Annotated in this window: 56 protein-coding genes, 1 tRNA gene and 2 pseudogenes (2 of these 59 cut by a window edge); 7 read left to right on the top strand and 52 right to left on the bottom strand. The window is 31.6% G+C overall.

Features of this window, described 5'->3' with window-relative positions:
• Both J2Z43_RS12920 and J2Z43_RS12925 read right to left on the bottom strand, forming a co-directional pair.
• Positions 1-1,126, bottom strand: the 5' portion of a protein-coding gene (locus tag J2Z43_RS12920) for a restriction endonuclease subunit S (protein ID WP_209457538.1). The gene continues 5 nt to the left of window position 1, outside the view; 1,126 of the gene's 1,131 nt are visible here — the first part of the coding sequence; its start codon is at positions 1,124-1,126; its stop codon lies beyond the left edge, outside the window.
• A complete protein-coding gene (locus J2Z43_RS12925) occupies positions 1,116-2,636 on the bottom strand; it encodes a type I restriction-modification system subunit M (RefSeq protein WP_209457539.1) in 1,521 nt (506 codons plus the stop codon). The genes J2Z43_RS12920 and J2Z43_RS12925 overlap by 11 nt, the downstream gene beginning before the upstream one ends.
• Positions 2,637-2,881: 245 nt before the next feature.
• On the opposite strand from J2Z43_RS12925, the gene J2Z43_RS12930 reads away from it, so the two are divergent.
• On the top strand, positions 2,882-3,796 hold the full coding sequence (locus J2Z43_RS12930) for a ribonuclease Z (RefSeq protein ID WP_209457540.1): 915 nt from the start codon (positions 2,882-2,884) through the stop codon (positions 3,794-3,796).
• A 96-nt stretch (positions 3,797-3,892) separates the two neighbouring features.
• Here J2Z43_RS12930 and J2Z43_RS12935 read toward each other — a convergent pair whose 3' ends face one another.
• The 8 genes from J2Z43_RS12935 to J2Z43_RS12970 form a co-directional block, all read right to left on the bottom strand.
• Positions 3,893-4,261 carry a YhbY family RNA-binding protein gene (locus J2Z43_RS12935; RefSeq protein WP_027702461.1) on the bottom strand — a complete coding sequence of 123 codons (369 nt, stop codon included), beginning with the start codon at positions 4,259-4,261 and terminating at the stop codon, positions 3,893-3,895.
• 60 nt (positions 4,262-4,321) lie between these two features.
• Positions 4,322-5,602 (bottom strand): GTPase ObgE, encoded by a 1,281-nt coding sequence (gene obgE / locus J2Z43_RS12940; RefSeq protein ID WP_209457541.1) that lies wholly within the window; start codon positions 5,600-5,602, stop codon positions 4,322-4,324.
• 125 nt (positions 5,603-5,727) lie between these two features.
• Positions 5,728-6,018 carry a 50S ribosomal protein L27 gene (gene rpmA / locus J2Z43_RS12945; protein ID WP_024620502.1) on the bottom strand — a complete coding sequence of 97 codons (291 nt, stop codon included), beginning with the start codon at positions 6,016-6,018 and terminating at the stop codon, positions 5,728-5,730.
• 13 nt (positions 6,019-6,031) lie between these two features.
• Positions 6,032-6,349 carry a ribosomal-processing cysteine protease Prp gene (locus J2Z43_RS12950; RefSeq protein ID WP_209457542.1) on the bottom strand — a complete coding sequence of 106 codons (318 nt, stop codon included), beginning with the start codon at positions 6,347-6,349 and terminating at the stop codon, positions 6,032-6,034.
• A gap of 12 nt (positions 6,350-6,361) precedes the next feature.
• Entirely contained in the window at positions 6,362-6,673 is a 312-nt protein-coding gene (gene rplU / locus J2Z43_RS12955; RefSeq protein ID WP_209457543.1) for a 50S ribosomal protein L21, read from the bottom strand.
• A 112-nt stretch (positions 6,674-6,785) separates the two neighbouring features.
• Positions 6,786-8,195 (bottom strand): Rne/Rng family ribonuclease, encoded by a 1,410-nt coding sequence (locus tag J2Z43_RS12960; RefSeq protein ID WP_209457544.1) that lies wholly within the window; start codon positions 8,193-8,195, stop codon positions 6,786-6,788.
• A 51-nt stretch (positions 8,196-8,246) separates the two neighbouring features.
• Positions 8,247-8,945: a TIGR03936 family radical SAM-associated protein gene (locus tag J2Z43_RS12965; RefSeq protein ID WP_209457545.1), complete on the bottom strand. Its 699-nt coding sequence runs from the start codon at positions 8,943-8,945 to the stop codon at positions 8,247-8,249.
• Entirely contained in the window at positions 8,946-10,790 is a 1,845-nt protein-coding gene (locus J2Z43_RS12970; RefSeq protein ID WP_209457546.1) for a TIGR03960 family B12-binding radical SAM protein, read from the bottom strand.
• A gap of 300 nt (positions 10,791-11,090) precedes the next feature.
• Here J2Z43_RS12970 and J2Z43_RS12975 point away from each other — a divergent pair, with 300 nt between their 5' ends.
• Positions 11,091-12,284 (top strand): FprA family A-type flavoprotein, encoded by a 1,194-nt coding sequence (locus tag J2Z43_RS12975; RefSeq protein WP_209457547.1) that lies wholly within the window; start codon positions 11,091-11,093, stop codon positions 12,282-12,284.
• 328 nt (positions 12,285-12,612) lie between these two features.
• Here the strand turns inward: J2Z43_RS12975 and J2Z43_RS12980 are convergent, their stop codons facing one another.
• Together J2Z43_RS12980 and J2Z43_RS12985 are read right to left on the bottom strand one after the other, a co-directional pair.
• Positions 12,613-12,771 carry a hypothetical protein gene (locus J2Z43_RS12980; protein ID WP_209457612.1) on the bottom strand — a complete coding sequence of 53 codons (159 nt, stop codon included), beginning with the start codon at positions 12,769-12,771 and terminating at the stop codon, positions 12,613-12,615.
• 70 nt (positions 12,772-12,841) lie between these two features.
• Positions 12,842-13,234 (bottom strand): putative ABC transporter permease, encoded by a 393-nt coding sequence (locus J2Z43_RS12985; protein ID WP_327786970.1) that lies wholly within the window; start codon positions 13,232-13,234, stop codon positions 12,842-12,844.
• A 126-nt stretch (positions 13,235-13,360) separates the two neighbouring features.
• On the opposite strand from J2Z43_RS12985, the gene ytaF reads away from it, so the two are divergent.
• A complete protein-coding gene (ytaF, locus tag J2Z43_RS12990; RefSeq protein ID WP_209457548.1) occupies positions 13,361-14,002 on the top strand; it encodes a sporulation membrane protein YtaF in 642 nt (213 codons plus the stop codon).
• A gap of 231 nt (positions 14,003-14,233) precedes the next feature.
• Here ytaF and J2Z43_RS12995 read toward each other — a convergent pair whose 3' ends face one another.
• The 29 genes and pseudogenes from J2Z43_RS12995 to polA all read right to left on the bottom strand — a co-directional run bounded on the left by J2Z43_RS12995 (position 14,234) and on the right by polA (position 41,891).
• Positions 14,234-14,494: a TfoX/Sxy family protein gene (locus J2Z43_RS12995; protein ID WP_209457549.1), complete on the bottom strand. Its 261-nt coding sequence runs from the start codon at positions 14,492-14,494 to the stop codon at positions 14,234-14,236.
• Between the two features lie 384 nt (positions 14,495-14,878).
• Positions 14,879-15,277: a methylglyoxal synthase gene (gene mgsA / locus J2Z43_RS13000; RefSeq protein ID WP_209457550.1), complete on the bottom strand. Its 399-nt coding sequence runs from the start codon at positions 15,275-15,277 to the stop codon at positions 14,879-14,881.
• Between the two features lie 21 nt (positions 15,278-15,298).
• Complete coding sequence (locus J2Z43_RS13005; RefSeq protein ID WP_209457551.1) at positions 15,299-16,390, bottom strand: FtsW/RodA/SpoVE family cell cycle protein; 1,092 nt, start codon at positions 16,388-16,390, stop codon at positions 15,299-15,301.
• Positions 16,391-16,603: 213 nt separating this feature from the next.
• Positions 16,604-17,728 carry an FtsW/RodA/SpoVE family cell cycle protein gene (locus J2Z43_RS13010; protein ID WP_209457552.1) on the bottom strand — a complete coding sequence of 375 codons (1,125 nt, stop codon included), beginning with the start codon at positions 17,726-17,728 and terminating at the stop codon, positions 16,604-16,606.
• A gap of 82 nt (positions 17,729-17,810) precedes the next feature.
• Positions 17,811-18,095: a cell division topological specificity factor MinE gene (gene minE / locus J2Z43_RS13015; RefSeq protein ID WP_209457609.1), complete on the bottom strand. Its 285-nt coding sequence runs from the start codon at positions 18,093-18,095 to the stop codon at positions 17,811-17,813.
• A gap of 23 nt (positions 18,096-18,118) precedes the next feature.
• A complete protein-coding gene (gene minD / locus J2Z43_RS13020; protein ID WP_209457553.1) occupies positions 18,119-18,913 on the bottom strand; it encodes a septum site-determining protein MinD in 795 nt (264 codons plus the stop codon).
• A gap of 22 nt (positions 18,914-18,935) precedes the next feature.
• Positions 18,936-19,616: a septum site-determining protein MinC gene (locus J2Z43_RS13025; protein ID WP_209457554.1), complete on the bottom strand. Its 681-nt coding sequence runs from the start codon at positions 19,614-19,616 to the stop codon at positions 18,936-18,938.
• Between the two features lie 97 nt (positions 19,617-19,713).
• Complete coding sequence (locus J2Z43_RS13030; protein WP_209457555.1) at positions 19,714-22,695, bottom strand: penicillin-binding transpeptidase domain-containing protein; 2,982 nt, start codon at positions 22,693-22,695, stop codon at positions 19,714-19,716.
• Positions 22,696-22,706: 11 nt separating this feature from the next.
• Positions 22,707-23,195, bottom strand: a complete 489-nt coding sequence (gene mreD / locus J2Z43_RS13035; RefSeq protein ID WP_209457556.1) for a rod shape-determining protein MreD — start codon at positions 23,193-23,195, stop codon at positions 22,707-22,709.
• Between the two features lie 3 nt (positions 23,196-23,198).
• Positions 23,199-24,107: a rod shape-determining protein MreC gene (gene mreC / locus J2Z43_RS13040; protein WP_327786971.1), complete on the bottom strand. Its 909-nt coding sequence runs from the start codon at positions 24,105-24,107 to the stop codon at positions 23,199-23,201.
• 6 nt (positions 24,108-24,113) lie between these two features.
• A complete protein-coding gene (locus J2Z43_RS13045; protein WP_209457558.1) occupies positions 24,114-25,184 on the bottom strand; it encodes a rod shape-determining protein in 1,071 nt (356 codons plus the stop codon).
• Between the two features lie 28 nt (positions 25,185-25,212).
• A complete protein-coding gene (radC, locus tag J2Z43_RS13050) occupies positions 25,213-25,872 on the bottom strand; it encodes a RadC family protein (protein WP_209457610.1) in 660 nt (219 codons plus the stop codon).
• Between the two features lie 44 nt (positions 25,873-25,916).
• Positions 25,917-26,501 carry a Maf family protein gene (locus J2Z43_RS13055; RefSeq protein WP_209457559.1) on the bottom strand — a complete coding sequence of 195 codons (585 nt, stop codon included), beginning with the start codon at positions 26,499-26,501 and terminating at the stop codon, positions 25,917-25,919.
• Positions 26,502-26,695: 194 nt separating this feature from the next.
• Positions 26,696-26,740 (bottom strand): annotated as a pseudogene (locus tag J2Z43_RS15455) (4Fe-4S binding protein); the annotation flags it as partial.
• Positions 26,741-27,653: pseudogene (locus J2Z43_RS13060) on the bottom strand (RnfABCDGE type electron transport complex subunit B).
• Between the two features lie 18 nt (positions 27,654-27,671).
• Positions 27,672-28,247 carry an electron transport complex subunit RsxA gene (gene rsxA / locus J2Z43_RS13065; RefSeq protein WP_209457561.1) on the bottom strand — a complete coding sequence of 192 codons (576 nt, stop codon included), beginning with the start codon at positions 28,245-28,247 and terminating at the stop codon, positions 27,672-27,674.
• Positions 28,248-28,261: 14 nt separating this feature from the next.
• Entirely contained in the window at positions 28,262-28,855 is a 594-nt protein-coding gene (locus J2Z43_RS13070; protein WP_209457562.1) for an RnfABCDGE type electron transport complex subunit E, read from the bottom strand.
• Between the two features lie 14 nt (positions 28,856-28,869).
• Positions 28,870-29,442, bottom strand: coding sequence for an RnfABCDGE type electron transport complex subunit G (locus tag J2Z43_RS13075; RefSeq protein WP_209457563.1), 573 nt, complete (start codon positions 29,440-29,442; stop codon positions 28,870-28,872).
• Complete coding sequence (locus tag J2Z43_RS13080; protein WP_209457564.1) at positions 29,442-30,422, bottom strand: RnfABCDGE type electron transport complex subunit D; 981 nt, start codon at positions 30,420-30,422, stop codon at positions 29,442-29,444. Before J2Z43_RS13080 ends, J2Z43_RS13075 begins: the two co-directional genes overlap by 1 nt.
• Positions 30,423-30,443: 21 nt before the next feature.
• A complete protein-coding gene (rsxC, locus tag J2Z43_RS13085; RefSeq protein WP_209457565.1) occupies positions 30,444-31,778 on the bottom strand; it encodes an electron transport complex subunit RsxC in 1,335 nt (444 codons plus the stop codon).
• A gap of 180 nt (positions 31,779-31,958) precedes the next feature.
• Positions 31,959-32,912 (bottom strand): hypothetical protein, encoded by a 954-nt coding sequence (locus J2Z43_RS13090; protein WP_209457566.1) that lies wholly within the window; start codon positions 32,910-32,912, stop codon positions 31,959-31,961.
• A gap of 218 nt (positions 32,913-33,130) precedes the next feature.
• Entirely contained in the window at positions 33,131-34,402 is a 1,272-nt protein-coding gene (locus J2Z43_RS13095; protein ID WP_209457567.1) for a C40 family peptidase, read from the bottom strand.
• 69 nt (positions 34,403-34,471) lie between these two features.
• Positions 34,472-34,846 (bottom strand): VOC family protein, encoded by a 375-nt coding sequence (locus tag J2Z43_RS13100; protein WP_209457568.1) that lies wholly within the window; start codon positions 34,844-34,846, stop codon positions 34,472-34,474.
• Between the two features lie 250 nt (positions 34,847-35,096).
• Positions 35,097-35,696, bottom strand: a complete 600-nt coding sequence (locus tag J2Z43_RS13105) for a hypothetical protein (RefSeq protein ID WP_209457569.1) — start codon at positions 35,694-35,696, stop codon at positions 35,097-35,099.
• Between the two features lie 296 nt (positions 35,697-35,992).
• Positions 35,993-36,205 carry a heavy-metal-associated domain-containing protein gene (locus tag J2Z43_RS13110; protein ID WP_209457570.1) on the bottom strand — a complete coding sequence of 71 codons (213 nt, stop codon included), beginning with the start codon at positions 36,203-36,205 and terminating at the stop codon, positions 35,993-35,995.
• 19 nt (positions 36,206-36,224) lie between these two features.
• Positions 36,225-38,075 (bottom strand): ABC transporter substrate-binding protein, encoded by a 1,851-nt coding sequence (locus J2Z43_RS13115; RefSeq protein WP_209457571.1) that lies wholly within the window; start codon positions 38,073-38,075, stop codon positions 36,225-36,227.
• Positions 38,076-38,090: 15 nt separating this feature from the next.
• Positions 38,091-38,645, bottom strand: coding sequence for a lytic transglycosylase domain-containing protein (locus tag J2Z43_RS13120; RefSeq protein WP_209457572.1), 555 nt, complete (start codon positions 38,643-38,645; stop codon positions 38,091-38,093).
• A complete protein-coding gene (gene coaE, locus J2Z43_RS13125) occupies positions 38,638-39,240 on the bottom strand; it encodes a dephospho-CoA kinase (protein WP_209457573.1) in 603 nt (200 codons plus the stop codon). The genes J2Z43_RS13120 and coaE overlap by 8 nt, the downstream gene beginning before the upstream one ends.
• 11 nt (positions 39,241-39,251) lie before the next feature.
• The gene (gene polA, locus J2Z43_RS13130) at positions 39,252-41,891 is read right to left on the bottom strand and encodes a DNA polymerase I (RefSeq protein ID WP_209457574.1); all 2,640 of its coding nucleotides are present in this window, start codon (positions 41,889-41,891) and stop codon (positions 39,252-39,254) included.
• Positions 41,892-42,212: 321 nt separating this feature from the next.
• On the opposite strand from polA, the gene J2Z43_RS13135 reads away from it, so the two are divergent.
• Positions 42,213-42,299, top strand: a tRNA-Leu gene (locus tag J2Z43_RS13135).
• Between the two features lie 120 nt (positions 42,300-42,419).
• Here the strand turns inward: J2Z43_RS13135 and J2Z43_RS13140 are convergent.
• The 7 genes from J2Z43_RS13140 to J2Z43_RS13170 all read right to left on the bottom strand — a co-directional run bounded on the left by J2Z43_RS13140 (position 42,420) and on the right by J2Z43_RS13170 (position 49,537).
• On the bottom strand, positions 42,420-42,638 hold the full coding sequence (locus tag J2Z43_RS13140) for a DUF5713 family protein (RefSeq protein ID WP_234926407.1): 219 nt from the start codon (positions 42,636-42,638) through the stop codon (positions 42,420-42,422).
• Positions 42,639-42,788: 150 nt separating this feature from the next.
• Positions 42,789-43,118, bottom strand: a complete 330-nt coding sequence (locus J2Z43_RS13145) for a hypothetical protein (RefSeq protein ID WP_209457575.1) — start codon at positions 43,116-43,118, stop codon at positions 42,789-42,791.
• Positions 43,119-43,921: 803 nt separating this feature from the next.
• On the bottom strand, positions 43,922-44,911 hold the full coding sequence (locus tag J2Z43_RS13150; protein WP_209457576.1) for a hypothetical protein: 990 nt from the start codon (positions 44,909-44,911) through the stop codon (positions 43,922-43,924).
• A gap of 162 nt (positions 44,912-45,073) precedes the next feature.
• Positions 45,074-46,774, bottom strand: a complete 1,701-nt coding sequence (locus tag J2Z43_RS13155; RefSeq protein ID WP_209457577.1) for an ABC transporter ATP-binding protein — start codon at positions 46,772-46,774, stop codon at positions 45,074-45,076.
• Positions 46,775-46,910: 136 nt separating this feature from the next.
• A complete protein-coding gene (gene mobB / locus J2Z43_RS13160) occupies positions 46,911-47,444 on the bottom strand; it encodes a molybdopterin-guanine dinucleotide biosynthesis protein B (protein WP_209457578.1) in 534 nt (177 codons plus the stop codon).
• A 29-nt stretch (positions 47,445-47,473) separates the two neighbouring features.
• Positions 47,474-48,655 carry a molybdopterin molybdotransferase MoeA gene (locus J2Z43_RS13165; RefSeq protein ID WP_209457579.1) on the bottom strand — a complete coding sequence of 394 codons (1,182 nt, stop codon included), beginning with the start codon at positions 48,653-48,655 and terminating at the stop codon, positions 47,474-47,476.
• Between the two features lie 150 nt (positions 48,656-48,805).
• Positions 48,806-49,537: a hypothetical protein gene (locus J2Z43_RS13170; protein ID WP_209457580.1), complete on the bottom strand. Its 732-nt coding sequence runs from the start codon at positions 49,535-49,537 to the stop codon at positions 48,806-48,808.
• Positions 49,538-49,881: 344 nt separating this feature from the next.
• On the opposite strand from J2Z43_RS13170, the gene J2Z43_RS13175 reads away from it, so the two are divergent.
• Positions 49,882-50,787 carry a selenium metabolism-associated LysR family transcriptional regulator gene (locus J2Z43_RS13175; protein ID WP_209457581.1) on the top strand — a complete coding sequence of 302 codons (906 nt, stop codon included), beginning with the start codon at positions 49,882-49,884 and terminating at the stop codon, positions 50,785-50,787.
• Positions 50,788-50,951: 164 nt separating this feature from the next.
• Here the strand turns inward: J2Z43_RS13175 and J2Z43_RS13180 are convergent, their stop codons facing one another.
• The 3 genes from J2Z43_RS13180 to pdxR are packed head-to-tail and all read right to left on the bottom strand — an operon-like array spanning position 50,952 to position 54,029.
• Positions 50,952-52,349 carry an aminopeptidase gene (locus J2Z43_RS13180; protein ID WP_209457582.1) on the bottom strand — a complete coding sequence of 466 codons (1,398 nt, stop codon included), beginning with the start codon at positions 52,347-52,349 and terminating at the stop codon, positions 50,952-50,954.
• A 54-nt stretch (positions 52,350-52,403) separates the two neighbouring features.
• Positions 52,404-52,613, bottom strand: coding sequence for a DUF896 domain-containing protein (locus tag J2Z43_RS13185; RefSeq protein WP_027702505.1), 210 nt, complete (start codon positions 52,611-52,613; stop codon positions 52,404-52,406).
• 21 nt (positions 52,614-52,634) lie between these two features.
• Positions 52,635-54,029, bottom strand: a complete 1,395-nt coding sequence (gene pdxR / locus J2Z43_RS13190) for a MocR-like pyridoxine biosynthesis transcription factor PdxR (RefSeq protein WP_209457583.1) — start codon at positions 54,027-54,029, stop codon at positions 52,635-52,637.
• A gap of 362 nt (positions 54,030-54,391) precedes the next feature.
• Between pdxR and J2Z43_RS13195 the strand changes: the two genes are divergently transcribed.
• On the top strand, positions 54,392-55,186 hold the full coding sequence (locus tag J2Z43_RS13195) for a histidinol-phosphatase HisJ family protein (RefSeq protein ID WP_209457584.1): 795 nt from the start codon (positions 54,392-54,394) through the stop codon (positions 55,184-55,186).
• Between the two features lie 53 nt (positions 55,187-55,239).
• Complete coding sequence (locus J2Z43_RS13200) at positions 55,240-56,568, top strand: polysaccharide biosynthesis protein (protein ID WP_209457585.1); 1,329 nt, start codon at positions 55,240-55,242, stop codon at positions 56,566-56,568.
• 97 nt (positions 56,569-56,665) lie between these two features.
• Here J2Z43_RS13200 and J2Z43_RS13205 read toward each other — a convergent pair whose 3' ends face one another.
• On the bottom strand, positions 56,666-57,671 hold the 3' portion of the coding sequence (locus tag J2Z43_RS13205) for an exosporium morphogenetic protein CdeC (RefSeq protein WP_209457586.1). Its footprint extends 161 nt past the window's final position; 1,006 of the gene's 1,167 nt are visible here — the last part of the coding sequence; the start codon falls outside the window, past its right edge — the gene reads right to left on this strand; it ends in the stop codon at positions 56,666-56,668.

Below are 57,671 nucleotides of genomic sequence, written 5' to 3' on the forward strand. Positions count from 1 at the left end.
AATTAAAAGCTATAGCCTTATCGTAACTCGGAAGTTCAATTTCTCCAGATATAAGCTTTGGCATTATCGTTGCCTTTATATAATTCAATGTCATATTTTCTTTTTTATACGTATCGATTTCTCTCGATAACAGACATACTCTTTCTTCGTAGTCTTTTATTATTTCTATAGGAGGCAACAACATCGGATACTTTTTGAGGTCATTTAGGCTTATTAGAGGTTGAGTCGACCCTCTGTTTAGTGAATAATAATCAATATAATTCATTACTTGATATATGTATTCTTCATATTCACTCCTTATATAAAACGCATTGTCTGATATCCAAATAGGCTGGTCATATCGACTAATACATCCATGCGTTCCAACTCTACCTGTCGTTATTATCGATCCCTCAACAAGTGCCTCATTTGTATAACCTATTATTTTAGTTGCTCCAACTACAGGAATACTATATTCACTGTTGTACTTTTCTCTAGTATTCACAGGTCTTTTTCCCGATTTTATCTTTATTAATCGAGATAGTTCTGAAATCTCCCATCCAATAGGTATTTGACCTAACTCACTTTCGATAAATTCTCCAGAATTTGTTCTATATGGCTTATTATCTGAGTTTGGAAATTCAAAATCCTTAAACCATCTTCTAAATATAGCCGAGATTATTTCTTCAATTGTATCCACTATATCATTGTTTAATTCTATCTTTCTATCAAATAATGTTAATATTTTTCCTATAGCAGTCTGTCTGCTTTTATCAGGTATACTTACATTTAGTCTATATAAATTTTCTCTACTAATTCCTGGCACCGCACTATGAGTGTTTAATTTATCTAGATTAAGTGTCTGCAACAAATAATATATAAATTTAAGATCATATGAACTGTCTTCTTCTATATAGTAAGTCGTATCTATAGGGAAAAACTCATCCTCCTCATAAAATACCTTTCCTATATTTCCTTTTCTACCAAGTATTATTGCTGGACCTTCTACTAAGGCTTTATTATGATATCCTATAACTCCTCCAGAGCCATATACTTTTACATTTCCTTCCTTTCTCTTCAACTTTGGAAGTGACTTTCCATAACGAGCTACAAATATATCTTCTATTCTAACATCGCTATATTTCATAACCAATTCCTCCAAGTACTCTTTTGATATCTTCTTCAAGTTTATGAGATTTTATAAATTGCTCATTTAAAGTTTTAGTTAATCTTTTCATCTTATCATCGTATAGCTCTATTTCTTCTTCTTCCAACTCTACACCAACAAATCTACCTGGGGTTAAAACATAATCATTTTTTATTACATTCTCAATAGTCTCAACTTTGCAGTACCCTTGAATATCTTTATACACTTGGTCAATGCTTCCTCTCCAAGAATGATATGTTCTAGATATCTCATGAATTTCATCTTCTGCAAATTCTTTATGAATTCTGTCGGCCATAAATCCTTTTTTACCGGCATCTATAAACAGAATTTCACCTTTTCTAGATTTATTGTTTTCTATTTTATCATTTGATAAAAACCATAAACACACTGGTATCTGAGTTGAATAAAACATCTGAGCAGGTAGTGAAACTATACAGTCAATTAAATCATTTTCTATTAGTTTTTTACGTATTTCATACTCACTTAAAATATTTTTTGTAGACAAACTGCCATTTGCCATTACAAATCCAGCTCTACCTTTGTCAGATAACTTCGATATTATATGTTGTATCCATGCGTAGTTTGCATTTCCACGAGGTGGAATACCATACACCCATCTGCTATCATCTTCTAGCTTTTCACCGCCCCAATCACTTATGTTAAACGGCGGATTTGCCAATATATAATCTGCCTTTAAATCTTTATGTAAATCATTGTGAAATGTATCTGCATTGCTATTTCCTATATCCCCGTCAATACCTCTAAGTGCCAAGTTCATCTTGCACATTCTCCAAGTTGTTGGATTCGACTCCTGTCCGAATATACGAATATCTCCTGGTTTACCTTTATGATCTTCTATAAACCTTTCAGACTGCACGAATAATCCACCAGATCCACAACATGGATCGTATACATTCCCCTTACATGGCTTTAACATCTCAACTAATAATTTAACGACAGATCTCGGTGTGTAAAACTCACCTCCTGCTTTTCCTTCAGCACTTGCGAATTTACTTAAAAAGTATTCATAAATTCTTCCAAGTATATCTTTGGACTGGCTATCTGCATCACTGACTTTAAATTTCAATAGATCAATTACATCTCTTAATTTTGACGCATTCAACTGTGGCTTTGCAAAATCCTTTGGCAATACATCTTTTAGAGATGGATTCTCTTTTTCTATCATACTCATAGCATTATCAATTATCTTACCTAAATCTTTGTTTTCTGCATTTTTTGTTATGTAATCCCAACGTGCTTTCTGTGGTACCCAGAATATATTTTTCGATATATACTCACTTTTCTCTTCTTCATTTGAGCTCTCATTATTTTTTAACACATCATATCTTTCTTCAAATGTCTCTGATATATATTTTAAAAAGATTAGGCCTAAAACAATATTTTTATATTCTGATGGATCCATACTTCCCCTCAATCTATCTGCCAATAACCACATACTCTCTTCTATTTTTATTTCTGATACTGACATAATATTTAAATCCTCCATGATTACCCTTTTATTAAGTCCATTTTACCAGTTTTAAGCACTTTTTTATACTAGTTTGGTAAAAAAAGTACAATAATTGGTAAAAAATGGTAATAATTAATTAATAAAGGTATTTAATCGTATATTTAATTTGATTTTAGAAAAAATAATATGTAAATCCTAAATTAATGATAGAATGGATGTATGTTATCTGGTAAAGGAATTTTGAAAGGAGATACTCAGACGATATGATAGATTTAACTTTGCTTGGATGCGGCGGAAATGTGCCTATTCCAAATAGATTCTTATCATCTTTATTTATAAACTACAATGGAAGAAAAATTTTAATAGATTGCGGAGAAGGAACTCAGGTATCCTTAAAAGTCAATAAATGCGGTTTTAAGGATATTGATTTGATTTGTATTACTCATCTACACGGAGATCATATTTTTGGGCTACCAGGTATTTTGTCCACTATTGGAAATAGCGGTAAAACAGAAGACTTAACTATACTTGGACCCTCTGGAATAATAGATGCTGTGAAGTATATGAAATCGCTTCTAGGAGTACTGCCGTACAATGTGAAAGTAGTTGAAAACCCCGAAGTAAATTTTAAACTCTCCGATCCAAACTTTAAAAATCTAGAGATCTCTACGATAGATTTAGAACATTCAGTCGAATGTATTGGATACAGTTTTAAATTTAACAGAAGTAGAGAATTTGATATGGACAAAGCCTTTTATAATGATGTTCCAAGATTTATGTGGAGGAAGCTCCAAAATGGTGAAACTATGATTATAAACGACAAGACATATACTCCGGAAATGGTGCTAGGCAACGAAAGGATTGGAATTAAACTAAGTTTTATAACGGATACAAGACCTGTGTTCGAGATTCCTGATTTTATAAAAGACAGTGATCTTCTAGTGTGCGAGGCAATGTATGGAGATGATTTAGATATAGATAAAGCTGTTAAAAACAAGCATATGACATTTAGGGAAAGTGCCAACTTAGCAAGACTTGGAAATGCCTCTCAGTTATTATTAACTCACTTTAGCCCCTCTGTTATGAAGCCCGAAATATTTATTGATAATGCAAAAGATGTCTTTGAAAACACAATTGTTGGTGAAGATGGTCTTAAATTAAGCTTAAAATATAAATAATAAAATAAAAGACACGCTCGAATTTCAATGCGAGTGTGTCTAAATAATTAACAACTATTTTTTATAAACACTACAAATTGTTATAACTAGCTATAACTATCTGTAATTGCTCTTTGTAAGATTCCCTTTTTTAGTAACTTTGTTGTCTCTAACCTTAGCTTTCGCTTGGCTATGTCCCGGAAATTCTATTTTAGGATCTTCCATATTTTTCTTGTATACAGTAAATTTAAACCCTATAGCCTGAACAAACTCTGCTCTTAAAGCTTTACAAACTTCATTTGCAGTCTCCTTAGCATCTAATCCCGCATTCTCTAGTATTGTTACCTTTACTAGCTCTCTCGTTCTAAGCATGCCATCTAACTGCTCTAAAAAGCTTTCTGTCACACCGTCTTTACCTATCTGAGTTGTAGGTTTAAGGTTGTTTGCTAAAGATTTTAAATAAGATCTTTGTTTCCCCTTTAACATTACTTCACCACTTTTCTATTATATAATCTATTTATTAAATCTAGACTCATGATCTATAATTTAATTGTAAAACTCAAATTCTAATTCGTATATTCTAACAGTATCTCCGTCTTCAATACCCATTTCTCTAAGTCTATCGAATACGCCTCTGCTTTCCATAGACTTTTGGAAGAATTGAAGCGACTCCATATCGTCAAAGTTTATAGAATACATAATTCTTCTAAGAGCTTTTCCAGTAACCTCATATACTCCATCTTCATCTATTTTGATATTTAAGTCTTCATCGTTTATTAATTCAGCTTCTGGTTTATACATATCCTCTTCTGAAATCAGCTCTATTTCTTCAACTTCTTTTAGAACATTAGATACATAAGTTATTACCTCATCTACACCTTCTCTTGTAGCTGCAGACATTTTAAACACTTTATATCCTCTTGCTTCAATAGTCTTTTTAAATTCTTCATATACTTCTTCGTCTTGAAGTATGTCCATCTTGTTTGCAACAACTATTTGAGGTCTTGTTGCAAGTTTTTCATTGTACAGTTTAAGCTCTTCATTTATCTTATCAAAATCGTCAATAGGATCTCTACCCTCTATACCAGATATATCTACTATATGGATAAGCACCTTTGTTCTCTCTACATGTCTTAAAAACTCATGCCCAAGCCCTATTCCTTCAGAAGCTCCTTCTATTATTCCCGGAATATCTGCAAGTACAAAACTATCTGCATGTTTAGTCTGCACAACGCCTAAATTTGGAGTAATAGTCGTAAAATGATAGTTCGCAATCTTTGGCTTAGCTTTTGTAACTAACGATAAGAAAGTAGATTTGCCTACATTAGGGAATCCTAAAAGACCTACATCTGCAAGCATTTTAAGCTCAAGTACTATCCATCTTTCTTCTCCATCTGTTCCAGGCTTTGCAAAGTTTGGAGCCTGTCTAGTTGCTGTGGCAAAATTATGATTACCTTTACCGCCATATCCACCTCTTGCAACCACAATTCTATCATTTTCATCTTTTAAATCTGCTAAAACTAGCCCAGTTGATTCATCTCTAATTACAGTCCCAGCTGGTACTTTTAAAACTATATCTTCTCCGTTTTTACCAGCTCTTTTTCTTTTTGTTCCGTTTTCGCCTGAAGGAGCTAAGTATTTTCTTTGATATTTGAAGTCTAGAAGTGTTCTTATCCCTAAATCCACTTCAAATACTACACTTGCACCACGTCCGCCGTCTCCGCCATCAGGGCCTCCTGCTGGAACATATTTTTCTCTTCTAAAAGATATTCCACCGTTTCCACCATTTCCAGCCTTAACGAATATTTTCGCCTTATCTATAAACACAACATCACCTACTTGATTAATCTTTATACTATTTTACCCCAAATTTACATATAAATTCTAGGTAAATTCCGATTGTATTTTTACTAAAATAAAAAGGAGTGTATCCACACTCCTTCCATAGTATATTATTCAGCAACTGCTACTGGATATATACTTACTTTTTTTCTCTTCTTATCTTTTCTTTCGAACTTAACAGTACCGTCAACTAATGCGAATAAAGTATCATCGCTACCTTTTCCTACATTAGTTCCTGGATGTATTTTAGTTCCTCTTTGTCTAACTATTATACTTCCAGCAGTTACTAATTGTCCATCAAATCTCTTAACACCTAATCTCTTAGAAACAGAATCTCTACCGTTTTTAGAAGAACCTACTCCTTTTTTAGATGCAAGTAATTGTAAATTCATTTTTAACATATGGAGTCACCCCCTACTTTTTCAAAATTTTTATATACTTCGGATATTCTCGTTTTATCTCTTCAACTGCAAGCTGAAAATGCTCAAGTAACAATTTCGATTTCTCTATATAAGATGTATCTACTATACACTCTATATGACCTTCATCAGCGACTATCGTTTCAAATTCAACTTTTTGTAGTTTGTTTAGTGAGTTTATAACAGCAATAGCATTAGATGTAACCGCTGAACAAACTATATCCTGACCTGCATCAGCAAAGCCAGCATGTCCACTTAAACAAAACCCTTTGATTTGGAAATCATCATTATAATAATATTTTACTTTTATCATAATATATACTCTCTAAGCGTTTATTTTTTCAACAACTAACTTAGTATATGCTTGACGATGTCCTTGCTTTCTTCTATAGTCTTTTTTAGCTTTATACTTATAAACTATAACTTTTTTAGCTTTTCCTTGCTCAACTACTTTAGCTTGTACAGAAGCACCTTCAACAACTGGAGCACCTAATTTAAGTTCTCCATCTTTTGAGCATGCTAATACTTCATCTAAAGTAACAGTATCACCTGTGCTAGCTTCTAACTTTTCAACAAATAATACATCACCTTCAGAAACTTTATACTGTTTTCCACCAGTCTTAACTATAGCGTACATATATACACCTCCTCGGTCACAAACTCGCCAATACAAGGTACTCCAAACGGAGATTTAGACCTTTATTGAGCGGCATTACAGTTATTAATTATATGATAATCACATTACTTTGTCAACTATTTTTATTGAAAACCAAGTGTATATTTTCATGGTCTATTTTATGGTTTTCCAATACAGTTATTTTTATGCTATATTTTTTGCTTATATTTTCGATAATATTTAAGTATTCCTCAGTTATAACTCTAAATACAGAGCTATTAATCTCTACAGATACGTCTCTATACACAGTATGTTTTTTTGTTCTTCTTATCTCTCTTTCAATCTTATCGATTACATACTTTACAGACTTTAGAGAGTTTGATGAATTACATGTTTCACAATCCATTAAGTAAAAAGAGTCTATTGAGCTTTTTTCTCTTCTTCTAGCCACCTCAACAAGACCTAACCTAGTCATCCCTAATACTTCAGATTTTCTTCTATCATTTTTTAAACTCTCATCCAACACTCTAAGTACTTCGTGCTTTTCTTTACTAGATTTCATATCTATAAAGTCTATTACAACTATTCCGCTTATATCTCTAATCCTCAGCTGATATGCAATCTCTGAGGCAGCCTCTAAATTAGTCTTTAAGATAGTATCAGAAAGCTTTGCACTCTTAGTGAACTTCCCTGTATTTACATCAACAACTGTCATAGCTTCGGTTCTATCTACTATTATATAACCTCCACTTTTTAGCCAAACTTTCTTGTCAAATAGCTTATTTATTTTATCGTCAACTCTATGGAGTTCAAATACATTTTCATCTTCCTCTAAAACTAGTTTTTCAATAAACTTCTTGTCAATAGACTTTAATTTTGCTTTTATTTCTTCATAAGTATCAGCATTATCTGTAACAATTTTTTCTATTTCTTCACTTAAATTATCATTTATATATTTTACAGCTGAACTCTCAGATTTATAGAGAAGCTTCGGACCTATTCCAAGTTTATATTCTTTTAAAATCTCACTGTATTTATATTTCAATTCACAAATGTCTTTTTGTAGATCTTCTATTGTACATCCTTGAGCTTCCGTCCTTATAATCAGCCCTAGATTTTCTACATTTGTCTCTTTAACTAGCTTTTTGAGTCTGACAATTTCTTTTTCATCTCTAATTTTACTAGACATAGTTACCCGAGTATTTGCAGGTATATACACTAAGTATCTACCTGCAATGCTGATCTCTAAGTTTAATTTAGCCCCTTTTGTACCTACTTCTTCTTTATTTACCTGAACTAAAACATCACTTCCAGATTTAATCTCTGTGTCGTTATCGAGTTGTAGATACGCAAGCTTTTCCAATCCTATGTCTACAAAACACGCATCGATTCCATTTAATACTTTTTTTACAACTCCTCGATATATGTTTGATACTTTTTTCTCGCAATCATTGTCGTCGATAAAAAAGTCTAACAGCTTATTATCGCTAGTTACAGCTGTTTTCTGTGAAGTTGTCAATGTTTCTATTATTATACTTTTCAAACTTTTCACCTCTAAGATCTAAAAACTCGTTTAAAGTATTTTTTATACTTTCTACATAGGAGTTTCAAGGTGCCCATCCTTTTGAATATAAAGATCGCGTCTAAGTATATCTACATCTAGCGGATCCATAATTATACCGAAAATCTCTAAAATCTTTGGTATAAATATATTTGTATTTAAGTTTTGCTTTGATCCTGTAGCTATCATTGTATTTATTGTTATTCTCTCTTCATTTAGATCTATAATGTCGAAGTTCTTTATTAAAGGTCTTATGTCTACATCGACCATTTTTCCTTTTTTATTCTTTTTAGTTATCATTATCTCTTCTTGATTCATAAACTCGACTATTTTTCCCTTTACATACTCTTTACTAAGGGGTCTTTCAAGGTCTATACTGAAAATATATTCACCATAATCTATAATCGATGAAAGGGATGGTGTTTGAGAATCAATTTCCATAGCTTTCATAAATTCAATTCCCGCTGGAAGCTCTTTAGATATTCTCTCCAAGAATTCATTAATTGTTAGATCGTCCTCTATCTCTATGTCTACATATTCACCTTGACTCTCTGTACCAAGAGCAAGCGCATTTCCATAGCTCATCTTTGGGTGAGGGTTGTAACCTTGTGAGTGAGATAAGTTAATCTCAGCTCTTCTAAATGCCCTGTGAAGTAGTCTCTGTAAATCAAGATGAGATATGTAGATCATATCCCCTTCTTTTTTAAATTTCACTCTAATTATCTTACTCATCTAGCATAATCCCCTTCCTATATCATGCGTATTTATACCACAGACGTTGCAACCATTTCTACAATCTGGTGTTATTTCATCCAGTTTAGCTTTATCGTTTTCTCTTATAAGGAAATCTTTATCTACTCCTACATCAATGTGATCCCATGGGAATACCTCATCGTAATTTCTATCTCTATTAGCGTAAAAATCTATTGATAAATCGTTCTTTTCCATAGCTTCCTTCCAAATATCAAGTTTGAAGTACTCAGACCATCCATCAAACTTAGCTCCTATTTTAAAGGCGTCGTAGATAACCTTACCTATCTTACGGTCACCTCTAGCTACTACTGCTTCCATTAAACTAGTACTTGAATCATGGTAATTGTACTTTATATTTTTGTTTCTAAGTTTTTGAACTAAATGTCTTTGTTTTTCTACTATTTCTTTAGTAGTATCCTGTGCGTGCCATTGGAATGGTGTAAATGGCTTCGGAACAAATGTTGATGTACTTACAGTTACACCAAAGTTTTTCTTAAGCTTGCCTTGATGTACATCTCTGTAGATATCAATTACTTCATATGCTAATTTTGCTATACCATCAAGATCATCATAAGTCTCTGTTGGGAGACCTATCATAAAGTATAATTTCACACTATCCCATCCCATTTCAAATGCCTTACGTGTTGCATTTTCTAAATCTTCTTCTGTTACCCCTTTGTTTATTACATCTCTCATCCTTTGAGTTCCCGCTTCTGGTGCAAATGTAAGTCCTGATTTTCTAACTTGTTGTATTTTATCCGCTATTTCCATAGAAAAATTGTCAAGTCTAAGCGATGGCAGAGATATTCCGATATTGTTTGATGCGTATTCGTCTACCAAATAGTCCGTAAGCTCTGATAAATGAGTGTAATCACTAGTACTAAGAGATGAAAGTGATATTTCATCATAACCTGTATTTTTAACTAGCTTTTCTAATATCTCTTTTAGTCTTTCTACCGATTTCTCTCTTATTGGTCTATATATCATTCCTGCTTGACAGAATCTACAGCCTCTAGTACATCCTCTAAATAGTTCAAGTACTATCCTGTCGTGTACTGTATCTATATAAGGTACTATAAGTTTCTCTGGATATAATACATTCTCTACATCTTTAATTATTCTCTTGCTTGGATTTGTTGGTATTCCTTCTTTTAATGTAACTACATTTTTAACTGTTCCATCCTCATTGTAGTTTACATCGTAAAAACTAGGAATATAAACACCTTCTATATTAGATATTCTATATAGAAAATCCTCTCTACTAGTCTTATTTTTCTTCCATTCTTTATATAAATCGACTACTTCTAAATTTACTTCTTCACCTTCACCAAGTATTACTATGTCCGCAAAATCCGCAAGTGGCTCAGAGTTATAAGAACATGGACCCCCTACCATTACAAATGGATCATCTAATTTTCTATCTTCTTTTAATATAGGTATACCTGCTAAATCTAGAATATTTAATATATTTGTGTAAGATAGTTCGTATTGAAGTGTAAAAGTTACAAAGTCAAAATCAGTTATAGGCTCCCTCGACTCTAAAGCAAATAAAGGTATGTTTTTTTCCCTCATTATATTTTCCATATCTACGCCAGGAGAGTACACCCTTTCACAAAATACATCTTCATCTCTATTTATAACATCGTAAAGTATGTGACTGCCTAAATGACTCATACCAACTTCATATATATCCGGGAAACAATGTGCATATCTTATAAGATTCTCTTTATCTGTATCTTTGTGTATAGAGTTGATCTCATTGCCTAGATATCTAGACGGTTTTTCTACTTTTTTTAGTATTCTTTTCAAATCAACTTTCTTCATCTATTAGTAAACCTCCAATTAGTTATAATCTATTTAAATTTGTCATTATTATTATACACGATATAAGTTTTACTATCAAAATATAATATTATGGTAGACAAAATTTGAATTAGACTGAATATTTGAATTTTTACGTTTTTAACTAAAGTCGATTGTATCTTTTGTAAATTATGTTAATATATACTTATATTCATGTGAACATTTTTATGGGGTTTTAAAATAAAGTTTTATTTATGCCAATTTATGGGTATAATTTAACTTATGGATAAAAATGATTTTATTTTAGAGGAGGAATTTAAAATGAGCAATGTTTTTGAAATTAAAAAAGATGTTTATTATACGGGTGTTATTGACAAAGACTTAAAAGTTTTTGACATAATAATGGAAACATATTACGGCACTACATACAACTCATACTTAATCAAAGATGAAAAAACTGTACTATTTGACACTGCTAAAGAGAATTTTAAAGATCAATTCTTTAGTAATCTAAAAGAGGTAACTGAAGTAACTGACATTGATTATGTAGTAGTTCATCATACTGAGCCGGATCATACTGGTTGTTTAAAATACCTTTTAGATATGAATCCAGAGATCGTAGTATACTGCACAAAAGCAGCAAAAACTTATTTGGACGGTCAAATAAATAAGCCTTTTAATTGTCATGTAATAAAAGATGGTGAAACCCTTAATATAGGTAAGAGAACTATCAAATTTATAACTGCGCCATTTTTACACTGGGTAGACACAATGTTCACTTATGTAGAGGAAGATAAACTTCTATTTACTTGTGATGCTTTCGGTTGCCACTACGCTGATACTAATCCTGAAATATATGGAACGGAAAACTATGAAGATTCTTTAAGATTCTACTACGATTGCATAGTAAAACCATTTGCTAAGCACGTTTTGAGTGCAGTTGAAAAATTAGGAAAATTAAATGTAGGGTTTGATACAATTCTTACATCTCACGGTCCAATACTTAGCAAAGACCCTAAAGCAGTAGTTGAAAAATACGTAAAATGGGCCACAGAAGATGTTGGCTTTATAAATCAAAATAAAGCTGCTGTATTCTACTTATCAGCTTATGAAAACACTTTAAAAATGGGTGAAAAAATAGTAGAAGCTATAAAAGCAGAAGGTGCTGAAGCTACATTGTACGACTTAGAACATATGAAATTATCTGAAGTTCATGATGCTTTCTTATCATCTAAAGTTGTATTATTAGGATCACCTACAATTAACAAAACTATGGTTAAGCCAATGTGGGATTTATTTTCAATAATCGATCCAGTTATAAACCAAGGTAAGGTAGCTGGGGTATACGGATCATTCGGATGGAGTGGAGAAGGTATAACAATAGCTCAAACACTTATCAAGTCTATGGTGTTTAAATCTCCTGTTGAGCCACTTAAGAAAAAATTCTCACCAAGTGAAGATACTTTTGAAGACTGCATAAACTTCGGAAAAGAATTTGCACAATTTATAAAATAAACGATTTTAGTTATACGGCTAAAATAGCAAAAATTGATTTAGGTAGATGATAACTACTATATCTACCTTTTTTATATTAAATTCAAATCTTTTAATTAAAAGTAAAACAAAATACAAAAGCAGTAAATTCAAATAAGAATTTACTGCTTTTGTATTTTGTTTTACGTTTTACCGTCTCTATTTTGTTTCACTGTTTTTTTCTCGTTATATGTTTATATTTCGTTAATGCTTCTATTTCTAAGTTCATATTGCCAAAATCCGATATAAATTGTCTTTAGCTTTTTGATAATTTATTTTTTTCTAATTGCTCCTGCAATATATCCTTACCTCATCTCTTTGTATTTGGTCCAAGAGATGCTTTTTTTGCATTGTGATGTTGATTCTGATTTTCTACAGAGACAGAGTTTGTAATACTGTTAAACATACCTTTATTTTCAGTATCTATTTTCTCGAATTTCTTATTTTGTTTATTTTCTTTTCTTGCCACTATTATCACTCCTTAATATTTTAATATATATGACACAGCTGAAGTCCTGACTTTTGATGCGATATATATGTTAAATTAATTGTCTATACACCGCTTCAAATATAATTCCTGCCAAAAACCACGCTGGTGCATAATCTAATCTTATAAGACCATTGATGCTATACTTACTACCTGTATAATCCCATGGACATGTTCCTAGCCTTTTTAAAAATCCTCCCGTTAAGTACTCAATACCAAAAATACATAGTACATATATTCCTCCTCTAATTAATATTGGAAGTCCTGCCAATACATCGCAAACAGGTTCAAAGAAAACTACCATGCCGTATATAAAAAACATCCAAATAGATGTTGTAGCTGTCATCTTATAGTCTTTATTTTTTAATGAGTGGAACCCTGTCCACATTATTTCCATACACCATCCTATTGCTCCATAAATTAAAAATCTAATAATCATGTACATAGTATCTGTAGAATCTCCATGTATATACTTTATTTTATAAATTTTTAAAATGTAGAAATTTAAACTCGTAACAAAAATTTGTTGAATGAATAAATATAAAATAGACAGTGAAAGGCGGTGTCATTTATGAGCTTTAGCGTATTTTATTTTTTAGAAATTTTCTTGCTTGTTATAGCACTTTCAATAGATTCTTTTGTTGCCAGCTTTGCCTATGGAGCTAATAAGATTAAAATTCCTATTTTATCAGTAGCTGTTATTAATATTATTTGTACTTTAGTTCTGGGTATTTCTTTATTTCTAGGATCGGCTATAGGGTCTTGTATTCCCGCAAGTTTAACTAAAATTATCTGTTTTTCAATTTTATTTTTAATAGGTTTAATAAAGTTGTTTGACAGTACTTCCAAATCTTTTATCAAAAAAAACAACAATATTAATAAAGAAATAAACTTTTCTATGTTTAACTTGAGCTTTATATTGCAAATTTATGTAAATCCTGAAAATGCAGACAAAGATTTATCAAAATCGCTCTCTGTAAAAGAATCTGTCGCTCTAGCCTTAGCGCTATCAATGGATGCACTTGCAGCAGGTTTCGGAGCTGGAATCGCCGATATTAGTTATTCTTTAGTCTTATTTTCATTTTTAGTGGTCAATACATCTTTGATGGTTATAGCTTGTAATTTAGGAGGGAAAGTATCTGAAAAGATTAACATGGATATATCTTGGATAAGTGGAGTTTTGCTTATTGTACTTGCTTTTTTAAAACTTTAATTTGTCGATATTTATTATTTTATATAATCCTCTAGATGTATAATTCAAATTTAAAAATAAAAAAGTAGCTAAAATTTACTACTCTTGATAGTTTAAAAACTTATTCAAGCACTCAATTTTTAGCTACTTCATATTTTTTGTTGTTTTATTTCTATTCTTTTCTATTTTCTTTTATTTGTATTTTATTAAAAGATAAAATCTAGTTTTATAATTATGTAAATAACATACACTTTACAAATCGCTTATATAATTATAAAATTCTTTAAGCTCTTCTTTAATGTTTTTTGGCAATTCACTCTTTTTTATTCCACGTATTGCTCCTTCTATTGCATACAATCTATGTATACATGCAGAATCATCGATATTTTTAATATGCATCCAAGCTTGTTTGCTACCTAATTCCTGTAGCTCTTTTAATGTTTTGATACCTACTCTATTCAATTGCGATTCTACTTCTTTACCTATATTTGGCAACATTGATAACTCGCCCATAAATACCACCTCATTTTAGATTAATACTCTAAATCCTTTGTCTCTTAAATAAAATTTCTGCTCTAGCCTCAATATTCTCTATAAAATTCTGTCGCTAAATTCATATTATCGCTTAGAAGAAAAAATTTATCCTATCTCATTTCACTATCTCCTTTTTTATTATAATTCATATTAATCTAAATTATAATAATTTTTATATAAATTACTAAAGTTTTATATTTATAGCAATTAATATAAAACTATAAATCAAAAAATAAAAAATGCTATCTGTTTTATCAGATAGCATTTTTTATTTATATCATCCGAATAAATATATACAAAGATAACAAAATCCATAACTTACCTTGAAGCAAATATATCTAGTCGATTTTTTTGTGGCAACTACTATTTTTTACGAACTTCTCTCCAGGATAATTCGCCTCTATCTAAAGCTTTGATAAATATCTCAGCTGAAGCTAGATTAGTTGCTATTGGAACATAGTATACATCACATAGCCTAATAAGTGCTTGTATATCCGTTTCATGTGGTTGTGATGTTAGAGGATCTCTTAAAAATATAACGAGATCAATTTCTTGATTTACCACTAAAGATCCTATTTGCTGATCGCCTCCTAATGGACCTGAGGCGAGTCTATTGATACTAAGGTCAGTTTCTTCCATAATTCTCTTGCCTGTCGTTCCTGTAGCGTATAAACCGTATTTCTTTAGTATAGCCTCATATCCTATACAAAACGCTACTATTGTCTCTTTCATTTGATCATGAGCAATTAATGCTATATTCATAAAATTTCCACCTTACATAGTTTAAAAATTTATTTTTTTTCTTCTCATGTACACATTTAAAACAAGCCCTAAGTTTGCAAGAGATGTAAGAACAGAGCTAGCTCCTGCACTTATAAATGGCAGTGTCACTCCTGTAACGGGTATTAAGGCAACTGTCATACCAATATTTTGTATTATCTGGTATGCGAACATCCCCATAACCCCTATTACAATTAAGGATCCATAAAAATCCTTCGCTTCTTTGGCTATATACAAAAGCCGAATTATAAATAGAGTAAACATCAGTATTACAAATAACATTCCGAAGGCACCCAGTTCCTCTCCAATTACTGCAAATACAAAGTCACTGTCTTGAACTGGCAAGAAGTTTTCCTGATTTTGGCTGCCATTGTACAATCCCTTACCTGTAACTCCTCCTGAACCTATAGCTATCATTGATTGCATAACTTGGTAATTTCCTTGTAAAGTTACATCCTCTGGATTTAAAAACGCCTCTATCCTCACCTTTTGGTGATCCGCCATAGCCAAGTAAAGAAGAGGAGATATTAATACAATTATAATTATAGTTCTCTTTATTAGCTTTGTACTTAGTCCTGAAAGGAAAAGCATCGCAGCTATAATACATATAAATACTATAGCTCCACCAAGGTCTGGCTGAGCAAGCAAAAGCCCTATAAAAGGAAGCGCATATAGTAAAACTGGAACTATTTCTTTAATTGTATTTAGCTTTCCTTTTTTGCTCTCCACTATTTTTGCATAGCTTATAATAAATGTAAGCTTAACTATCTCAGAAGTTTGTAAATCCAGAGGCCCAAGATGAAGCCAAGATCTAGCTCCACCTCTAACCGCTCCTATTCCCGGAATTAATACAACGGCTAGAAGTATCAAACTTATCAAATAAATTTCTTTATAATATTTCCCTAAAATGTTGTAATCAAACAGCAGTATAAATATTAAAGCTCCTGCTCCAAGTATAAACGCCAACACTTGTTTATAGATTTGTGTAAACCCGCCTGTAGAGTTAGCATGTGTTGCACTACTTAGTATAATCAGGCCAAATCCAAAAATTACTAAAACTATCGTTATAAGTTTCCAATCTAACTGTTTGATCAATTTTAATGTCAATTTATAATTTATATTGAACAAATAACCACCACTCTCCAACTTTATAATAAGCCCTTATTTACTAAATAAAGGAGAATAATCCCTTAGGATATTCCCCTTTAAGAAATCACATTTAATAAAGCCTATACTTTAAATTTAAAAAATCTATATATATTATAATATCATAAAATACGACATTAATAATATACACTTTTATAAAGTTTAGAAATTTATCTTTTTTCTCCTCATGTACACGTTTAATGCCAATCCAATATTAGCAAGTGATGTAAGAACTGAGCTAGCTCCTGCACTTACTAACGGAAGTGTTATTCCGGTAACAGGAAGCACAGCTATAGTCATACTGATATTTTGGACGATCTGATAGAAAAGCATTCCAAAAACTCCTATTACAATGAGGGTTCCATAAAAATCTTTCGCCTCACCTGATATGTATATGAGTCTAAACAACATTAGTACATACAATCCAATTAATACTAACATTCCTATAGCGCCAAGCTCTTCACCTACAACCGCAAATATAAAGTCACTGTCATTTATAGGTAGAAAATTCTCCTGATTTTGTGTTCCGTTGTATATGCCTTTTCCTGTAATTCCACCAGACCCTATGGCTATTAGAGACTGCATCACCTGATAGTTTCCTTTTAATGTTATATCTTCTGGGTTTAAAAATGCTTCTATTCTAACTTTTTGGTGATCAGCCATTATCAAATAAAGAAGTGGAGATATAATCACTGCTATTACTATACACCTCTTAATAATTTTTGTATTTAGCCCAGAAACAAACAGCATCGCACCTACAATGCAAATAAATACAAGAGCTGTCCCTAAATCAGGCTGTGCTATTATAAGTCCCAAAAATGGTACTGCGTACATAACAACTGGCACTATTTCTTTTAAATTATTTAGCTTACCCCTATGACCTTCTAATATCTTTGCATAAGACATTATAAACGTAAACTTGGCTATCTCCGAAGTCTGAAGTGTAATCGGACCTAGCTTTATCCATCTACTAGCACCTCTGCTTTCAAGACCTAATCCAGGTAACAGAACTGATACTAGTAAAATCAAACTGATTAAATACAAAGCTTTATAGTGTTTACCGATAGTATTGTAGTCAAAACATAAAATAATCATAACAATTCCTACCCCGAGTATAAATGCTATTAGTTGTTTATATATCTTTGCAAAGCTACCGCCTGAATTTAGATGCGTAGCACTGGTTATCATTACAAGACCAAATCCAAGTATCAATAAAACGATCGCTATCAGCTTAAAGTCTAACTGTTTAATTAATTTTACCTTCATCTTATAGTCAATCTTAAACATACTCTCACCTACTCTCCACTCAATAAAACACTTATAAATAATAATAGGGGGTTGATCTTATATAAGATACCCCCCTATTTATCTACATATTTCTCTCTTTTATACTCTTTAGTGGTATATTTGCAACAAGCGCTGAGATAGGATTGTCGTCGAGTTCACTTCTACACTTTGACATTTTTATTTCTAATCCTGATTCTTCTATTTCCGCATAGTTTGCAATTACATTCAATATATCCGATTTTATCATGTCAAGCAATTGAGGTGAACAATCAACTCTGTCATTAACTAAAACCAATTTTAATCTTTCTTTAGCTACAGACTTGCTTTTTCTACTATCATTAGAAAAAGCTTTAAACAAATCAAACACAGCCATAATCTATTCCCCTCCTGTTATTTTGCCATAACTAGTCTTTTTAACCTGTTGAAGAATCCACCTTCTGTAGCAAATTCTAGTAAAGGTACTTCTTGACCTAATATTCTTTTGGCAATATTTTTATATGCTTGTCCAGCCTGAGATTTAGAATCAAGTATAGCTGGTTCCCCTTTGTTAGTTGATATAATTATACTCTCATCGTCAGGAACAAGTCCTAATAAATCTATCGCTAATATTTCAAGGATATCTTGTTTGTCCATCATATCGCCACGATCTACCATATCTTGTTTTATTCTGTTGATAATAAGTCTTATGTCTTTTACTTCGTTAGCTTCTAATAATCCTATAATTCGATCAGCATCTCTTACAGCTGATATCTCTGGATTTGTAACTACTATTGCTCTATCAGCTCCTGATATCGCATTTTTAAAGCCTTGCTCGATTCCTGCTGGACAATCAATTAGTATAAAGTCAAATGACTCTTTAAGTTTTTCACAAAGATCTTTCATTTGGTCGGCGTGTAATGCATTCTTATCCCTAGTTTGTGCTGCAGGAAGCAGATAAAGGTTATCAAATCTCTTATCTTTTATAAGAGCTTGCTTAAGTCTGCAAGTTCCTTCTACAACATCTACTATGTCGTATACTATTCTATTTTCTAGACCCATTACTACATCAAGATTTCTAAGTCCAATATCAGCATCCACTATTACCGTTTTTTTATTCTCCAAGCTTAGCGCAGTCCCAAGATTAGCTGAAGTGGTAGTCTTTCCAACTCCACCTTTCCCAGATGTTATAACTATAACTTCGCTCATATTTCTACCCCCTAATTATTCGTTATTTAACTGTAAAAGATAAATAACTTTCTATTACAATTCTATCATTACTTACATATGCTATTTCTGGACTTGAGTCTTTTTCTTCCCCACATTCTTCATCGTCTGGTGCCTCTGCTATGACCTTAGCAATTTTTAGAACTTTGGGCCTAAGATTTTTAGATACAACATATGCAGATTGATTGCCATTTGAACCTGCATGTACGAAGCCTAATATACTTCCCATTACAGTTACATTACCACCAGCAATCACTTTAGCACCTGATTGAATATCACCCATTACTACAGTATTTAATGTTGAAACGACTTCAGATCCCGGTTTCATATCACTAAGTACAACAACATCTCCGTCGCATTCAATAAGCTCACCTGATCTCAATGATTTAACATACTTTGTATCAAAATTTGCTAATTCTTCAATAAGTTGTTCCTCAATAAATTCCACATCAAATTTGGATGTAATACTATCTTTTAGCTGTAAAATTTCTATGTCATCCAAATATTCACTATTTATTTTACTAATTTTAGCCCCATTGAAAAATCCAACATACGACTCTAATTTATTAATCAAATTCTCTTTAATTTCTTCGAAGGGTAACTTTCTCTTTATATTTACTATTATGCCCTCTTTATTACCCTTAAATTCTATGGGCTCCTGATTTATAGACTCTCTTAAAGACATAACAACCTCCAGAATGATATACATTTAATATTCTTCAAATTAATCGCAAATTCCTTTAAATTTTGTAATAAAAGCAAAAGTTTAATTTACTTTTAGATTATCTGTTAATTTGTGACGAAAAATTCATGCTATTAGAAGATTGCTCTGCTTTGTTTGGCTCTTTTTTATCAGATTTTTTGTCTTTCTCTTTGTCACTGTTATCAAGAAGTCCCATATAAGCACCTATTACTTCTCTCGATGGTAAAAGTGAGAATGCACTTGAGTCTCCCTGTGGGATAACACAAATAACTGCAATCTCAGGATCATCTGCCGGTGCAAATGATACATTCCACGAGAATGAAGCGTAGTCAGCTTTATATTTATCTATTTGCTCATCAGTTAAATCTTGATTTAATTCTTTCATAGCTTTTCTCAAGTAAGAGGCATTAATTTTGTCAGTATTATCTAACTTAACTTTTACCCCATCTTTTAACTGTTCTTCTAATTTTTCTCTTTCTTTTTCATCTAATTTTTTATCTTTTAATTTTTCTTTGATTTCTTTTTCTTTTTCTTTAGATAATTCTCTTTCTTTTTCTTTTTTGAACTTATCTGCAAGCTTTTCAGCCTCTTTAAGATCCACTGAATAAGATTTTATATGACTCTTTAGGTATTGATACTCATTTTCTGTAGGTATTTTTCCACTTTTCTCAGCTGTACCAGTCTTTGTTGCGACTTCCACAGGAAAGTTTGCATAGACCCCTTTACCAGAACCTTGAGTAGAAACTAGTTTCATACCTTTTATAAGTTCTTTTATATTTTCCGGATGTTTAAACGGAATTTTCGTAGATTTTTGTTCAACAGTTTTAGATTTTGAATAATCACTAGATACTGACTTTTCTACAACAGTCAAGTCTACTAAATTTCCTCCATTTGCTACAGCTGCTATAGCTCTAGCCATCTGAGCTGGAGTATACGCGTTTTCTCCTTGTCCAATCGCTAAGTTGAATGTATCCGCTACACTCCATTTTGCAAAGTTTAAATAACTGAATACTATTGAATCGGCATTAGGCTCAATTTTATCTTCTTTTACCTTAAGTTTTTTAAGTCTCTCCATGGCTTCTACTCTGCCCGGAGTCTTTTCCTCTGCTGCCCATCCCACAATTTCATCAATTCTCTTTTCAAACTCTTTAGGGTCTTTAGCCTTAGTTATATCAGAAAAGTCGTTTGCCATCTTTTTCATCAGCTCTGTCTTAAGCATAGTTTGAGTTGCTTCTAATTTATCTTTAGTATTAGGAACCCTACCAAATCTCTCTTCTATCTGTCTACCAAGTCCTGTACTTTCATCAAGCCCAAACATTTTTGCGACCTCAAGTACTTTATCTGATCCCATATTTATACCGGGATCATTTGAACCTATCCAGTTTTTACCTGAAGCTATAGTGTAGAAGTATATATTACAAGATTCTTGTATGGCTTTATATAAGTTTGTAATACCGTGGTTTCCTTTACCGTGGTTCCAAACGTAGTCTCCAAATGTCTGACCTCCTAGTCGTATAACCCCTGTATCAGCTATAGAGTAATTTGGATCGAGTCCATTTTCTAAAGCCGCCATACCAGTTATTATCTTAAATGTTGATCCCGGTTGGAATGCACCTTGTGAAACTAAGTTTAAAAGAGGACTCGCCGCTAATAAATCATTTTGATTTTCAGGTTGAAGTGCCTTGTAATCTTTTGAACTTATTCCTGTTGCAAACTTATTTGGATCATAATCTGGATAACTTGCTGAAGCTAACACTTCTCCTGTTTTAACATCAAGTGCTATTATAGCTCCTGATTTGGCTTTACCAGCATAAGTAGCTACAGCCTTATCTCCTAATTTACTTTTAAAAGTTCCACCTTTTGTAGCAACCTCTACAATTTGTTTTAGAGAACTTTCTGCCACTTCCTGAAGATCTTTGTCCAAACTTAGGTATACAGTATCTCCAGATTTAGGTTCCTTCGATTCTATCTCTTGGCTTATTCTTCCTACAGCATCTACCTGTACCATCTTATATCCATCTTTACCTTTTAGTGCATCTTCATAGCTCTTCTCTATTCCTGAGAGACCTATCATATCCTTTTTAGAGTACCCCTTGGCTACATATTCTTCTTCTTGCGTTGATGGTATTTTTCCAACATACCCAAGAACATGAGATGCTAAAGTTTTGTTTGGATAGTCTCTAACAGGCTCAATAGCCACAGAAACTCCCACTAGCTCCATTGCACTTTCTTCAATTTGTGCTATTGTAGTTTCATCTATATCCTTTGCTATTGTTACAGGATTGTACTGTGTATATCCTTGCGATTTAACTAGATCTCTAACAACCATTATTTTTCTAGCATCTGCGTCGCTTAAACTTTTATCTATTTTTAGAGATTCGCTGTTTCTTATTTCTACGAATGCCTCTCTAGCACTAGGTATATTATCTTTTATTTTGTAACTTTCTAGCCAATCTTTCTTGTCTCTCTGGTCTGTAAAAGTCCAAGTTTTAACTAAAATCGGTGGATAGTATCCATTTTCATTTAGTTTTTGCTGCAATTTTACAGGTTCTAAATCCCTCTCAGAGCTTGTTAATACCCCATCTTTAATCGCCTTATCCACCAAGAAGTAAAAACTCTTTTTAGCATTATACTTTAAAGGGATATTATTTTCTTTCTTGTATTCATTTATATTTCTGTCAAATGTATAAAAGTATTTACCATTTTCAACGTAAATAGGAAATTCATCTACATACTCTTCATTGTTTTTCTCTAATAGTTCGATAAGTCTTAGAGAAATTTCATTTGCTTTTTCTTCACCGTTTTTGTTTAAATCATTTCCAGATATCTGAACAGTGAATAAATTTTTATTTCCTGCAAGCAACCTTCCGTATCTATCTCTAATCTCTCCTCTTGGAGCTTCAATTAACAGTTTTTTGTAAGTTTTATTTTCAGCTAGTTCGGAGTAATGAGCATGTTTAAAGGTAGTCATGTACAGAATTTTTGCAAAGATTATGATAAATACTATTATTATTATTTTCTTTATAGTTGAAAGCCTGTCTATCTGTTTATTTTCATCCATCTTATCACCAACTAATCTTCTTTTAGTTTTAGCACAAATTTACGAGATAATCTATACAGTATCAAGCTAGCAAATCCATTTGCTAACGGTGCTATAAATAGTCCCTTAATAGCCAATGTAAGTATCCCATAACTGTGGTAAATTATACTGGACATCGCTATATTTACGACAGAGTCAAGCATAGTCGCTAAAACAACCAATATAAATATTGTGCTATAACTATCTTTATACAATTTTTCTCTCATATAACCTATAACATATGCTACTACAAATAGTATCAAGGCATTTACACCAAATACACCACCTACAGTTATATCTTTTACTATACCTAGAATAGCTGCGACAATTCCACCTTCAAGTCCATCTAAATACAGAGATATAAACGTTACATATATAAGAATCAAATTTATACTTATTCCAAATATATCAATATAATTTAAAATACTATTTTCAACTATTACAAGCAATAATCCCAATACGCAAAGCAAAACTTTTTTCATAGTTTATTTTCCCCTTTGCTCTATATTTCTCGGTTCAACTATCACGACATCGTCTATATTTTTAAAGTTTACATAAGGTTTAATAACTACATATTTCAGCGAATTGTTTTTGTCGTCAATAACCTTTTCAACTTCTCCTATAGGTATACCTTCTGGAAATATACCAAGACCAGATGTCACTACAACATCCCCTTGAACAACATCGTATGATGAATCAAACATGTATCCTTGTAAGTAGCCTTTACTATTGTATTTTTCTTTATCTTCAATATTGGTGTTCTGTGTTATTATTCCTTTAGAATTATCATTCTTTGATAATTTAAAGCTTATAGAAGCCTTTGAATCCAAAAGAGATATAGCCTTGCTGTAATTGTCTGAAACATCGTACACAAAGCCTACTAAACCTCTTCCATTCATTATAATGCTGTCTTTTTTTACGCCAGAACTTTTGCCAGATGCCAAAACCATACTATTGTACCAGTTGCCGTCATTTTTTTCGACTACAGTAGTTGCAATAGAAGTTGCTTTATACTTTTCCTCTACAAAGTTAAGAGACTTCTTTAATTCCTCAAGAGACTCAGATTTGTCTAGTTTTCCGTTTAATTTTATTATTTCATCCTTAAGTTTCTCATTTTCTTTTTCCAATTTATTAGCTTTATCTGCATTTGACTTAAATTTAAAAATGTCGCCTATATTATCTGAAAAAAATGAGAATCCTTTATTTACACTACTTCCGGCACTCGTAACTCCGTCACTTACCGGCCTAGTAGCTATAGGATTTGTCCCAGAAAACTTAAAAACTGATATCCCTACAATTCCAATTAAAGTGATAGCAACTACGCCTGTTGCTATCACTTTAACGTTAATCTTTTTTTTACCTTTTTTATTTTTGTCAAATCTCAAGGTTAACACCAACCTTTACTTCTTAGCATTCATCATCAATACTTTTTCAAATATCTCTTGATCTTCTACAGATTTACCAGTTCCAAGCGCCACACAGTCAAGTGGTGCATCTGCTATCTGTACTTGCATACCAGTTTCTTGATTTACTAACTTGTCCAGACCTCTAAGAAGTGCTCCTCCACCTGTCAGCATAATTCCATTTTCCATTATATCCGATGCTAATTCTGGTGGTGTCTTTTCTAAAGTTGATTTTATTGCATCTACTATTGAGCTAATTGGCTCTTTTAGTGCTTCTCTAACCTCAGTTGAACAGATTTCTATTGTTTTAGGTAGTCCAGATATTAAATCTCTACCTCTTATTTGCATATTTGTCTCTTGATCTTCTTTGTACGTTGATCCTATTGTTATTTTAACATTTTCTGCTGTTCTTTCACCTATCATAAGGTTGTACTCTTTTTTAACGTAACTTACTATAGACTCGTCAAATTCGTCTCCACCTATTCTGATAGACTTAGCAGTAACTATACCTCCTAGAGATATTACAGCTATTTCTGTTGTACCTCCACCGATATCTACTACCATATTTCCTTCTGGCTCTTCAACTTTAAGATTAGCCCCAATTGCAGCTGCCATAGGTTCTTCTATTAGATAAGCATCTCTCGCTCCTGCATTTCTAGCAGCTTCCTCTATAGCTCTTTTTTCTACTTCTGTAACTCCGAAAGGAACACATATAGCTATTCTAGGATTAATAACTCCTTTTTTATCCGCAGCTTTTTGTATAAAATAGCTAAGCATTGATTGTGTAATATCAAAATCGGCTATAACTCCGTCTTTCATTGGTCTTATAGCAACTATATTTCCTGGAGTTCTACCTATCATTTTTTTAGCTTCTTCTCCAACAGCTAAAACTTCTTTGCTATCATCTCTAATAGCGACAACAGAAGGTTCTCTAACAACGATATTTTGACCTTTTATGTAAACTAACGTATTAGCAGTACCCAAGTCTATCCCCATATCCTTTGTAACTTTTTTAAATCCACCAAACCATGATTTTTTCTCTTTTTTTTCTTTTTTCTCTTTAGCCATTATTAAATGCTCCTTCCTCATATATAAATCAAATTAACATATTTTCTTTAAAACTAAAATAATTTCCATCTCCAATTATTATGTGGTCTAGGATTCCAATCCCTAAAATTTCACCACATTTTACTAACCTACTCGTGATACTTTTATCTTCACTAGAAGGTTCTACATATCCAGATGGGTGGTTGTGTATTAAGATTATTTTATTAGTACTTCTTTTAATTGCTTCTTTAAAAACTTCTCTAGGATGAACTAACGATGAATTTAAAGTTCCAACTGATATTTCCACATCAGATATAACTTCATTTTTAGTGTTTAAAAGAATAGTTTTGAATACTTCTTTGTCTAAAAACCTTAAACTATCAACATAGCATTTATATACATCCCAGGGATCGTTTATTTTGTGTTTTAAGGGCTTATAGGAGGCTATCCTTACTCCAAGTTCAAGTGCAGCTTTAATTTGTGCTGCTTTGGATATTCCTATGCCTTCTATTTCACATAACTCTTCTATTGTCATATGCTCTAGATTTCTAATCCCTTGTGCATCTGTATTTATAATCTGATTTGCAAGATTTATCGCATTCATCTTTTTTGTGCCGGTTCTAAGTATTATAGCCAGTAGCTCTGAATTTGATAAACTTTTTACGCCGTTAATAAGCATCTTTTCTCTCGGTCTTTCCTCTAACGTCATTTTTTTCATAGTAATATTAGAATTAAATGACTGTTTCAGTAAAATCACGCTCCATAAAAAAGATTTATATCAAAATACTTGATTAATAAATCACTGAGTTTAGAAATTGGAAGCCCAACTATATTAAAATAGTCGCCTTTAATTTCATCAACCAACAATGCACCATACCCTTGTACGCCGTAAGCACCTGCTTTATCCTGAAACTCTCCTGTCTTTAAATAATCTGAGATTACTTTATCAGACAAGTGCTTGAATTTAACTTTGCTGACAACATAGTCCACTACTTTTTTATTCTCAGCTAAATTTATTAAACTAATTCCAGTTACGACTTGATGTTCTCTTCCAGACAAACTATTTAGTGTTTTATACGCATCAGATTCATCTTTAGGCTTACCAAGGATCGTATCATCAAGTACAACAATAGTATCCGCTGCAATAACCAAGTCCCCTTGGTTTTTACTTGCAACATCCATCCCCTTTTCTAATGCCAATCTTACTACCGCCTGAACAGGCGACTCATGTCCTAATATAACCTCGTCTATTTCACTCTTAATTATATTAAATTTTACATTGTAGTTCTCCAGTATTTCTTTTCTTCTTGGAGAAGCCGACGCCAAGACTATATTCATTAGTTCACCTCATCTGTACGTAAATTTGTACCTATTAAGTCTATCATTATATTGTAAAAATATCAACAGAAATGTCGAACCTTTTTTAATATAATATTGTTATCTTTCTCAGTAATAACAAATGTTTCCACTAAAAAAGGGTATGGATTTTTTCCCATACCCTTATTCTATCCAAATTAAATTGTTTTAATAGCTTACTTCGGACATTTTTCAACGCATAAATGACAGCCAACACATTTTTATTGGTCTACTTTATGAGCTTCTTTTAGTTAACCTTCAATTACATAGAATTTACATTGATTTTAGCAAATTAAATATTATATACAATGTTGGTTGTTAATCTTAACTTATGTGCTGTTTTGTTATATCTCCTTTGATAACTTTTGTAGGGCACTTTTTAACACACTCCATACACTCTACACACTTATCATAGTCAACTCTAGCAATCTTATCTTCGAATATAATAGCGTCGTACTTACACGCTTTAACACACATTCCACAACCTATACATCCAACTATACATTTTTCTTTTACATTTTTCCCAAATTCTTTGCTGTTACACTCTACAACTACTTCCTTGTTAGCTGGTTTTTCTTTTATAATCGCTTTAGGACATACTTCCATACATTTACCACAGTTAACACATTTTTCTTCATCTACTACAGCTATACCGTCTTTAACAGTTATAGCGTCAAATTTACAAGCATCTTTACATGTTCCAAGCCCTAAACAACCGAATTTACAAGTTTTTGCACCTGAGTTTAGAACATTTGCAGTTCTACAATCAGTTATTCCTTCGTATTCGTATTTATTCTTAGCGCTTGCACAATCACCTTTACATATTACTTTTGCAACTTTTCTTTCACCAGCTTCAGCTACAATTCCCATTATTTCTCCAACTTTAGCTGCTACATCTGCCCCACCAACAGGACAACCGTTTACTGGTGCTTTTCCTTCCACAACTGCCGCCGCAAGTCCTCCACATCCAGGGAATCCACAACCACCGCAGTTAGCTCCTGGAAGAACTTCAAGTATTGCATCTGCTCTTTCATCAGTTTCAACCGCAAACTTCTGAGAAGCAAATGCAAGTACTACTCCGAAGATCAATCCCATGATTCCTAAAACTAGTACCGAAATTACTATTGTATTCATATACATTTACCCCCAATTCTATAACTTTATAAGCCCCGTAAAACCTAAGAACGCTATCGACATAAGTCCTGCAGAAATTAAAGTTATTGGAAATCCTTTAAATGCGTCTGGTATATCTGCAAGTTCTAGTCTCTCTCTTATTCCTGCAAATAGTACGATTGCAAGGGTAAAACCTGCTCCTGCACCGAACCCATTTATAATAGTTTCAATAAGATTATATCCATTTTGAACGTTAACAAGTGCTATACCAAGTACCGCACAGTTTGTAGTTATAAGCGGTAAGAAAACCCCTAGTGCTTGGTAAAGCGATGGGCTCATTTTCTGTATTACCATCTCAACGAACTGTACTATTGAAGCTATAACTAATATAAATGCTATTGTTTGTAAAAATTCTGTATTAGTTTTTACAAGCAGCATTTGAATAAAATATGTTAAAAATGACGCCAATGTCAAAACGAAAGTAACTGCAACCCCCATACCTAAAGCAGTATCAGTCTTTTTAGATACTCCAAGGAATGGACATATCCCCAAGAATTGAGAAGTTATAACGTTATTAACAAGAACAACACTTAAAAATAAAAGTATTAAATTCATTTATCGCACCTCCACTATGCTTTCTTGCCTTTTAATTTATTAAATCCAGCGAATAAAAATCCTAGTGTTAAAAATGCACCTGGAGGCAATACAAATATTAATATTGGTTGAAATGAAGCTCCAAATAGAGACCATCCAAATATACTACCATTTCCAAGTAATTCTCTAACTGTTCCTAATACTGTAAGTGCCAAACTGAATCCAAGCCCCATACTAATTCCGTCAACTGCTGATGCTACTACTCCATTTTTTGATGCAAAACTCTCAGCACGTGCTAATAGTATACAGTTAACAACTATTAGAGGTATATAAAGACCTAAAGCCGCATCTAAAGCTGGCACATAAGCCTTAAGTAACATTCCAACTATTGTAGTAAACGTAGCTATTACAACGACAAATGCAGGTATCCTTATTTTATCTGGCACTACATTTCTTATTAGTGAAATAAAAACATTTGCACATAATAGAACCACTGCAGTAGAAAGCCCCATACCAAGTCCGTTAACCGCTGAAGTAGTTACAGCCAACGTAGGACACATACCGATAACCTGTACAAACGTTGGGTTCTCATCAATTAGCCCGTTTTTAAATATCTTAGCTAAGCTCATATATAACCCTCCTATTATTTATTTAAAGCACTATTGTAAACTTCTATTGCAGCGTTAACTCCATTAGTTACTGCTGTAGATGTAATAGTTGCTCCTGATATTGCTTGAATTTGATTTTCTCCTGAAGCACTTCCCTTAACAACCTCTAGAGCTGCTGCAGTTCTATCTTTATACTGATCTATAAAAGCTGGGTCAGCTGCTTTAGATCCTAGTCCAGGAGTTTCAGCCATAGTTCCTGTCTTTACGCCTGTGATTTTACCATCTGTAGATAGTCCAACCATAAGCTCAATAGCTCCACCATAACCACTTGGTGTAGTTTTTATAGTATATCCAACAACTTCTCCTGAATCATCAAGACCCTCGTATACTTCTGCAACCATTCCGTCACCGATGCCTTTATATACTGAATCCTTCACCTGTGCAAAATCTTTAGCTTCTGGTAAAACAGCTTGTCTTAATTCATTATTTGCTTGTATTCCTCTTTTCACTATTATTGGGGATGTTACTTCATTAGTAACTCCAAGTGCTAATGATGCTACCATACAAATTACAAGTAGGGTAAGGCCTAATTTAACCATGCTTTTCATTACTTTGCCACCTCCCCGAATACTCTGTTCTTAACATACTTATCTAAAAGTGGTGTTAATACGTTAACTAGTAATATAGAATAAGATACTCCTTCTGGATATCCTCCGTACATTCTTATAACTGCAGTAAGCACTCCTGCTACTACTGCATATATTATTTGAGCTTTTTTCGTCATTGGCGATGTTGTATAATCAGTAAGCATGAAAAAAGCACCTAACATAAGTCCACCTGCGAATAATTGATATATTGCAAACGTTAGATCAAATCCGCTAAATAAAAATGTTAATATAAAAACTGTTACTATATATGCAACTGGTATTACATAGTTTATTATTCCTTTATACATCAAGTAAATTCCACCTAGAATAAGAAGTATAGCCGAAGTCTCTCCTAAAGATCCTCCTATATTACCTACTATCATATCTGTAAGGCTTATATTGTTTTGAGCTAGAGCTGAAACTCCATCTGCCCCTTGCTTAAGGAAACTAAGTGGTGTAGCAGATGAAACTGCATCTATGTTTTTACCTATCCAGTTGGTAGCTCCTGGAGCTGTCCAAGCTGTCATAGCAACTGGGAAAGATGCTAGTAAAAACGCTCTTGATGCTAGTGCTGGGTTTAAGAAGTTATTCCCTATTCCACCAAACAACAATTTAACTACTATGATTGCAAACGCCCCTCCTAATAAACACATCCACCAAGGAAGTGATGCAGGAACGTTAAATGCTAGTAATAATCCCGTAACTACTGCAGAATAATCACCAATACTACTTTCTTTTTTCAGTAATTTTTGGAATAAAAACTCTGAACCAACTGTACCTAATATACAGAAAAACATTGCACTTAGTGCACTCAGTCTAAAGAAATAAATTCCTGCGACCGCAGCTGGAAGAAGTGCTATTGTAACTTGTTTCATTATATATGACGTATCTTCATTACTTCTAATATGAGGTGAAGACGATACTATCAATTTATTTTCCATTATTTTTCCCCCTAACTTTCTCTATTTCTTAGCTGATTGTTTTCTTCTCTTTGCCCCAATCTCGTTTTTAGCCAGTCTTATAGATTGAAGTAATGGTCTTGATGCAGGGCATATGAATGAACAAGAACCACACTCTATACAGTCCATAGCGCTGAATTTCTCTGCACTGTCAAATTCATTTCTAAGAGCGTATGCACTTATATAAAGAGGTTGTAAAAATGCTGGACATACATCCGCACATCTACCACATCTTATGCAGTTTTTCACATCAGGAATATGCGCCTCTTTTTCATTTAATAATAGAATTCCTGAAGAACCTTTATTTGTAACTATTTCTGTTGTATACTGAGCAATCCCCATCATAGGTCCACCCATAATAAATTTACCTACTGTATTATCTTTTAATCCACCACATTGGTCTATAATTTCAGATACCACAGTTCCAACTTTAGTGATTAAGTTTTTAGGTTCATTTATACCGCTACCTGTTACTGTTGTTATTCTTTCAACTAAAGGCATGCCAGTCTTAACTGATTTTGCTATTTGCGCTGCAGTTCCAACGTTATCAACAACAGCTCCAACTGCTATAGGAAGTCCACCTGATGGCACTTCTTTACCTGTACATGCAAATATAAGCTGCTTCTCAGCACCTTGTGGATACTTAACTTCTAAGCTTACAACTTCAATATTACTGTGATTTTTTGCAACCTTTGAAATGGCATCGATTGCATCTGGTTTATTCGTTTCAATTCCAATGTAACCTTTGCTTACATTAAGAGCTTTCATTAATACTCTTAAACCATAAACGACGTCTTCTGGTTTCTCAACCATTAACCTATGATCTGCTGTTAGATATGGCTCACATTCGGCTCCGTTTAGTATTACTACTTCTGCCTTACTGTCTGGTGGAGGAGATACTTTGACATGAGTTGGGAATGTTGCTCCACCCATACCAACAATACCAGCTTCCTTTATGATCTCAACAATTTCTTCTTTAGTAAGATTTTCGAGATCACCTTTTGATTTGACACTTTCATGTACTTCTTCTTTGAAATCATTTTCAATTACGATACATTGACCAGTGCCGCCTGGAATTTCGTGTTGCTCAATTGCAACTACTTTTCCCGAAACTGATGAATGAACATTCGCTGAAACAAAACCTTGTAATTCGCCTATTTTTTGACCAAACTTTACTTCATCTCCAACCTCAACTATAGGTTTTGCAGGTGCCCCTATATGTTGCTGTAGAGGAATATAAACAACTCTTGGATCTAAAGCTTTTTCAAGTGCTTTGCTATTAGAGTACTCTTTTCTATACTGAGGATGTATTCCTCCTTTAAAAGTTAAGAGTTTCATTGGTTTACCCCCTTATCAATTGAATAAACATATTTTTCTGTTCGTATTATAGTATACTATATAAATATAAAAACCTTAACAATTGTTAAAAAAAAAACAATTTATTTCAAGATATGATAAAATGAAATTAAATTTTTGTTAACTAAAAAAAGCTGTTTTTATAACAGCTTTTTTTAGTTATTATTCTATCGAAGTTATAAATTGGCAATATTCCTGAATTGATGATAACATCAATCCCATACTTATGTCATATTTCGACTCATCGATTCCCTTAATAGAAATTTCTAATTTTTCCCCTACACTTTGAGTAAATCTTAACAAACCTTCTTTAAATTCCTTCATTTCATTGTATTCGAGCTGTTTTGCACTTGTTTCAATACTCTCAATAATAGTCTTTCTATTTGACATAATATCTTTATACGTCTTTTTATTTAAATTTTCTGTGTTTTTATTATCATTCCAGAACTTAGATTCTTCTTCGAAATTTTTTGCTAGCGTATTAATATCTTTGGAAATCTCTTCTGCTGCACTATATTTATTTGTATACTTTAAAGATACAACGGGAGCTTCTAGTGTAGATACAAAAGCATCTGGAAACTTATCTTTAACTTTATCAACTGAACCCCTAGTTACCTCTTTATCAAAAGAACAAAAAGTTTGAACCTTTTTAACCCCGTCTTTTTCCATTACAGAAAATGGGATCTTGTTTAAAATCAAAGTATCTTGAATCTTTTTTAGTTTTTCAGCATTATCTTCAGATGCTATTTGAACAGTATATGCATTCCAAGAATCTATTGTAGCAATCTTTGATACTTCCTTTTCTTTGTTCTCAACTTCACTGCTATTTTCATTTGAATTGCTACTCTCCTTGTCTGTCGTATTTTTTTTCTTGTTCAACTCATCCAATTCTTTTGAAATATCCTTAGATGTTATATCGTTATTAGATAATGTATCTATTGATTTATTCCAAAATTCAACTTTGTCAGCTATATAATCCACTACGCTCGTCTCTCTAAACTTCGTATAAGAGTAAAAACATATTAGAGCTAGGCAGCAAAATGTAACTATAACTTTTCTTCTATTTGTTCTTTTTCTATTATAATAACGATTGTACATCATCTTTCTTCTATTCATTAGTTAATCCCCCCAATAATATATTCTTTGTATTTATAATATTCGTCAGGGTTGTACTTTATGATAAATACTTTATTTAAAAGTTCAAATAAAATATTTATATTAAAAATCACTTATTTGAGATATTAATAATTTTAGATATAACTAATAAGGGTGCATCAAATTTGTTTGACACACCCTTAACTCTATGTAAATAATTAAATTTAAAATTCCAGTTATTATATAATTCTTCTTGCTCCAAGTAATGCTTTAGACCAATATGATCCAGTCAAGCTATCAACTTTAACTTTATTTGGATTTGTTTGTGTTCCGCTACAATGAATAAACTTGCTATTTCCAACGTATATACCAACGTGATTTGTTACTCCATCGCCATCAGTATCAAAGTAAACTAAATCCCCTTGAGCATAATTTCCCATTGATACTGGGCTACCATAACTCGCCTGTGCTTTAGAAACTCTAGGTATACTAACCCCCACAGACTTTTCGTATACATACTTCGTAAATCCAGAGCAGTCAAATGAATTTGGACCATTTGCTCCCCATTGATACGGTATACCAATAAGTGTATACGCAAAATCAACTACTTTTGCTCCATTTCCATAAGACGGAGTTTGTCCACCTGATGTTCCACCATTATTTCCGTTACCATTATTGTTGTTATTGTTATTATTTCCAGATCCATTAGACCCACCTTCGTTTGGAGATTCATTAGTCTCAGATACATAGTCTCCACTTACCCATCCAGTAGTTCCATTTTGCATTTTTACTTTGTACCAACCGCTTTTAAGCTCAAGCAATTGTACTACATCACCACCATTAAGCTTTCCAACAACTGAATAACCAGTTCCTGCACCACTTCTTACATTTAACCTTATTCCAAATCTTATCTTTCCTTTTTTGCCTTGAACATTTGTACTTCCTGAATTTCCTTTATCTCCTGAATTTGACCCCGATCCTACACTTTCATTCGTTTTAACTATGTACTGACTTGTAACCCAACCAACTGTACCATTGCTAAGTTTAACTTTGTACCAGCCATTAGATAGTTCTAGTAGTTTGAGAACTTCCCCATTATTAGCTTTTCCAACGATACCATAGTTTGTCCCAGGTCCACTTCTAACATTTAATCTAGAACCAACAGCAACTTTACCATTTCCACTTTGTGCAGTTGAACCTCCATTATTTGAAGATCCTGATGAAGAGCCTGAATTAGATCCCGCTGATGAATCAAGAGATATGTACTGTGCGCTTCCCCAGCCTACTAAACTGTTTGAAACCTTAACTTTGTACCAACCATTTGATTTATCAAGTATTTCTACACTAGCTCCTTTATAAGCTAATCCTACTTTTGCAGAATCAATACTTGGATTGCTTCTAATATTTAAAGCTCCAGCAGTTACTACTCCCTTTTGAAGTGCACTTGCATCTACTGTATTAACTGCGATTGCCACAGCTCCTATTCCTAGTGCGGTAATTGCTTTTTTCAACCTTATCAACTCCCTAAATTAGATTACATGTAAAAACTTTATTTATGTAAATTTTTTATATTTTAAGATTTATCTTTCTTTTTGTGGAATTATCTCTATCCAATAGTTGTCTGGATCTGATATAAAGTAGATACCCATTGCCTCATTCTCAAAGCAAATACAGTCCATTTCCCTATGTAATTTTTTAGCACCTTCAAAATCGTCTACTTCTAGTGCCAAGTGAAATTCATTATCCCCTAAGTTGTACTCTCTATCCCAGTCTCTTAACCAAGTTAATTCCAAGTTGTGAGCTGTTTTGCCATCGCCAAGGTACACAAGTACAAAGCTTCCATCTTGAGCCTCTTTGCGTCTTACTTCTTTTAAGTTTAAAGCCTTATTGTAAAACTCTATACTTTTTTCTAGATTAGTTACATTATAGTTGTTATGACTAAATTTAAAGTTCATATCTATCCCCTCCTAAACTATACTAAATCCCTGATATTAACATTATACCAAATATATACATTAAATACATTATTTTATTACAATATTATAAATATTACCACATAAAAGTTATATGTAGGTTGCGTAGCTTATTAGCTTAACAATTATTAATAAATTCTTAATCTTTATTAAGTGGCGCAAAAATTAATAGGGTATACAAAATTGTCAATATCATTTTTGTATACCCTATTATTCTATTTAAATAAATCAATTAAACATTCATCTTTTCTTTTACTATACTGTCGATTATCTTCCTTCTTATATCTTCTGCGCTGTTGTCTTCATCTGTATCTATATCTAATATTCTTGCTATATTCTTCATATCCCCTCGAGTCTTCGATTTGTAACTTTCTATCAATTCTTCCTTTATAATTTCTGGCTCTAATACATACTCATCTTCTCCTCTTTTTAAAAGTATGTATTTTTTAGAATAAAAACTTTTGTTTTGATAGATATGGTTAGAGACTCTTCTTAATAAATTGCTATATGATAATTTTCCACGCATCTCTACTCCGATGTACTTTGAAAATTCAAATAGTTCTTTCTTAGTCTTAAAAAGCGCCTCTCTTTTAATTATCTTCGCAATAGCTGTTGAGTTTTTTTGATATGAGCACTCGTTTAAAATCCTTGAATACACCTTTTTATTACTACCAAATGATTTATACTTGGATATATTTTTGTCGATAACTTTTTCAAGATTCCCTTCAAAGTATTTTCCTGCTCCCTTTTTAGATGCAAATCCTTGAAGTTCATTTTGGGCCATATCAAGTATCAATTTTTTTAATTCTTCTTTTTTTATCATAGATTCCATGATTCACCCTCCTCTAACTAGTTATATTATATTCAAATTAAATAGTTAATGTTCTAAGAAAGATATTACATAATATAATCAAAACATTAAAAGACCCTTATTGGGGGAAATAAGGGTCTATAAAATGGGGGGAGATTGAGTATGTTTGATTTTACATTAATTATTATGTCCGTTTAAAATAGATTTATACAAAAGTTTAAAAAATATTTAAATATATTTTTAATTTAAATAAAATAGCAAAATAAAGAGCCCTTATGTAGTATGTATACTAGCTAAGGGCTCTTTATAAGCAAACTTTACTCTATTCCTTTTAATTCAAATCCAAGGTCTTCTATAACTTCGCTTAATTTATTCTCTTGAACACTTTCGTCCATATCAACTAGTGCGTATTTATCTTCTAAGCTTACTTCTAAAACTTTTACACCTTCTATATCTTCAGTAAGTGCAGTTGTCACATGATTTACACAGTGTCCACAGCTCATACCTTCTATAAGTAATTTCTTTTTCATAAGTATCCTCCATATTAATTTATTCATTAGTTTTTATATTAAGGTTTGTTATACCTTCATATACATCAAAATCATTTGGCTCTATTTTTCCATCAAGTCTTTTGTTTGTTACAATGTGATTATTTCTTACAAGCAAGCTTATAAATCCAACATTATCGTTGATATTTCTTTGCATTTTTCCATATAAATTTCTAATTTTATCTTTTGATGTTTCTTTATCCAATTGAGTCATATATCCACTTAATTTCTCATCAGAGTATCCACTGTACTCTATAATTTGTTTAACATCCGGTACATTAGATAATACCCATCCTGTTACAGCTAAATCATAATTATTTGTATTCATAGCTTTTTCAAGATCTTCAAAAGATAGTTGCTCAACAGTTGAATTAATTCCTACTGATTTAAGATTAGAACTGATAAGATTAGCTGTTTTTACTCTTTCGATGTTATCCTTGTTTACAACTATGCTTAAATCTATATCGTCCAAACTCTTGATTTTTTGGTTCTTATTTTTATTTATGTTAGAGACATTATTAGTTTTTATATCGACATCTTTATTTGAATCTAGATTCTTATTAGTTTTATCATTAATTGAATTATTAACTTGCTTGTCTCCAGATTCTTTATCAGCATTATTGTTAGCTTGAGCTTCTTTTTCTTTATCTCCATCTAGATCATCATTTTGTCCGCCATTATCAACATTGTTTTGATCTACGACTTTATTGCTATCAGGAGTTTTATTTTTGTTCTCTACTTTATCATTAATATCGTTTTTATTATTAGATACACCTGTTTTATTAGAATCTTTATTGTCTTCTCCTGTAAACTTGACTTTATCTAAGTAACTTTTGGCTTTTTCCTTACTAAATTCTAACTGACCTATTTTATCATTATAGTACTCTGACTTAGAATTTAGAGGAAAATTAACCATTGTAGCATCGCTCATATACCCCTCTTCAAATAAATTTTTTCTATTAATTGAGTGGGCTATTGCTTTTCTAAAATCGCTATTTTGTAGGTAGCTTTTGTTGAAATTAAACGATACAAACTCGTACTCTCTACCCTGGTATTTAGTTATATTAAACTTTTCTTCTTGAAATTTACTCAAATCATTAATTGTTACATCTGTTATATCACTGTCTAATGACATCACCATCGAAACTCTAGCCTCTTCATCTGGAACTGTCTTTACTTTTACCTGTTTAATATCCTTAGGCTGATCAAGGTAGTAATCATCATTGGCAGTCAATATCATATTTTCACGTTCTGAGTAACTCTCAATCTTGTACTGTCCATTTCCAATAAGATTATTTTTTTCCACCTCTACATCTTTAGATCCTAGATCACTTGATACTATCGGAAAAACTAGCTTGTTAGTAGGAAAAGCTTCACTAGATTTGAACTTTATTGTAAGTTTTTTACTGCCATTTACCGTTACAGATGCAATATTTTCAGTTAAGCTCTTATAAATGCTCTGTGGTGTCTTATTTATAAGATCAATTGTATAATTTACGTCTGAGGCTGTAACATCTTTACCATTGTGCCATCTAGCATCTTTAAGCTCAATATCTATACTCATTCCATCTGCTGATATAGAGTATTCTTTAACTAATTGAGGCACTACATTGTAGTTTTTATCTATTTCGAACAACCCATCGTAAATCATGTTCATAATATAAGATACCGACTCATCGGTATTAATTATAGGGTTAATAGTCTTTGGTTTTACCATTGTTAAATTTATATACTTTGAATCACTATAGACCTTGCTCTTTTCGTCATTATTTCCAGTTAGTTCACTTGGACTACATCCGCTTACTAGAACCACTGAAACAAGGGTTGCTATTAACATCTTTAGTTTTTTCATACTTGTATTCCCTTTCTACTTAGATTCACTATCCCCGTATATTTTTTTGTATTCTTTGTAGTACTTTTTGACCTTATATACATAGTTCGAGGTTTGATCAAAAGGTATAGAATGTAAATTTTCTCCGTCTTTACTGTATTTATCATCTTCTAGCCATTTTTTTACATTTCCAGAACCGCCATTGTATGCAGCTATTACAAGATCCAACTTTCCAAACTCATCGTATAGTTTGCTTAAATACCAGCATCCTATCCTTATATTAGTTTCTGGATCAAAAATATCCACATCTTTGATTTTTAGCTCTTCAGCTGCCCAATCGCGCGTTATATCTCTTATCTGCATCAAACCCTTAGCATCTTTCTTTGATACAGCATTAGAGTTAAATTTGCTTTCAACTTTTATGACACTATACACTATATTTTTATCCAAATTAAATTCTTTAGAATATTTATCCACATATTCCGAATATTTTTGAGGATATATAAATTTATGTACAACCTTCTTTTCATATAAATATGAGCCAAATAAGATGATAAAAATAAATAAAACAACTATTTTTCTCTTATTCACACCAATTCTCCTTCATATATACCATAAATTTATACGCTTTTTCATTTAACTCTGAATAGGTACCTGAATTATCTATAATATAGTCTGCAATTTTCGCTTTTTCATTCTGGCTCATTTGAGAGTTAATTCTATTTAAAGCTTCCTCTTTTGTACATTTATCTCTTTTTTGTACTCTTCTTATCTGTTCATCTATATTGCATGTAACTACCAACAGCTTATCTACAATTTCAGTATATCCATGCTCAATTAAAATAGCTGCGTCGATAACTGTTATGGATTTATTTAAATTTTTAAAATATTCTATCCTAGATAGTATTACTTCTTGTATCATTGGATGCGTTAAAGAATTTAGTTTTTCAAGTCTCTCTTCATCTTTAAATACTATACTTCCAAGTTTTTTTCTGTTTAGTGTTTTGTCTTCGTTTCGAATTTCATATCCAAACTCTTCGTATATCTTTTTCGAAAAATTTTCATCTTCCATTATTTCTCTTGCAACTTTGTCGGCATCTATTACATCGATACCGTTTCTTATAAATATTTTAGATAGGCTGCTTTTCCCACAGCCTATATTTCCAGTAAGTCCTAATATTAACATATCTAAATCACCTACTTAACGTCATACCAAGAATTTCCAACATTTAAATCTACATCTAAATGCACATCCATCTGTATAGCATTTTCCATTTCTTCTTTTACTATAATTTTTACTTCTTCTATTTCATCATCCGTAGTTTCAACTATAAGCTCATCGTGAACTTGAAGTATAAGTTTAGATTTAAGAGAGCTCTCTTCAAGTTTTTTGTGAACATTTACCATTGCTATTTTTATTATATCTGCTGCACTTCCTTGTATAGGTGCATTCATCGCAAACCTTTTTCCTCTATTTCTCTCAACAAAATTCGAGGATTTTATCTCTGGGATATATCTTCTTCTATTTAGAATAGTAGTTGCATATCCAGTTTCAGTTGCTTTTTCGATTGTATCGTCCATAAACTCTTTGATTTTGCTGTATTTTGCAAAGTAACTTTCTATATACTCTTTTGCTTTTGGTACAGAAATATTTAAATCATCTGCTAATCCAAAGTCAGATTTTCCGTATATAATACCGAAGTTTACAGCTTTTGCAGCACTTCTCAACTCTAAAGTTACATCTTTTGTATCAACACCGAATACTTGAGATGCTGTCTTAGTATGAATATCTTCATATTCCTTAAAAGCTTCAATCATATTTTCATCTTGACTCATATGGGCAAGAACTCTAAGCTCAACTTGAGAGTAGTCCGCATCTACAAGCTGGCAACCCTCTCCTGAAATAAATACTTTACGAATTTCCCTACCTATTTCCATTCTAACTGGGATGTTTTGAAGGTTTGGATCAGTTGATGAAATTCTTCCTGTTGTAGTAATTGTTTGATTAAATGAAGAATGTATCCTATTACTTATAGGGTTTATAATGCCTAGTAATCCTTCAACATAAGTCGAATTAAGCTTAGTAATCTGTCTGTATTCAGTAATTTTTTCTACAATAGGATGCTTATCATGAAGTTTTTCAAGTACATCTGCATTTGTTGAGTACCCTGTTTTAGTTTTTTTCACAACTGGAAGTTCTAGTTTTTCAAATAGTATAACACCCAATTGCTTTGGTGAATTTATATTAAACTTTTCTCCAGATAATTCAAATATTTCTTTTTCTAGAGTTTCTATTATTTCTTTAAATTTTACACCCAATTCATTTAGCTTCTCTCTATCAACCATAATGCCGACAAATTCCATATGTCCTAAAACTTCCACAAGCGGCATTTCTACATGGTAGAATAAACCATCCATTTCCATCTCAACTAATTTACTCTCCATTTGAGGTATAACTTCAGATACAGTTTTAATTACACTTCCGATATAGTTAGATAGCTCTTCTAGGTTAAGGTCTTCGTACTTTTTAGCTTTTACTCCTTTACCTAGTAAATCTTCCTTTGATTTTACATTTTTTGAAAGGTATTTCATTGCTATTGCTGAACAATCATAAGAAGTAGAGGATGTCGAGTCGATTAAGTACTCTGCAATCGATATGTCAAAGTGAATATTATTTAATTCAATTTCATATGGTTTTAGAGCTGTGTAGTCTTCTTTTAGGCTGTAACCAAGTTTTTTAATTTCATAATCTGATAAAATCTCAGATAATTTTTCTATCTCGTCTTCAGCTACATAGTATATCTCTTTTCCATCTATGCTTATAAACATGTATATTATATTTTTCTCTAGTATATTACCTTCTCTAGATACACTTTTTAAGATTAACTTTTTCTCTTCTTTTGCTTTTTTCATAAAATCAGAAATATTATCAAGCCTTTTAACTTCAATGATTTCCTCTTCAACTTCCTCACCGTTTAGAGTAGATATTCTAGTAAGTAGACTATTAAATCCAAAGTATCTAATTTTTTCAGTAAGTTCATTTTGATTATAGTCCCCAAATACCATACTCTCAAGATCAACATCAATAGGAACATCCCTTATAATTGTAGCTAGTCTCTTACTCATAATAGCTGTTTCTTTGTTTTCTTCTATTTTTTTCTTCACATTTCCCTTTAACTTATCTATATTTTCTAATATATTCTCTATATTTGAAAATTCTTTAATAAGCTTTATCCCAGTCTTTTCTCCTATACCAGGCACTCCAGGTATATTATCTGATTTATCCCCCATCAATCCTTTTAAATCTATAAATTGATCAGGTGTCATCTCATATCTTTCAACTACAGAATCGTAATTGTACTCTTCTACCTCACCTACTCCTTTTTTAGTAATAAGAGTAGTCGTATTATTTGAAGCTAACTGAATAGCATCTTTATCTCCAGTAACTATATATACTTTAAAACCTGCCTCTTCACCTCTTTTAGAAACAGTACCAATTATATCATCAGCTTCATAACCGTCTATCTCTAGCCTATTGATATTGAACTTGTCCAATAAATCTTTTAAAGGTTCAAACTGCTCTCTAAGCTCATCAGGCATCTTTTTTCTTCCAGCCTTGTAATCATCAAACTCTAAATGTCTAAAAGTAGGCGCTTTTCTATCAAACGCGACACTTATATGTGTCGGTTTATATGTATCAATTGTCTTCAATAACATTGTAGTAAAGCCGTAAATCGCGTTAGTTTTAAGTCCTTCTTTATTGTTCATTTCCGGTAGAGCATAAAAAGCTCTATTAATTATCGAGTTTCCATCTATAATAACCAAAGTTTTATCCAAATCAATCACTCCTAATTTAGTCAAATTTCTTATGTATACTATACATAAAAAATTTATGATAAATATATTACCATAAATATATTTTGCAACTAATATATAATATTTCCATATTTTCTGTTTAAATCCATTACTTTAGATTTTATTTTACATAATATAAATCATATCATAAAATGAAAATAAAATCAGATAAAGCTACAATCTAATCGTAATTTTTTGATCTAATTTTAATTCAAATAAATAAAATTTCAATTTTTAAAAATTATATTAAATTTAAATATATTGCAATCGATTTTTATTTTTGTTATAATATTAAAGGTACGAGCCGCTGTGATGGAATAGGCAGACGTAGTGGATTCAAAATCCACCGGTAGTGATACCGTGCCGGTTCGAATCCGGCCAGCGGCACCAGTAAAAAAGAGTTATCTTAAATTTAGATAACTCTTTTTCTATGTTTAAAATTCTACACACTTATTTAATCTAAAATTCTACCAATCACGCTCTGCTATGGCACCCAAACATATATCTATATCAAACCGTTTTAATATATATAACATCTCCACCTATAGATTCCCTTGTAATGGTCTCTATTTTACTATCATTTTCATCAAACTCTTCTTGTAACTCATTATCATAAATTTTTTCAATCTCATCGTAAGTAGTTTGTTCTTCTAAAAAGCTTATTACGGTCTCAATATAGCCTTTGACCTTATCTACCAATAACTCCGGATAATATTCATTAATGTACATATCTTATTATAGTTTGTAATTGCTATCAAATTTTTAGCTACTATGTATTCTTTCATTTATCTCTCCTCTTTAATAAATACTCCTGTTAAAATTAACTTAAATACACCCCTGTAAACTCTAATCAAACATTATTTGAAAAGACTTTAAGTATTATCTATTTTTAATTTGATTTTCCAATAAACATATATGATTTTTAAGTAAATCAATTTGATTGGATAAATCTTCACTTTGATTATTATCATCGCTATTTGCCTGAGACTGTGCAGCTGCAGTAAGTATATTTTGCCCCATATTTACAAGGAAGTTACCAAGCGCATTTTGTTCATTTACATCTAAATCATCAATCAGTAAAATTCCTATTATTGAGGAAAGAAGAGAGAACTGCTTTGCAGGTATATTAAAGAAACATGAATTATTTTTATTAACGGTTTTTGTTTGTCCGCTCTTAGCCATATAATCATCACCCCTACTATCTATCATATGAAAAAATATAAATATGGTTCAGATTTGAAATTAATATCAAATTTATAGTAAATTTAACAAAAAAATAATATTTTTTTACCAAATTCCCAGTTTTACTATTTAGACGACCAGTTTTGCAAATTCTATTGCCATATTTTGTAAAAAAATATATGATGTAATTAGAATATACAAATGATACATATTCAAACTTTTTACACAAAGAAGGTTTAACCGCCTTCTTCTTTTTTTACCCATTTTTAAATAACAGGGCTAGCCCTAGAACTTAATGAAAAATTAGTTCTGGGACTAGCCCTTTACTTATATATTTGAATCTATTATAAATTAGTTTTGCCACCGAATTAGTAGTTTCGGTGGTATATAACATTTTTTATTCTAAACGACAAAATTCCAACAGTCTTAACTGTTGGAATTTAGCCGTAGTAGCAACTATATTGAGGATGTTAGGGAAAGTTACTACTACAATAGGGTATTATATTATGGTTTTTAAACTATTCTTTCTATATACATAATACTGCTACTATATGAATTTGGTATGAGTTTTATATAAAAAAAATGTGAAATTTATTTATTAAAAACTACTTTTACTAAATTGATCTCTTTACAGCCCATATGGAAACATATAATATAGGTTGTACAATGAAATCTAAATACATATTTTTGATAGACCTCATATTTCTCAGCTCCTAGATTTCCGAGCTTATAAATAAAAATAGCAGCTCAGAAAGTATTTTACTACTTCTTAACTGCTATTATTTCCTTAATTAATAGATTTTATTACATTTAATGTACAACTCTCTAATTTATAAGTTTTTTACAATCTGTTCATCAATGTTTGACCTAATATATCTATTTAAAAGTATCTCTTCAATAGTTAGATCACTTAGATTTCCGAGTTCATAACTTTTTTCATCTATCTTTCTTATCTCAACTCTTCCATCTGCAAAGATATAAATTTTATCGTATTTATATCTATTGTCTTTAAAGTCATCATCTACGTACTTAACATTAATTTCATCGAGCTCTAGAATTCTACCTTTGCTAGAAATTCTGACGCTATTGCCTTTTTTAGAAAGACTTGTATATCTAATATGGTCTTTTAATTCAAGTTTTTCACTATTATTTTCTTTATCTACAACCCAAATGACTTTATCTTTATATTTCTCTAAATTCTTTAGAAGAAATCGGTCAGCTTTAAAATTGTCAATTCTAATTACTACAAGATCAAAGTTATCAAGCATATATCTAAACACGTCATTTATATTTTTATTAGTTATAATATTTTTGCCTACTACTTCAATTATTCTACAGCCTTTATCACATATGGTTTCCAACACATTCACTATTTTAGAGCTATTGGCCTTTTCGATCCTCTCGCCTTCTAACTCTAATACCATGTAAATAGGTATAAAATATTCGGTAGTCCCAGTTATTTCAACTACATCCGGAAATTTAACTGCCTCCTCATAAAAATCTAAAAATATATTATGATATAGCTTTAATAGTGGAATATGAGTTTTAAATTTATTAGTGCTAAAACCATATCTTTCCTCTATAATCTTTTGAATTTCCAGAGTGCTTTTGCTTCCGTCACACTCCGCTAATGTAAGTAATTCTTCAGAACCTAAGGTGTCAATATATATTGTTTTTAACATGTCTTTGTTATCACTTTCGATTGAGCTGATAATTATATTCTCATCAGGACATATATGTGCCCTTGTTTCCTCAAGTAATTTTGGATACTTATGTTTAATTGACTCGTAAAATAGTTCAATATCATCAGTATTTTTCATATATTGTTTACACTCCTAACCTTTTGAATATTACCTCTTAAAAATATCACTTAGATCATTTTAATTCAATATATTTTCATAAGTGGCACTTGAATCTACAAAACTGGACAAAAATCACTAAATTATCATAAGATAACTCGGTCTTTATGTGGTATTTTATCTTTATTTGCTGTGTAAATTACTGTAAACACCTTTTTGTGCTATCAGCTCTTCGTGTGTACCTCTTTCTTCAATCCCTTTATCTGTTAAAACTATTATCTCATCTGCATTTTTAATTGTAGATAATCTATGTGCTACAATTAAACTTGTCCTATCTTTGCTTAGATCTTCTAAAGATTCTTGTATTTCTCTTTCTGTTACATTATCTAGCGCAGATGTAGCTTCATCAAGAATTATTATAGGTGGATTTTTAAGGAATATTCTCGCTATAGAAATTCTCTGTTTTTGACCTCCTGATAGCTTAACTCCTCTTTCTCCTATATAAGTCTCATAACCATGTGGTTGTGTGCATACAAAGTCATGTATTTTAGCTTTTTTAGCAGCCTCAATCATATCTTCATCAGTAGCATTAGGATTACCACACATAATATTTTCCCTTATTGTACCAGTAAATAAGAATACTTCCTGTTGAACAACACCTACATTTCTTCTTAGAGATTTTAAGCTAGCATCTCTTATACTAGTTCCATCTATGGTAATCTCACCACTATCGTATTCATAGAAACGAGGTAGTAAGTTACATATAGTAGTTTTTCCTCCTCCAGATGGACCAACCAAAGCAACGGTTTTTCCTGCATCAATAGTAAGATTTAGATCTTTAAGAACTTCTGTATTATCTTCATATGTAAAAGATACTTCTTTAAATTCGATTTTCCCTTTAATATCTTTAAGCTCAATAGGATTTGATTTTTCTTTTTGTTGATCCTCATCTAGTATTTCTTTAAATCTTTTAAATCCTGTCATACCGTTTTGGTACTGCTCAGTAAAGTTTATAAGCTTTTTCATCGGTTGCGTAAACATCTTTACATACAGAATGTACGCCGCAAAATCACCTATTGTAATCTTACCATTATAAGTAAAATAACCACCTGCGATTACCGCTATCCACTCCAATATGTCCATATATAAATTCATACCTGAGTAATACTCAGCCATTGCTTTGTACGATTTCTCTCTTGCTCTTCTAAATTTATTATTGCTATTATTAAACTTCTGTAATTCTTCATTCTCATTAGAAAAAGACTTAGTTACTGTCATCCCAGCTATACTGTTTTCCAAAGTTGCATTGACATCACCAATTGTTACTCTACTCTCCATAAAAGCATCATTCATCTTATCTTTTTTTATAACAGCAAACCAAACTATAAATGGAAGAATTGCAAATATCAACAAGGTAAGCGGTACATTTATATCTACAAGAATAAAGAATGAACCAATTAACATGACTATTGAAATAAATAAGTCCTCAGGACCATGGTGGGCCAATTCTGTGACATCCATCAAGTCGTTTACTATCCTAGACATAGTAACCCCTGATTTATTGTTATCAAAATATGTGTTAGGTAGTCTCTGTAAATGTGTGAATACTTCATTTCTCATATCTGCCTGCATTCCTACACCAACAACATGTCCCCAATACTGCATAAAATAGTTAAGCCCTGCTTTAAGTATAAATATAGCTATAAGTACAACTGCAAATATTACAAGCATCCTAAAATTTTTATCAGGGACAATATCATCCATTATATTTCTAGTTATCATAGGATAAACTAAATCACATAATGAAAATAGAAATGCTGCTATTAGATCAATTATAAACAGCTTTTTATACGGTTTATAGTATTTTATAAAATCTTTTATCATAACTCTTATTTCCTCCTGTCTAAATTATATATAAATTCTCCTAAGTAGTGTATTATATTTATAAGATTTCAACAAAAAATCCCACAATAATAATCAGTTTTTGTGAAATAAGAATAATTATGATACATATTAAGTTTTATTGATAAATTATTTTTTTCAATATTTCCTCACTTAATTCTAATTTTTTGGTATCTAAGCAATATTTTATATGCTCTGCAACTGAGGTATAATCACCTAATTTAAATTGCTTAACACCTATATCATAATTAACATCACTCACTATACCAATTAAATCTGATGTATCAGATATTAGTTTTGTATACAAAATACTTCGAGTAATTTCTATCTTTTTAAATTTATACCCTTTAAATCCTTCTATAATTATTAAATCTGTATTTTTATATAAATTAATAATATCATATAATGACTTCTCTTGTTCAGTTTTTTCAACAAAAACAAACGTATTTTCCGATAAAATACTCACGCTGCTAGCTCCAGAGTTTCGATACCTCATAGAGTCTTTATTTGGTCTATCTATTTCGAAATCATGGCATGTATGCTTAATACAACCTATATTAAGTCCAAGATTTGTCAACTCTTTTACTACACCTTCTATAAGAGTTGTTTTTCCAACGCCCGAATAAGAAGTTATCGATAATATATTGTACATATACACATCTCCACCTTTATAACTTTAATTTAAAATCTAATTACGTCTACAACCTGATTATCTATCAATATTTCTCCACTCTTTATTCTTATTAGACAATTGCTATTAAGCGATGCGGATAATTTAGCTTTTGCATTTTTGTGGTCAGTCAATTTCACGCATACATTTGTACCGTCTACATACATTCTTCCTCTTACAAATCTATCCATACCGGAAACTCTATCATAGCTACCTTTAAATACTGCTTTGATATTTTCATTTCTTTTTTTGTTACTCATATATTTAAATAGCGGAACAAACATAGAATCAAATGCAACCGAGGCTGCATGAGGATTTCCAGATAGTCCAAACAAAATTTTTTCTCCTAGCGTAGCTACACAGCATGTCCCTCCAGGTTTTATATTAACTCTATCAAATAACACCTTTGCTCCTAGATCTTTGAAGACTTTAGGTGTTAAATCCATATCTCCAACGGATACTCCACCTGTAGTCACTAAAATATCAACATCATCAATACTTTTTTCAATTTTATCTGTAAGTAAACCTAAATCATCGATTTCTCTATCTAACATCAAAGGTTTTATGCCAAGCCTTTTTAATCTAGCGTAGATAATATATTTATTACTGTCGTATATCTTAGCATCCTTAAGCTTTGTACCAATATCCTGTAACTCGCTACCAGTACTTATAAATCCGACTTTTAAATCTCTATATACATCTACTTCGCAGATTCCGACGCTCGACAACACTCCTACATCTTCGAAGCTCACCTCGTGGTTTTTATTTAGTATCAATTCACCTTCTTTTATATCTTCTCCTATAGCAATAAAATTTTCAAACTCTTTAACTTTTTTATTTAGAATTATAAAGTCTTTTTTTAAATTTACATCTTCTTTTTTTATTACACAATTAGTCCCTTGTGGGAGTTTAGCCCCTGTCATTATATTTACAGCTTCACCAGATACTACTTCTATATCAAAACTGTCTCCAGCATATATTGTCCCAACTACTTTTAGTTTTTCTTTAAATTTATTTGCATCATATGCGTACCCATCATATGGAGATTTATTAAAAGGTGGACTACATATTGGTGACAAAATACAATCTGATAAGACTCTATTTGTAGAATCAATCGTATCAATTTTTATTGTATCTAAAATCGGATTTACATTTTTAAACATAATTTCTATAGCTTCTTCTAATTCATACATATCCATACCCCTTATATTGTTGTATTTTAACTATTCCTAATATGGATTATACTATATATTGTGTTTTAAGCTATTTATTTTAATAAAAATAGTCGTTAGTTACGTCATTTGTAACTAACGACCTTTCATTATTGATTTTATCTATTAATATTAGTTCATAAATCTGTATATTTCTTTCATAACCTTTTCTTCACTTAGTATTTGAATTGATTTAATATTGTTGTCCGATACTAAAATCGTTACTATTTTGTTACTGATATTTTTATTATCCTTCTTTAGTAAATAGCAAACTGCCTTAAGATTATCATCTCTGTTGTAAATTTTGAAGTTTGTACTATTATCACTAATTACACTTTCAAATCCGCTTATATCGCTGCCTATATATTTTTTAAAATCAATTTTTTCTATCTCTTTTAATTTCTTTTCGACTATACCTATATCAGTCTGCTCTATTCTTATATCCGATTTTTTATCCATAAAGCTCGCATCGTACTTTGATAAGATTCCTGTCTTAACCTCACTTACTTTATTAGATTTAATATTGACATATATGGCACTTCCTTCTACATCGCCTTTTTCAACCGATTTTGGGTATACTAATTTAGCATCAACTTTATAAGGTAATTCTAGTGTATTATCTATGTCTTGAAGTTGAGAATACTCTATATAGTAGTTTGTCTTATAAGGGACACCCATATTTTTTAGCACATATTTATAATCTTTATCCATAATCTCGTTTACATTGTTTTGAACTTTAGTCATTGTTTTTTGTTGAGTCGCCTTGTCAGCCACTGAGTTATTGTAACTGTCTGTTTCCTTCTGGCAACCGCTAGCTACAACACCTAAAATTGCTAAAAAAATAAATGAAGTTTTAAATTTCATTGTCTACCTCCTCTCATTGTTTTTATCTATTAATTTAAACTTCGCAATTGTTTATATACATACATATTAAATATTTGATAAATTAATTATATAATATTTTTATACTTATTATAATAAATCATATAACTCTGTAATATTATTGTAATAAAAAATCGAATAAGAAAGTTTTTTATTATTTTAAAATAAAATTTTCTTATAAAAATACTATTGTATTATATCAGATTCATTATAACTTATCAAAACTTATAAAAATATTTTTTTACTATTTTTTTGACAAATTGATTTATCAATGTTTTTCACAACTATGTTATAATAAATTTAGATGATTTAAGGAGGATTTAGTAATGGATTTTAAACAACTAGAAGTATTCGTCGCCGTTGTAAAGCATCAAAGCTTTTCAAAAGCTGCTAGAGAACTCTTTCTTACACAGCCTACGGTTAGTGCACATATACAAAACCTAGAAAGAGAGTTAGACACGGTATTAGTCAACAGAAGCAATAAAGTTATTACTCTAACAAAATCCGGAGAGATTTTATACAATCATGCTATATACATTTTAAACAATTGTAAAAGAGCAATGTACGATATAAAAGAATACTCTGGTAAAATTGAAGGAATTATAGATATAGCATGTAGTTCTATACCAGAGACATACATACTACCTGAATTTATCAAAGATTTTTCTGTGAATTATCCAGATGTCAAATTTTCTATAAGCCATTATGATTCCCAATATGCTATTTCAGAAATTTTAAATGAGAGGATAAGTTTTGGATTGGTCGGAACAAAAATAAACAATCCTCAGATCAAGTACATAGATCTAATAAACGATGAACTTGTATTGATAGCGCCTGCAAATCTTAATATAAAAAACGATAACGGATATATTGAATTAGATGAAATAAAAAATTTAAACTTTATAATGAGAAAAGACGGTTCTGGAACTAGAATGCTTACTATGAAAACGCTTGGCAAGAATAATTTTCCTGCGGACAAGCTAAAAATAATAGCTCATGTCGAGTCTAATGAAGCTATAAAAGAAATGGTTAGAATCGGCCTAGGGGTATCGTTTATTTCACAGATGTCCGCTCTTGATTATGTTGACTCTAATAAGTTGAAATTATACAGAATTAAAGGGATTGATTTTTCAAGACAATTTTATTTTATTTATTCTAAGAAAAAGACTTTTACGCCTTTGGAGGATAAGTTTTTGGATAGACTATGTGAACATTTCGAAGTTGAGAAGTAATGGTTATTAATAGAGAAAAGAAAAAATGTTGTAAGCTGCTGATAGATTTCTATGCAAAAAACAGGAAGTTATGCTCAAAGTCATTTTGAGTTGACTCCCTGATTTTTGTTCCATTTTCTATATTCCCTAGTTATTCTTTTTATTTTGCTTTGTTTCTATTCTTTTTATCTAAAGTTGCTTTTGTAGAATGCTTTGTATCCTTTGTACATTTCGTGTATGTCTGCTTTTGAAGCTACTTCGTAAGGTGCGTGCATGTTTAGTAATGCAACTCCACAGTCTATTACTTCTGCGTTTGCATTCGCTAGGATATAGGCGATTGTTCCTCCTCCACCTTGGTCTACTTTACCAAGCTCTGCTGTTTGCCATACTACGTTTTCTGAGTCGAATATTTTTCTTACTTCTGCTACAAATTCGGCATTTGCATCGTTACATCCGCTCTTTCCTCTAGCTCCTGTGTATTTGTTTAGTACAACACCATTTCCTATTATCGCTGAGTTGTTTTTGTCGTATGCTTCTGCGTAGTTTGGATCGTGTCCTGCTGTTACATCTGCTGATAGTACTTTTGTGTTGCTCATTGCTCTTCTTATTTTTATATCTGAATAATCTCCTTGAAGTGCTATTAGCTCTGCTACGTCGTTTTCAAAGAATCTTGACTGCATTCCTGTGTTTCCTTGTGATCCTACTTCTTCTTTGTCTACACATAATGCTGATGCTGTGTAGTCTGGTGCTTCTATGTCTAGTATGGCTCTTACTGCTGCGTAAGAACATACTCTGTCGTCATGACCATATGCTAGTATCATTGATCTGTCAAATCCCATATCACGAGCTTTTCCTGCAGGTACTATTTCTATTTCAGCACTTAAGAAGTCGCCTTCAACTATGTTGTACTTTTCGTTAAGTAGTTTAAGTATGTTAGATTTTACTGGGTCTTTTTCTTCTCCTTGTAATGGTGTATTACCTACGAGTACATTTAGAGCTTCTCCAGCTACTCCGTCTTTAAGTTTTTTCTCCATTTGATCTCCAGCTAGGTGAACAAGTAGATCTGTTACACAAAATACTGGATCGTTGTCGTCTTCTCCTACACAAACTGTTACTTTACTTCCATCGTTTAATATTACTACACCATGTATTGATAGAGGAATAGTTGTCCATTGGTATTTTTTGATTCCTCCATAATAATGAGTTTTTAAAAATCCTAAGTTAGAGCTTTCGTAAAGTGGGTTTGGTTTTAAATCCATTCTTGGAGAATCTATATGTCCACCTACTACTCTCATTCCTTGTTCTATTGGGTTTTTACCAATTACAAATAGAGCTACTGCTTTTGCTCTGTTTACTGAGTAAACTTTATCTCCTGCACTTAGTTTTCCATTTGCAATTACTTCATCTAGAGATACAAATCCATTAAATTTAGCTAAGTTTACGATTTCCTCTACAGATACTCTCTCAGTCTTAGCTTTACTTAAAAACTTCATATAACCATTGGCATAGTCCATTATTTCACCAATTGTGTTATTTTTTTGTGCTTCTTCCCAAGCGTTTTTAAATTCATGTTTTAAATCCATATTGTATTCTCTCCTTAGATTTTTATATTAAATTATTAAATATTAATAATTTTCCTATTTATTGTTGTTTTTTATATACTCCTCATACTCCTCTGGTGATACAACTTTTATATTATCTAGTTTTGATCTAACATGTGCTCTAAAATGTTCTAGATACTCTTTTCTAAGTCCTTCTCTTTCATGGTGCTCTTCATGAGTCAACCCTTCTTCTTTATGCTTTTTAGCTAGTTGATTTATTCTGTCTAATTTTTTTTGTTCAAACATTTCTTCCTCCAAATTACTTATTTATTTATATTTATATTTATCAAAAAATTCTTCGATACTATCGCTTATTATTGAAATTCCTTCTTCGATTTCTGATATACTCGGTTTTGCAATGTTTACTCTAAAAAATCTATCTTCTACTATTTTATCGAAAAAGTATGTACCTGGTGTTATATATACCCCCTTATTTACTAAAAAGTCGGTATATGTCTGAGAATTATAATTTAATGGAAGCTCCAAGAAAAAATTTATCCCACCACACGAGTTTCTTACTTTAATCTTTTTAGATAACTTATCTTTAATTAATTTCTCTGCAATTATGTATTTATTCATATATACATTTTCCATACTTATAAGATAGGAATCCCACTCGAAGTTTTTCATAAAGTAATACATAGATTTTTGTATTAGACCTGGTGTAGATATATCTGAAGAGTGCTTAGCTATTAAAATCTTTGTCATAAGCTTTGACGGAACTTCTACAAGACCGATTCTAAGCCCTGGCATAAGAATTTTCGAGAAACTCTTTATATATATAACTCTTCCTCCATCATCATAGCTTCTCAGTGGTCTGTTGTCCTCAGAGTTAAATTTAAAATCGCTTATGAAGTCATCTTCTAATATATAAAAATCATACTCCTTTGCTAGCTCAATTAGTTTGTTTTTCTTGTACGCAGAATACGATATTCCCGTTGGATTTTGAAAGTTTGGCATAGTGTATATAAACTTAGGCTTAAATTTTTCAAGCTTCATTTTGAGTATTCCTATATCTATACCATCATCTAACATTGGTATTGATATTATCTTTGCTCCTCTACTTTTGAATACGTCTATAGCACCTGCATAACTAGGTTCCTCAACAAATACAACATCCGAGTGACTTATTATTCCCTTACAGACTATATCTATACCTTGCTGGGCACCAGAAATTATCTGAATATTGTCTACTGTTGTATTTATCTTTAAACTCTTTAAGTACTGTACAAGATTCTCTCTAAGATCCTCCGATCCAAGTCCTTCTTCATAGTCGAATATAGAGTTGCCGTCTTTTTCAAGAGCCATATTTACTGCGTATTTAAATGAATCTATCGGGAACATATCATTTGATGGATTACCGCTGTCAAAGTGTATTATACCGCCTCTTATCTCTTTAGGTTTAGTATTTTCTCCCTTTAGGTTGGATACAAATGTCCCGTTTCCTACAATTTTGTAAATATAACCTTCATTTTCTAAAAGCTCATATGCTTTTATTATTGTAGCATTGTTAACCCCCAATAGTTTTGAAAACTTTCTTATTGGAGGTAATTTTTCATGTACATTTAATTTCTCATCTTGGATCATTTTTTTTATACAATTATATACATGTAAATATTTCGTTGTCTTGTTCTGATTCATATCAATTAAAAATTTTTCCATAATAATCACCACTTGCACTAAATTATAGGTCTTAATACCGAATAACTTATTTATATCTTATTTCTATTTTTACCTAACAATTCTTTTGCTTACTTTAATTTTAGCACAATTGAATAAATTTTTCTCAATGTTTTTCTTATTAAATTGAATTATAATATCCATTTTTATAAAACACAATAAACTCAATTGATATTAATGTGCAAAGATTTAAGTTTAGCCGGCAAATTGCTCTGTTATTGAATACGACATATTGTTATAATAACATATAAGATATCTAACTAAACAAAGGATACTTGTTTAAAATTTTTAATTACTATAAATTACTTACATTAAATAATTACTAAAATGAGGTGAAATTTTTTATGTTTTACGACTATCACATGCACTCAAGTTTTTCTACTGACAGCCATACAAGTATAGAGGATATGGTAGAAAGATCTATCTATTTAGGATTAAATGAGATATGCTTTACTGACCATGTTGATTACGGCATATTTTCCGATGACTCTTTTATGGTAAACTTGGATGACTACTTCGAGAAACTCGATTATGTGCAAAGAAAATATAAAGACAGAATATCTATAAAAAAGGGAATTGAATTTGGGTTACAAAAAGATTTAGGTGATTACTACAATAAAAGAATGGAAGAATACGATTTTGACTTTGTAATTTGCTCTATTCACGCTATAGATAGAATGGACCTTTATTTAAGCTCTTACTTTGAAGGGAGATCTCAACATGAAATCTATGAAAATTACTATATGGAGCTTTACAATGTAGTAAAAAACTATAAAAATTACTCTGTTTTAGGACATCTAGATCTGATTAAGAGATATGCTCCTTTTGATACATATTTAGATGATAAATTGTTCTTCGATATAATTGAAGCAACTCTTAAACAAGCTATACATGACGGAAAAGGAATTGAATTAAATACATCAAGTTATAGATATAATCTACCTGACCTTACACCTTCTACCTATATTTTAAAGCTGTACAAAGAATTAGGTGGTGAAATTATAACTACAGGATCTGATTCTCACAATACAGATCAAGTAGCATATAAATTCGACTATATTTACTCAGTCCTAAAAGACCTCGGATTTAAGTATGTAACAAGATTTGATAAAATGAACCCAAAATTTATAAAGATATAATTATAAATTTTTTGACCTCCTTACGAATATATTTAACGTAAGGAGGTGTTTTTTTGAAAATTCCATATCTAGTTATGTCTACGGCAATTTTGTTCGTATCCAATTTTATTGTTAGAATCTTCGGCTTTATATATAAAGTATTTTTATCTAGGGCTTTAGGTGAAACAGGGCTAGGCATTTATCATATGATATTCAACTTTTTGATGATATGTCTATCCGTAACCACAACAGGAATTCCTACAGCACTAAGTTGTTTAATTGCCAATAAAAAGGCTATAAAAGATAAACATTCTTCAAATGTACTGTTTATATCTACACTTTACATAGCATTTTTCGTTTCGTTGATTATATCCCTTATAGTTTCTTTTAACAGTAAGTTCTTTTCAGCAAAATTTCTAAATGACCCACAATTAAACTTATTTATACTTGCAATAGCTCCTGCTGTAGTTACAATTACAATTTCTAATGTACTTAGGGGGTACTACTACGGAGTAAAAAAAGTAAAAGTACCTGCTGTCGGACAAATAATAGAACAGATCACTAAAATTTTATTTGTTGTTTTACTAATAATGTACATAGGTAATAAGAATTTCAACTGCTACATTGCTCTTTTAGGAGTTTCAATCGGAGAACTGAGCAATATAATTTTCATGACTGTATATCTATGGAGAGATTCTTCTTTATGCAAAAAATACGTGGTTAGCGCTAAGGACTTTTACTATTCTTCAATAGAAACTATAAAGATGTCTATCCCTATAACTTGCAATAGAATGTCTAGCATATTTTTACAGTCTATAAGCTCTATGATGGTTCCTTCTAGATTAGCTCTTTCTGGTATGACATATACTAAATCTCTCAGCATGTACGGAGTTATAAGCGGTATGGTTATGCCATTTGTATTTATACCATTTACACTCGGATCAGCTCTAATCGTAAATTTAATTCCAAGCATATCTCAAGGAATGGCGCTAAATAAAACAGATAGTGTAATTAAAAAGATTAAGTACTCAATTCTTTTAACTTTAACTGTTGGAATACTCTCGTCTATATTTTTTTACTTCTTCGGAGAGAGAGTCTGTGTATTTGTATTTAAAAACGAACTCGCTGGTAAATATTTAAAATCCATGTTTTTAGTTCCTCTATTTATGTCATTAAATCAAACTCTATCCGGAATTTTAAACGCTATTAGAAAAGAACTTGCCTCTAGTATAAACACTATTGTGGGAATGGTAATACAGATTGTAGCACTATACACGTTGCTTCCTATACCAAGTTTAAATATATACGCTTTAATCTATGTTATGACTTCAGTGTCAATGCTGACTTGCATTCTCCATTCTTTAGTTTTATTTAGATCAATAAAAGCTCTACGCTCTCTTTAACTCTAAATTAAATTGTTCAATACAAAAAGCCATCGAGATCTCTATACCTCAATGGCTTTTTTACAACTTTGATTATTTAAAACTAAATAAATTTTTTTTAGATTCGAGGTCCACAATGTTCAAATTCACATACTTTTGCGAATGTATCTACTAATCTAGGCTCTATTGGAGTTCTTGATCCTAACACTACTATTTGCTCACTTATAAGTGCGCTTACTGTTTCTTCTAAGCAAAGAATTAAATCTATGTCGTTTGGTATTATTAAATCGAAGAAGCATTCGCAGTGCTCATTTTCTTCGAATTTTAATATAGATTTTCCTATACAATCAACTGTTAGACGAGTGTTAAATTCTTGTCTCAGAAGTAAAGATCTTCCATCCGCTGGCAGGCAAAGAGGTGCTGAGAATGTATTAAAGTTAAATACTACAAAAGGTACTCTTCTCTTACATCCACACTCTTTTACTGCTGGGAATGCAAGTGCTGTAAATGTAGTGCATCCACATTTACCTTTTAGTTCTAATACTAAATCACGAACTTTAACATTTAATCCTCTTTCTTTAAAAGCTACTGAATTCCCTAATCCTCTTCTGCAGCATTCACGTTTGAATTCTCCACAAACTGCATATTCAAATGATGATTCGCAATTTCTGTGAGACCTTGTATCAAGTGGCTCTACTTCGAAATCTTCTAGTGTAATACAACCTGGATTTATTTCTATCTCTCTGAAATTTACACATATTTTTTCAATAGTTACGTTTACTGGTCCGCCTTGAGGGACTGGTCCATTTACTTCTATAACTTCTGTTTCAAAGAATAATGGTTCTCCATCAGGTCCTGAACCATCTGTAAAAGCTTGGAAACGCATAGTATCAAAAACTCTATTAGTTTCTATAGCTATAGGAACAGTGTTTGCTGGTGAGAAATTCTTTGGAGTTATAGGATGACAGCATTCTGGCCCACATTTATTTGGAAAGCAGTCTTCTGACTCTATTTCACAAGGTTCACATTCACATTTGTGGTGATTGTGGCAAGGATCACAGTCACAATCGTTGTGGTGATTGTGTTTATGGCAAGGATCGCAGTCACAATCATTGTGGCATTTC

Origin of the sequence: Metaclostridioides mangenotii, from assembly GCF_017873185.1 — a bacterium.
In the GTDB taxonomy this organism is placed as follows: domain Bacteria; phylum Bacillota; class Clostridia; order Peptostreptococcales; family Peptostreptococcaceae; genus Metaclostridioides; species Metaclostridioides mangenotii.

Coding starts and splice junctions, on each gene's coding strand:
- J2Z43_RS12925 (WP_209457539.1), bottom strand. CDS start 2,636: ATGTCAGTATCAGAAATAAAAATAGAAGAGAGTATGTGGTTATTGGCA.
- J2Z43_RS12930 (WP_209457540.1), top strand. CDS start 2,882: ATGATAGATTTAACTTTGCTTGGATGCGGCGGAAATGTGCCTATTCCA.
- J2Z43_RS12935 (WP_027702461.1), bottom strand. CDS start 4,261: ATGTTAAAGGGGAAACAAAGATCTTATTTAAAATCTTTAGCAAACAAC.
- rpmA (WP_024620502.1), bottom strand. CDS start 6,018: ATGTTAAAAATGAATTTACAATTACTTGCATCTAAAAAAGGAGTAGGT.
- J2Z43_RS12950 (WP_209457542.1), bottom strand. CDS start 6,349: ATGATAAAAGTAAAATATTATTATAATGATGATTTCCAAATCAAAGGG.
- rplU (WP_209457543.1), bottom strand. CDS start 6,673: ATGTACGCTATAGTTAAGACTGGTGGAAAACAGTATAAAGTTTCTGAA.
- J2Z43_RS12965 (WP_209457545.1), bottom strand. CDS start 8,945: ATGAGTAAGATAATTAGAGTGAAATTTAAAAAAGAAGGGGATATGATC.
- J2Z43_RS12970 (WP_209457546.1), bottom strand. CDS start 10,790: ATGAAGAAAGTTGATTTGAAAAGAATACTAAAAAAAGTAGAAAAACCG.
- J2Z43_RS12975 (WP_209457547.1), top strand. CDS start 11,091: ATGAGCAATGTTTTTGAAATTAAAAAAGATGTTTATTATACGGGTGTT.
- J2Z43_RS12985 (WP_327786970.1), bottom strand. CDS start 13,234: ATGTACATGATTATTAGATTTTTAATTTATGGAGCAATAGGATGGTGT.
- ytaF (WP_209457548.1), top strand. CDS start 13,361: ATGAGCTTTAGCGTATTTTATTTTTTAGAAATTTTCTTGCTTGTTATA.
- J2Z43_RS12995 (WP_209457549.1), bottom strand. CDS start 14,494: ATGGGCGAGTTATCAATGTTGCCAAATATAGGTAAAGAAGTAGAATCG.
- mgsA (WP_209457550.1), bottom strand. CDS start 15,277: ATGAATATAGCATTAATTGCTCATGATCAAATGAAAGAGACAATAGTA.
- J2Z43_RS13010 (WP_209457552.1), bottom strand. CDS start 17,728: ATGTTTAAGATTGACTATAAGATGAAGGTAAAATTAATTAAACAGTTA.
- minD (WP_209457553.1), bottom strand. CDS start 18,913: ATGAGCGAAGTTATAGTTATAACATCTGGGAAAGGTGGAGTTGGAAAG.
- J2Z43_RS13025 (WP_209457554.1), bottom strand. CDS start 19,616: ATGTCTTTAAGAGAGTCTATAAATCAGGAGCCCATAGAATTTAAGGGT.
- J2Z43_RS13030 (WP_209457555.1), bottom strand. CDS start 22,695: ATGGATGAAAATAAACAGATAGACAGGCTTTCAACTATAAAGAAAATA.
- mreD (WP_209457556.1), bottom strand. CDS start 23,195: ATGAAAAAAGTTTTGCTTTGCGTATTGGGATTATTGCTTGTAATAGTT.
- J2Z43_RS13045 (WP_209457558.1), bottom strand. CDS start 25,184: ATGGCTAAAGAGAAAAAAGAAAAAAAAGAGAAAAAATCATGGTTTGGT.
- radC (WP_209457610.1), bottom strand. CDS start 25,872: ATGACGTTAGAGGAAAGACCGAGAGAAAAGATGCTTATTAACGGCGTA.
- J2Z43_RS13055 (WP_209457559.1), bottom strand. CDS start 26,501: ATGAATATAGTCTTGGCGTCGGCTTCTCCAAGAAGAAAAGAAATACTG.
- rsxA (WP_209457561.1), bottom strand. CDS start 28,247: ATGAATTTAATACTTTTATTTTTAAGTGTTGTTCTTGTTAATAACGTT.
- J2Z43_RS13070 (WP_209457562.1), bottom strand. CDS start 28,855: ATGAGCTTAGCTAAGATATTTAAAAACGGGCTAATTGATGAGAACCCA.
- J2Z43_RS13075 (WP_209457563.1), bottom strand. CDS start 29,442: ATGAAAAGCATGGTTAAATTAGGCCTTACCCTACTTGTAATTTGTATG.
- J2Z43_RS13080 (WP_209457564.1), bottom strand. CDS start 30,422: ATGGAAAATAAATTGATAGTATCGTCTTCACCTCATATTAGAAGTAAT.
- rsxC (WP_209457565.1), bottom strand. CDS start 31,778: ATGAAACTCTTAACTTTTAAAGGAGGAATACATCCTCAGTATAGAAAA.
- J2Z43_RS13090 (WP_209457566.1), bottom strand. CDS start 32,912: ATGAATAGAAGAAAGATGATGTACAATCGTTATTATAATAGAAAAAGA.
- J2Z43_RS13100 (WP_209457568.1), bottom strand. CDS start 34,846: ATGAACTTTAAATTTAGTCATAACAACTATAATGTAACTAATCTAGAA.
- J2Z43_RS13105 (WP_209457569.1), bottom strand. CDS start 35,696: ATGGAATCTATGATAAAAAAAGAAGAATTAAAAAAATTGATACTTGAT.
- J2Z43_RS13110 (WP_209457570.1), bottom strand. CDS start 36,205: ATGAAAAAGAAATTACTTATAGAAGGTATGAGCTGTGGACACTGTGTA.
- J2Z43_RS13115 (WP_209457571.1), bottom strand. CDS start 38,075: ATGAAAAAACTAAAGATGTTAATAGCAACCCTTGTTTCAGTGGTTCTA.
- coaE (WP_209457573.1), bottom strand. CDS start 39,240: ATGTTAATATTAGGACTTACTGGAAATATAGGCTGTGGGAAAAGCAGC.
- J2Z43_RS13140 (WP_234926407.1), bottom strand. CDS start 42,638: ATGTACATTAATGAATATTATCCGGAGTTATTGGTAGATAAGGTCAAA.
- J2Z43_RS13145 (WP_209457575.1), bottom strand. CDS start 43,118: ATGATAGATAGTAGGGGTGATGATTATATGGCTAAGAGCGGACAAACA.
- J2Z43_RS13150 (WP_209457576.1), bottom strand. CDS start 44,911: ATGAAAAATACTGATGATATTGAACTATTTTACGAGTCAATTAAACAT.
- J2Z43_RS13155 (WP_209457577.1), bottom strand. CDS start 46,774: ATGATAAAAGATTTTATAAAATACTATAAACCGTATAAAAAGCTGTTT.
- mobB (WP_209457578.1), bottom strand. CDS start 47,444: ATGTACAATATATTATCGATAACTTCTTATTCGGGCGTTGGAAAAACA.
- J2Z43_RS13165 (WP_209457579.1), bottom strand. CDS start 48,655: ATGTATGAATTAGAAGAAGCTATAGAAATTATGTTTAAAAATGTAAAT.
- J2Z43_RS13170 (WP_209457580.1), bottom strand. CDS start 49,537: ATGAAATTTAAAACTTCATTTATTTTTTTAGCAATTTTAGGTGTTGTA.
- J2Z43_RS13175 (WP_209457581.1), top strand. CDS start 49,882: ATGGATTTTAAACAACTAGAAGTATTCGTCGCCGTTGTAAAGCATCAA.
- J2Z43_RS13180 (WP_209457582.1), bottom strand. CDS start 52,349: ATGGATTTAAAACATGAATTTAAAAACGCTTGGGAAGAAGCACAAAAA.
- J2Z43_RS13185 (WP_027702505.1), bottom strand. CDS start 52,613: ATGTTTGAACAAAAAAAATTAGACAGAATAAATCAACTAGCTAAAAAG.
- pdxR (WP_209457583.1), bottom strand. CDS start 54,029: ATGGAAAAATTTTTAATTGATATGAATCAGAACAAGACAACGAAATAT.
- J2Z43_RS13195 (WP_209457584.1), top strand. CDS start 54,392: ATGTTTTACGACTATCACATGCACTCAAGTTTTTCTACTGACAGCCAT.